The organism is Kribbella sp. NPDC051718 (assembly GCF_040681515.1).
GTDB lineage: Bacteria > Actinomycetota > Actinomycetes > Propionibacteriales > Kribbellaceae > Kribbella.
On record NZ_JBFAYZ010000020.1, the window covers coordinates 1 to 44,408 of the forward strand.

The window sequence follows — 44,408 nt, forward strand, 5'->3', positions numbered from 1 at the left end:
ATGGCGGCGGCTTCGACCGACAGGTGCATGGAGGCGGTGGCGGCTTCGCGGGCTCGCCAGGGGATGGCTTCGCGGGCCAGGACGCGGTCCCAGATGAGTGGCAACCGGTGGCGCAAGGCGAGGGCCTGGCCGATGTTCTTCGCGGCCGTCATGGTCGAGACGCCCATCACCGCACCGAACTCGGCGACGGCGAATTCGGCGACGCCTGGACAGCCGGGTCCGCCGGGGTGCAGGCCGCGTTCGCCGCCGGGGCAGGACTGGTCGGCCTGGATCATCGCCGGGTCCGGGTGCAGGTCTGCGAAATGTACAGCCAGCAGGAGGCGCTGGATGCCGGCTTCGTGTTCGTCGGCCTGAGCCCGTACGGAAGCGGCCAGCGTCTCCGCCGTGTCCCACGCGACCACATCACTCTCGAACATGTGTTCGACACTACGCTCTGTGATCAGGTGTTGCAAATCGAGGATGCTCAGCCGAGGGTGAGCGGGAACCTCGCGGCGAGTTCGCCCAGGTGCGCTTTCTCAGAGTCAGCCGGCTTACGGCGCCCGGTGCCGACCAGGAGCGCGTCGCTGTCAGAGAAGCTCGCAGGAAACGCCGCCCCCGCGATCTGCTCGAGCAGCTGCCGGCTCCGCGCAAGACCTTCGGCGGAAGGTCCCGGCACGTGCGGTAGGTGCGCGACCAGATCGAGGTGGTGCAGCGTCCACTCCAGCACGTACGCCGAGAGGTAGTCGCTCACCGTCAGCACCATCTCCTGCGTGCTGACCCGCATCCTCCGATCAGCCAACTCGGCCGCCCGCCCAGCCGCCGCACCCACATCATCGAGGTGAAACTTGAGCAACCCCGGATCCCCGTAGGCCGCCGCCAACCGAACAATCAACGCATCCAGCGGATCCTCGCCAGCCGGCGCCGTCTCAGCCACCGCCCAGTAACTCACCGAGTCATGCGTCGCCTCGGCCTCGCTGGGCGTCACCAACGTGATCAACACATCCTGCGCATCAATCACCAGATGACAAACCAAATCCCGCACCAACCACCCCGCACACCCCGACGCCTCGCCGAAGTCGGCATCACCTAGCCCAGCAACAGCCGCCCGCAACGCACCCCAAGACCGCAAGAAGAGCTCCACACCAAGCAAGCTAACGCGCCGCCGGGCCAAGACTTGTACAGCCAGCGCACTGCCCCGGGCTACCACTTACGCTCCAACGATTACGTGCGACCGATGTCAATCCTTCCAGGTCTCGGTCCAATCGTCGGAGTCGCAGGCCCGCAGTGGGACTGTGGCTTCCTCCCGAGACCTCAGTACTTCGGCATCGCGCAGTACTGAAAGGTCGTGGATCGGGACGACTCGCAGAGCGGTCTTCCGCCGATGGCAGGGCCGGCAGAGGAGTCGTAGGTTCGACAGCTCAGCTGATGACCCGTCCCGGTGGTCGATCTCGTCGGCCGGTTTCCCGCAATTCACACAGCGGCCGCCGTCTCGCTCCAAGATCGCCTCTCGCCGAGCCGGGGAGATGCGCCGCGCCGACTCGTCATAGCCGGCACCCAAGGCGTGGATCCGCTTGACCCACAGCGCGTGGCGGATATCGGGTGGCAGGTTGCCGCCGTACTCACGTCGCTTGGCACGGGCATAACGCACGTACTTCGCCTGGTCGTGGCATCGGACGCTGCAGTACGGCGATGTCCGGCAACGCGGCGGCCCGAATTGCGCCTCACAGTTGACGCAGGTCGCCTCGATGATCGGCGCGACGGATGGTCGAGCGGCTCGCGTCGGCAGCTGAGGCACGTCCTGCACCGTGATCGCGGACCAGTCGAAGCTCATGCGCTCAGTGTGGAACCTGGTGCCGACAGTTTCTGACTCGTCCTCCGCCGGGGTCAGGGGCGAGTACCCGACGAACGATCAGCCAACGCAAGGGTGGGCGGAGTCGTCGGGCGGAGAACGACGGAGAGGCGAGCGGAGCTCGACCGTGGGGGAGTATCTGTGAAGCTGGTCGACTAGAGTCGTGCTCGTCATCGACGGCTGTGCAGGAACCCGGTGGGAATCCGGGGCGGTCCCGCCACTGTGACCGGGGTGATCCCGGGAGTCAGGAACTGCTGCTGTCGTACCTGCCACCTGGGGCGTGGACACCCCGAGGAAGGACCGGCTGCGCGTGCCCGCGAACCTTTTGCTGCTCTCCACCGCCGATACCGACTTGCTGGCCGCTTCGCAGGCGCAAGCCGGCTGGAAGGTCGCCAACCCCGCGCGGGTCGAGCTCGATGACGTTCCCACCCTGCTTGACGGCGTCGAGGTCGTAGTGGTCCGCCTGCTGGGCGGTCGCCGCGCCTGGGAGGAGGGTCTCGACGCCGTCATCTCCTCGGGGATCCCCACCGTCGTGCTGAGCGGCGAGGCAGCCCCCGACGCCGAGCTGATGTCGATGTCGACCGTGCCCGCCGGCGCGGTCACCGAGGCGCTCGCGTACCTGCGTGAGGGCGGCTCCGAGAACCTCCAGAACCTGGCGGGATTCCTCCGCGACACCATCCTGCTCACCGGCGACGAATTCGACCCACCCGAAACCCTCCCGACGTACGGCATCCGCGCCGGCCGCACCTTCACCAAGGACGACCGCCCAGTGGTCGGCATCGTCTACTACCGCGCCCACGAAATCTCCGGCAACACGGCCTTCGTCGACGCTCTCGCGACAGCGATCGAGCAAGCAGGCGCCCAGCCCCTTCCCCTGTACTGCGGAACGCTGCGCGGCTTGGACCCAAGCCACGAAGACAACACCGACCTCTTCACGCTGCTCAAGCAGTGCGACGTCCTGGTCACCACCCTCCTGGCAGCAGGCGGCACGGTCGCCTCCAACGCAACAGCCGGTGGCGACGACTCCTGGGACGCCGGCGCCCTCGCGTCCCTCGACATCCCCCTCCTCCAAGGCCTCACCCTCACCTCGACCCGGGAGCAGTGGCTCGAGAGCGACGCCGCGATCAGCCCGCTCGACGCCGCCACCCAGGTCGCGATCCCCGAGTTCGACGGCCGCCTCATCACGATCCCGTTCTCCTTCAAGGCGTACGACGCCGAAGGCATCGCCAGCTACGCCCCCGACGAGGAGCGCTGCGCACGGCTCGCCGGCATCGCAGTAGCCCAGGCGAAGCTCCGCCACGTAGAGCCCAAGGACAAGAAGCTCGCCCTCGTCCTCTCCTCGTACCCGACCAAGCACGCCCGGATCGGCAACGCCGTCGGCCTCGACACCCCGGCCTCGGCCGTCGTCATCCTGGGCCGGCTCAAGGACGCCGGCTACGACCTCGGCCCCGACCTCAACCTCGACGAACTCCAGGGCGCGGACGGCGCCGACGGCCTGATCCACCGGCTGATCGCGGCCGGCGGTCACGACGTCGACTGGCTCACCGACGAGCAGTTGTCGAGCGCAGTCGCCAAGATCCCGCTCTCGACGTACCAGCACTGGTTCGGCAAAACCCCCGAAACGTTGCAACAAGCAATGATCGAGGCGTGGGGCGAGGCCCCCGGTTCCCTGTACGTCGACCAGTCCGGCCCCGAGCCCGCGATCGCCCTCGCCGCTCTCCAGTTCGGCAACGTCGTACTGATGATCCAGCCGCCCCGCGGCTTCGGCGAGAACCCGGTCGCGATCTACCACGACCCGGACATGGCCCCGTCGCACCACTACTTGGCGGCCTATCGCTGGCTCGAAGCGCCAACGGAAGAAGGCGGTTTCGGCGCCCACGCGGTCGTCCACCTCGGCAAGCACGGCACGCTGGAATGGCTGCCTGGCAAGGGCATCGGTATGGCCGCCGACTGCGCGCCCGACGCGGTACTGGGCAACCTCCCGCTCGTCTACCCGTTCATCGTCAACGACCCCGGCGAGGGCACGCAGGCCAAGCGCCGCGGGCACGCCGTGATCGTCGACCACCTGGTACCGCCGATGGCGCGCGCCGAGACGTACGGCGACATGGCCAAGCTGGAGTACCTGCTCGACGAGTACGCCACGGTCTCGGCGCTCGACCCCGACAAGGTCCCGACCCTGCGGGCGCAGATCTGGACGCTGATCCAGGCCGCCCAGCTGCACCACGATCTGCACACGTCCGAGAAACCGGAGGACGAGGAGTTCGACGAGTTCGTCCTGCACCTCGACGGCTACCTCTGCGAGATCAAGGACGTCCAGATCCGCGACGGGCTGCACATCCTCGGCGGCGGGCCGGACGGTGAAGCGCGGGTCAACCTCGTTCTCGCCGTACTGCGTGCGCAGCAGATGTGGGGCGGCGTCTCGGGCGCCGTACCCGGTCTGCGAGCCGCCCTCGGCCAGACCTTTGGCGTCGACGAAGCGGCGATGCTGGAGAACCCGGGCGTCGCCGTACCGGAGCTGGCGGACCTGGCGACGCTGGCTGATCTCCCTGCCGTGAGCGGGGCCGATGGCGTCGACCTGCTGGAGGCCGTCGCGCGCAAGCTGGTTGTCAGCATGGAGACGCTGGCGTGGGACGCGGCCAAGGTCCCGGTCGTCATCGAGGAGGTGCTCGGTCGCTCGAGTGCTCAGGTTGAGAAGTCGTTGCAGTTCGCCGCAGACGAGGTCGTACCGCGGCTGGCCCGCACCGGCGACGAGCTGACGAACGTACTGCGCGCGTTGGACGGCCGTTTCGTCGAAGCCGGGCCGTCGGGGTCGCCGACGCGCGGCCTGGTGAACGTCCTGCCGACCGGCCGGAACTTCTACGCCGTCGACCCCAAGGCGATCCCGAGCCGCAACGCCTGGGAGGTCGGTGTCGCGCTGGCCGACTCGCTGCTCGCCAGGCACAAGGCGGAGACGGGGGAGTGGCCGCGATCGGTCGGTCTGACCGTCTGGGGTACGTCCGCGATGCGCACCCAGGGCGACGACCTGGCCGAGGTGCTGTGGCTGCTCGGCTGCCGCCCGGTCTGGGATGAGGCGTCTCGCCGCGTCACCGGGTTCGAGGTCGTCTCGCTCGAGGAGCTGGGGCGTCCGCGCGTCGACGTGACGATCCGGATCTCGGGCTTCTTCCGGGACGCGTTCCCGCATGTCGTCTCGTTGCTCGACGAGGCCGTCCGCACTGTGGCCGCGCTCGATGAAGATGCCGAGAGCAACTATCTTCGGGCGCACGTCGACGCTGATGTTGCTGCAGGCAATGATCTGCGGTCGTCGACCGCGCGCGTCTTCGGGTCCAAGCCGGGCTCGTACGGCGCTGGATTGCTGCCGCTTGTCGATGCGCGCAACTGGCGTACCGATGCCGAGCTTGCCGAGGTCTATGCGGTCTGGGGCGGGTACGCGTACGGCAAGGATCTCGACGGTGCGGAGGCCCGGCCGTCGATGGAGCGGGCCTATGCGCGGATCCAGGTCGCGGCGAAGAACGCCGACACCCGCGAGCACGACATCATGGATTCGGACGACTACTTCCAGTACCACGGTGGCATGGTCGCGATGGTGCGCCACCTGACCGGTTCCAACCCGAAGGCGTACATCGGCGACTCCGCAGTACCGGCTCAGGTGAAGACCCGGACGCTGGAGGAGGAGACCAAGCGGGTCTTCCGGGCGCGGGTGGTGAACCCGCGCTGGATGGCGGCGATGCAGCGGCACGGGTACAAGGGCGCCTTCGAGATGGCGGCGACCGTGGACTACCTGTTCGGGTACGACGCCACGGCCGGCGTGGTGGACGACTGGATGTACGAGACGCTCACCACGGAGTACGTCGCGAACCCGGAGATCGCCGAGTTCTTCCGCAAGTCCAACCCCTGGGCGCGGCACGGGATCGCGGAGCGGCTGCTCGAGGCCGCCCAGCGCGGATTGTGGGCCGAGCCGAGCAAGGAAGCACTGGAAACCCTGCGCACTGCCGTTCTTGAGACCGAAGGTGACATCGAGGACCGTGCCTGATTGGGTGGTCGCATGGCGCCCGAACAGCTGAGAGTCCTGGTCACCAACGATGACGGCTATGAGTCCCTGGGCATCCAGGCGCTCGCTGCGGCCATGGAAGGCCTAGGCCATGCGGTCCAGGTGGTGGCGCCGTGGGACGACCAGAGCGGGGTCGGGAGTTCGCGAGCCGGGATGATCGGCAAGGCGATCTCGTCGAAGGTCGGTGAGAACGGCTTCATCGGGATCGACGGGACGCCGGCGCTGGCCGTGACGCTGGCCCGGCTCGGCGCGTTCGGGCCGTCGCCGGACGTGGTCGTGTCCGGGATCAACAACGGGCACAACATCGGCCCGATCCTGCACTCCGGTACGGTCGCCGCCGCGCTGACCGCGTCCAGCCAAGGGCTGTCCGGGCTCGCGATCAGCATCGACTCCGAGCAGCCGTCGTACGTCGAAACGGCAGCGGCCGTGGCTGCGGAAGCGCTCTCCTGGCTGCTCGAGCAGCCGCAGGGCACGGTCATCAACGTCAACGTCCCCGACGTACCGCTGGCCGAACTGAAAGGCGCCCGGTGGGCCCGCCTGGTCCCCTACGAGCGCTCTCGGCTGGTACTCGAGAAGGCTCCGACGGGTGAGCCGATCGTCGGTCTGGTGTTGCGCGAGCCCCCGACGGAGACCGACACCGACGAGGCGCTGCTGCTCGCCGGCTACATCACCGTCACGCCGATCACCGGCGTCGGCGAACTCCCCGGCGACTCCGCCGCTACTCACCTGACGGCGGCCTTCTCGCAGTAGCGTTCCGGCCGGTGTGGAATGATCGCCGGGACGGTTGTGGAGGAACACCGGTGACGGCCCCGCGGGGCTGAATTCCGGGGCGGTCCCGCCACTGTGACCGGGCTCATGCCCGGAAGCCAGAACATCTGCCACCGTCCGTCAGGGAGCGCTCTCCGCGCCCCTGGCGTGCCAAGTGCCGAGGCGGGCGTGGACACCCGCAGGACGAAGGGAAGCACCGCCGATGGGGTCAGCCCCGAACCACCAGCCGATTCCGACCGGTTTCCCGTTCACGGCGGTGGTCGGGATGGAAGACCTCCAGCTCGCGCTGATCCTGGCGGCAGTCTCGCCGGCGATCGGCGGCGTACTGATCCGCGGCGAAAAGGGCACGGCGAAATCCACCGCCGTCCGCGCCCTCACCGAGATCCTCCCCGCTGTAGACGTGATCGAGGGTTGCCGTTTCTCCTGCGACCCCACCAACCTCGACCCCACCTGCCCCGACGCCCCCCACACGACCGCCCCCGGCCCCGATACCTCCGCTGCGGGTGCTTTTCCCGCGGCGATCTCGCGCCCCGCGCGCCTCGTCGAGCTGCCCGTGGGTGCTACCGAGGATCGGGTGCTTGGGTCGTTGCATCTGGAGCGAGCGCTCTCTGAGGGTGTGACGGTCTACGAGCCCGGTCTGTTGGCGGCGGCTCATCGCGGGTTGTTGTACGTCGACGAGGTCAACCTGCTCCACGACCACCTGGTCGACGTCCTGCTCGACGCCGCCGCGATGGGACGGGCGACGGTCGAGCGGGACGGCGTCTCGATCACCCACCCGGCGCGGTTCGTGCTGGTCGGCACGATGAACCCCGAGGAGGGCGAGCTCCGCCCGCAACTCCTCGACCGCTTCGGCCTGACGGTCGACGTCGTCGCCAGCCGCGATCCCGCAGTACGGGTCGAGGTGATGCGGGCGCGACTCGCGTACGAGGCCGACCCGACCGTCTTCATCAGCCGGTACGCCGGCGCGCAAGCCGAACTCTCCGAGCGCATAGTCAAAGCCCAGTCCCGCCTGGCCGACGTCATCCTCACCGACGCCGCCCTGCGCCAGATCGCCGAGATCTGCGCCTCCTTCGACGTCGACGGCATGCGCGCCGACCTCGTCACCGCCCGCACCGCGGTAGCCCACGCCGCCTGGTCCGGCCGAACTGTCGTCGAGGTCGAAGACGTCCGAGCCGCCGCCAAGCTGGCCCTCCCACACCGCAAACGCCGCAACCCCTTCGACGCGCCCGGCCTCGACGACGACCAACTAGAACAAGCCATCCAAAACAGCACCCCCCCAAACCACACCCCCGACGACGACCCAGACGACACCCCCGACGGCGGTCCCGACGGAGGCCCGGGCAGCGGCGGCCCCGACGGCACCCCGCCAACCGAAACCGACCACGCGCCGAACACCGACGCCGAACTCGACCGCCCCGACGCGCCCCAGCCGCCGACCGACGCAGCTGACCCAGACAAGGCCGACAACCCAGGAAGCGCTCTCCTCGGCCCAGCGCCCACCGGCCAAGTCGCCGCCAGCGCCGAGCCATACAAGGCCCGCCTCCTGAGCGTCCAATCAGCAGGCGCAGGCGTAGCCGGCCGCCGCTCGAGAGCACTCACCGAGGTTGGCCGAGTAGTCGGCGCCCGCCCCCGAGTCGGCCGTGAATCCGGCCGCCCCCACCTCCTCGCCACCCTCCGCGCCGCCGCCCCACACCAACACGCCCGCGGCCGCACGACCCCCACCCGCCCCGCCCCCGGCAGCTCCGGGCTTGCCGTGTGGGCCTCGGATGTTCGGCTTGCCGTGCGGGAAGGGCGTGAAGGCAATCTTGTGTTGTTCTGTGTTGATGCGTCTGGGTCGATGGGGACGAAGAAGCGGATGACCGAGGTGAAGACCGCGATCGTTTCTCTGCTGCTCGACGCCTATCAGCGGCGCGACACCGTCGGTCTGGTCACCTTCGCCGGGGCGGAGGCGACCGTGGCCCTTCCGCCGACGGGCAGTGTCGAGACCGCGGTGCGGCGGCTCGAATCACTCCCCACCGGCGGCCGGACCCCGCTGGCCGAAGGACTGCTGAAGGCTTCGGACGTACTGCGGATCGCCGCGATCCGCGACCCCCGCAGGCGCCCCCTCCTGGTGCTCGTCACCGACGGCCGCGCGACCGCCGGCGACAAGGCGTTCGCCAAGGCCAAGCAGGCTGCGGGCTGGCTGGCGCAGCAAGGAATCGCCTCGGTTGTCGTCGACTGTGAGCCGCGTCGCGGAGTACGGCTGGGGCTGGCCGCCGAGCTGGCCGCCGATCTCGGCGCGGAGTACCTGGATCTGGGAGAAGTTGCCGCGGGCAATCTTGTTCGCGCGGTCACCGATCGGAGCGCCGCCTGATGCCGCAGGGACAGCCGAACGTCGTACCGCAGGACGGCCTGACCACCCGCCAGCGCCGGAACCGGCCGCTGCTGATGGTGCACACCGGTGAGATGAAGGGCAAGTCGACCGCCGCGTTCGGGATGGCTCTGCGCGGCTGGAACCAGGGCTGGAACATCGGCGTCTTCCAGTTCGTCAAGAGCGCGAAGTGGAAGGTCGGCGAAGAGAGCGCGTTCCGCGCCCTCGGAAAGTTGCATGAGGCAACGGGTGAGGGCGGCCCGGTCGAGTGGCACAAGATGGGCGAGGGCTGGAGCTGGTCCCGCAAAGCCGGTACCGAGGAAGACCACGCCGCCGACGCCCTGGATGGCTGGCGCGAGATCCAGCGCCGCCTCGCCGCTGAGACCCACGATCTCTACGTCCTCGACGAATTCACCTACCCGATGAAGTGGGGCTGGATCGACGTCGACGAGGTAGTGGAGACCCTGACCAACCGCCCCGGCCACCAGTACGTGGTGATCACCGGCCGCGACGCCCACCAGAACCTCCTCGACGCCGCCGACCTCGTCACCGAGATGACCAAGGTGAAGCACCCGATGGACGCCGGCCAGAAGGGCCAGAAAGGCATCGAGTGGTAATTCCGCGGGTGGTGATAGCGGCGCCGTCCTCGAGTGCTGGGAAGACGACGGTCGCTGTGGGGTTGATGGCTGCGTTGCGGCGGGCCGGGCATACCGTGGCCGGGTTCAAGGTCGGGCCGGATTACGTCGATCCGGGGTTTCATGCGGTCGCGACCGGGCGGCCGGGGCGGAATCTGGATCCGATGTTGTCGGGGGAGGAGCGGGTCGCGCCGCTCTTCAAGCACGGCGCCGACGGTGCGGACATCGCCGTGATCGAAGGTGTGATGGGCCTGTACGACGGTGCGCTCGGCACCGAGGGGTACTCGTCGACCGCGCATGTGTCGAAGCTGCTGCAGGCGCCTGTCGTGCTCGTGGTGGATGCATCGGCGGCAGGACGCAGCGTGGGGGCGGTCGTTCAAGGGTTCGTCGCCTACGACGCCGGCGTGCGCATCGTCGGGGTGATTCTCAACAAGGTCGGCTCTGACCGGCATGAGGCCGAAGTACGAGCAGGCGTCGCGCCAACCGGCGTACCGGTTCTCGGGGTACTGCGTCGCGATACGCGCCTGACCGTCCCCAGCCGGCATCTCGGGCTCATCCCCGCCGACGAGCAACGCGAGCAAGCCGCCGCAGCCGTTGACGCGGCCGCCGAATTGGTGAAGCACGGCGTCGATCTCGGAGCCTTTGTCGCGGCCGCCCGAGCAGCTGCTCCCCTCGAGGTGACCGCGTGGGATCCCGCAGCCGAGGTGACCCCGGCCGAAGAAGGCCGCCCGGTGATCGCGATGGCCGGCGGCCAGGTCTTCTCTTTCCGCTACACCGAGACCGCTGAACTCCTGACCGCGGCCGGCGCCGACGTCGTCACCTTCGACCCGCTCCACGAATCGTTGCCGGAAGCAACTTCAGCGCTCTACCTCGGCGGCGGCTTCCCCGAGCTGCACGCGGAAGCGCTCTCCGACAACCTCGTCCTCCGCGACCAGGTCGCCGCAGAGATTGCCGCCGGGCTGCCGGTGGTCGCCGAGTGCGCCGGTCTCCTGTACCTGTGCCGAGAACTCGACGGCCACCAACTCACGGGCGTCCTCCCCGCCAAAGGCCAGATGACGAGCCGCCTCACTCTCGGCTACCGCACGGCGATCGCTGCCTCGACGACAGCGATCTTCGACGAGGGCCGTCGTGTCCATGGACACGAGTTCCACCGCACTACCGTCGAGTTCGACGAGGACGTCCCGGCGGCCTGGTACCTCCCGGGCGGCCAGCAGGAAGGGTTCGCCCGAGCCCAGATCCACGCCTCCTACCTGCACCTGCACTGGACGGCGACCCCCGACGTCCCAGCCCGGTTCGTAGCGGCCGCCCGAGTCCACGCAGGGCTGGAGAAGTGACCCTCGTCCTGGGCATCGGCCTACGCTCCGGTACGTCGTACCGCGAGCTCCGAGACCTCGTCGACTCAGCACTGGCCGCCCTAGCTCCCGCAACCGTCAGCCAGGTAGTCACTGTCGACGGCAAGGAGACAGAGCCCGGCCTGCAGCGCCTGGTGGCATCGCTGGGAGCCACGCTGTTCACCGCAACCAAGCTGAAGCTCTCCCAACAACCAGTACCGACTCCAAGCGAGCAAGTAGCCCGCCTAGCTGGCACCGCGAGTGTCGCCGAGGCAGCTGTACTCATCAGCGGAGCCGAGCTCGTGCTAGCGAAGCACGCCTCGGCGCGAGCGACCGTGGCCATCGGCCGACTGCCAGAGGCGACGGGCGGCGCGCCCGGCGCAGCCGATGAGGTGGCGCCTGCAGCGGGGGCTGAGGTGCCGGTGTCGGGGGTACCGCCTGCGGCGGGGTATGCGGTGGGGGAGCGGGATGTGGTGCATCGGGTTTTGGCGGAGCGGCGGGATGTGCGGCGGGGGTTTCTTGACCGGCCTATTGCTGATGAAGTGTTGACCAGGGTGCTGGAGTCGGCGCATCGGGCGCCTAGTGTTGGCTTGAGTCAGCCCTGGGACTTCCTGCTGATCAGGGACATCGGTACCCGGCGGAAGATCCATGACCTTGCCTGCGCGCAGCGAGACGCGTTCGCGGCTTCGTTGCCTGCTGATCGACGCAGCTCCTTCGACGGGTTGAAGATCGAGGCGATCCTGGACACTCCGCTGAACATCGCGGTCACCTGCGATCCAGGGCGGGGCGGGCGGCACGTACTAGGTCGGCATGCGGATCCACGGACCACCTGGTTCTCCGCTGCCATCGCGATCCAGAACCTGTGGCTCGCTGCGCGCGCGGAGGGGCTCGGCGTCGGCTGGGTATCGTTCTTCGAGCCGGGTGAGGTGGCGGCGGTGCTCGACCTGCCTTCACACGTGGAGCTGGTTGGGTACCTCTGCGTCGGACATGTGGAGGAGTTCGCGGCAGCTCCGGAGTTGGTGCGTAGCGGCTGGGCTGCTCGGCGGCCGCTGTCATGGGCTGTGCACCAAGAGTCATGGGGACAGCGGGGCCTGCCGGGTGTGGAGCCCAGTGCGGTGATCGCTGGCGATGCAGCGGCGGCGACAGGCGTAGTACGGGCTGTCGGTGCGCAGGTGGTCCGCCTGATTGTGGCTGATGTCGCGGCTGCTGAGCATCTGGAGCAGGCGGACGCGCTCGTAGTACAGGTTGGTACTGCGAAGCCTGCGGCCGACTACGGAGTGCTGTGGCGTCCTGCGCGGACAGTGGACGAGGCTGTCGAGTTGGGCGTCGAGGTAGCGCGGGATCTCGTGCTGCAAGGGGTTGGGACGCTCCAGGTCGAGCAGCTGTCGGACTCAGCGGAGGCGGCCGGGCTGGTGCGCGGTGTGCGACTAGGGGCGCTGGCCTGTGGAGTGGTCATCGATGAGCCTGCCGAGGTGAAAGACTCCTCCGCATGACCGTCCCACCTCAAGGCCCTGCGCCTATGTACGTTCCCGCCTTCTCGATGAAGCAGCGGATCACCCTGATGGCGAACAGGTACGAACTGCTCACCACCAACCCCGACGGCACCGACGGGCCGCTGCTGGCGTTCGCGCAGCAGAAGCGGATGGCGTTCAAGGAGCAGGTGACCTTCTACGCCGACGACACGAAAGCTCAGGCGGTCTTCTCCTTCAAGGCCCGCAAGCGCATCGACCTCGGCTCCGGGTACGACGTGTTCGACGCGGCCGGCCAGCCGATCGGCTGGTTCAAGAAGGAGTTCGGCAAGAGCCTGCTGCGATCGAGCTGGCAGCTGACCTGCCCGGGGCTGGAGTCCGACGGCACCGAGCGCAACCCGACGATCGCGATCGTCCGGCGGATCTGGGAGTTCGTGCCGTTCGTCGGTGAGATCCCGCTGCCGTTCATCTTCCACTTCGACTTCAAGGACCGGGCCAGCGGCGAGCCGGTGCTGTCGGTCGAGCGCAAGATCTCGGTCCGCGATCGGTACCGGGTGACCGTGCAGGACTCCCGGCTCGACTTCCGGGTGGCCGCCGCGATGACGGTCGCGCTGGACGCGCTGCAGAGCCGCTGATCGGTACTACGCCTGCAGTACGTTCCGCGTCCGGAAGTAGTGCAGGCGTAGCCGGCCGCTCACTCTTTTGGGTGAACGGACCCTGAGCGGCTTGGTTCGGCGGGTGCGCGGTGCGAGTCTTGTAGACATGGGTGCAGCGAAGCGCAGTCGACGGTGGTTGGTGCCGGTCACGGCAGTCGCAGTGGTCGCAGGGGTGGGGGCGTTCGGGCCGATGGTCGCGGACGCGTCTCCAGACCTGCCGGGGATCACCGCGCAGGAGTTGCTCGCCCGGGTGCAAACGGCCAAGGTCGACGGTCTGTCGGGCACAGTGAAGTCGTCGACCGACCTCGGTCTGCCGACGCTGCCCGGGATGGACGGCCAAGCCACTCAGTTCCTCGACCTGCTGACCGGTGACCACACCGCGCGGGTCGCGTTCGCCGGGCCGGACAAGGCGCGGGTCTCGGTGCTCGACGACATGGCCGAGCGGGTGCTGACCACGGACGGCAAGACCGCCTGGGCCTACGACTCCGCGAAGCGCGAGGCGACCAAGATCGCAGTGCCCGCGCACCCCGCCAAGCCGGAGGTGGCGCCGGAGAAGCAGGCGTACGACCCGCAGGCCGTCGCGCAGAAGTTCCTGGCCGCGATCGACCCGACCACCAAGGTCGAGGTCAGCGGCACCGAGAAGGTGGCCGGCCGCGATGCGTACAAGCTGCGTCTGGTGCCGAAGACCGACCAGACGACGGTCGGCTCGGTGACGTTGGCAGTCGACTCGAAGACTTGGGTACCGCTGCAGGTGACCGTGATGCCGCGGACCGGCAAGGACCCGGCCGTGCAGCTCGGCTTCTCGGCCGTGTCGTTCGACGTGCCGGCGGCCAGCACGTTCGCGTTCACGCCGCCGAAGGGTGTGAAGGTGACGGAGCAGAAGGTCCCGTCGAAGGCACCGGGTAAGAAGACGCCGCCGATCCTGCCGAAGCCTGGCGCTCCGAAGCCCGCGCAGCCGTCGGTGCCGTCCGCGGACCGGCCGACCGTGATCGGCGAAGGCTGGAACGCCGTCGTCGAGCTCCGCGGCAAGGCCCAGACCGGCAACCCGGCGCTCGACCAACTGCTCGCCAAGGCACCGACCGTGCAGGGCACGTGGGGCAGCGGCAAGATCCTCTCAACCAAGATGGTCAACGCCCTGATCACCACCGACGGCCGCATCTTCACCGGCCTGGTAACGCCAGAAGCCCTGCAATCCGCCGCCGCCAAGGCACCCCGCTGACCAACCAGGCGACCCCGGTGCCAGACGTGACCCCAACCCGCGGCGAGCCGATTGTTACGCGGGGGCTTACCAAGCGGTTTCGGGGTGGGCAGGTTGCGGTGGATGCGATCGATCTGGTGGTGCCGGCGGGAAGTGTGTTCGGGTTTCTCGGGCCGAACGGGTCGGGCAAGACGACGACCATCCGGATGCTGCTCGGGTTGATCGCGCCGACTTCTGGGTCGGTGGAGTTGCTTGGTGAGCCGATGCCGAAGGCGCAGCTCTCCGTATTGCCGCGGGTAGGAGCGCTGGTTGAGGGGCCGGCCTTCTACCCGTTCTGGACCGGGCTGGCGAACCTTCTCCGGTTCGACGCCGCCGACCGCACCGCCGACCCACGGACGCGCAAGCTACGCGCGGGGCAGGCATTGGAGCGCGTCGGCTTGTCGAACGCAGCCGGTAAGAAGGTTCGCGCCTATTCACTCGGGATGCGCCAGCGTCTCGCGATCGCCGTCGCACTGATGCAGCGGCGCGACCTCCTCGTGCTGGACGAGCCGACCAACGGCCTCGATCCGCAGGGCACGCGCGAGGTCCGCACGCTGATCCGTGAGTTGGCCGATGACGGTACGACGATCTTCACCTCGACCCACCTGTTGGCCGAGGTCGAGCAGGTCTGCACGCATGCAGCGGTGATGAGCCGCGGCCGGATCGTTCGGCAGTCGACGATGGCGGAGCTTCGGTCGGAGTTGCGTCCGCGGCTGGTTGTCCGGACGCCAGACCTCGAACAAGCCATGAAGACCTTGGCCAGCCTCGGGGTCACCGACGTACGGCGTCTGGAAGAGACCATCGACGGCGATGCCGGTGAGCTTCCGATCGACAAGCTTGCCGCTGCGCTGGTCGCCGCGGATGTGCGGATTCACGGTTTCGGGCTCGAGCATCCCAGTCTCGAGGACGCCTTCGTCGCGTTGACCGGGGAGGGTTTCGATGTCGCTGAGTGAGACCGCGGATCGCCGCGACCTGGGCAAGGTGTCAGGTCAGGATGTGCGACGGCCTGGGGCTGGGCGGTACACGGTCGCTCTCTTCGCTTCGGAGCTGCACCTGGTCTTCGGGCGGGCCCGGACTTGGGTGACGCTCGCGGTGCTGGCCGGCGTACCGGTGCTGGTCGGGGTTGCGATCAAGTTGTCCGGAGCCGACGGCGGCGAAGGGTTCCTCGGTCAGGTCGCGGGTAACGGGTTCTTCCTGGTGGTCGCGAGTCTTGGGTTGTCACTGCCGTTCTTCCTGCCCACCGCGGTGACTGTGGTGGCGGGGGAGTCGCTGGCGGGTGAGGCGAGCCTCGGCACGCTGCGCAACATGTTGACGGCGCCGGCCGGGCGGTCGCGGTTGCTCGCGGCGAAGCTGGTCGCGCTGGTGGTGTTCTGCCTGGCCGCGACGATGACGATCTTCTTGTCCGGACTGATCGCGGGTGTGGTGCTGTTCCCGATCGGGGATGTCGTTCTGCTGTCGGGGACGACGGTGTCTCTTGCCGACGGACTGCTGCGGGCGTTCGGGATCGCGATCCTGGTCGCGCTGTCGCTGCTCGGACTGGCCGGCGTAGGGCTGTTCGTGTCGTCTCTGACCTCGACGCCACTGGCGGCGATGGCAGCGACGTTCGGCGCGTTCATCGTGTTCGGCATCCTTGGCGCGATCCCGCAGATCTCAGAAATCCACCCCTGGCTGCTGATGTACGGCTGGCCGTCGTTCGCCGACCTACTCCGAGATCCACCGTACTGGGACGCAATCCTCCGCAACCTTCTCCTGCAAGCCGCCTACCTGTTCGTCTTCTACACAGCAGCCTGGGCCCGCCTGACCACCCGCGACATCAACAGCTAGATAATCGCCCGTATGTCTGTCACCGGCCCGCCTGCTGGTCAGGTTGCCAAGCGAGTGGCCTGGGCTGCTCTCGCGACGTTCTTACTGGCCTTCCTCGTATTAGAGGTGATCAACCACGGCTTCCCGGCGCTGGCCGCCGCCGTTCTGTTCCTGATCGTCCCGGACCTCCCGGTGCTGATCGGCGCCAGTACAGCCGCTCACGGCAAACTCGCACCCAAGGCCGTGCCGTACTACAACCTCGCCCACCGCCCGTGGATCCCCCTAGCGGTCCTACTCACCTACAGCGTCGGCGTACTGGGCGACTGGGTACCACTGTTCACTGCAGCACTCGGCTGGCTAACCCACATCGCCCTGGACCGCACCTTCGCCTACGGACTACGCAGCCCCGATGGCAGCAGACGTCTGCAAGCGGGCTAACGGCTTGCGGGTGTGGGGTGCTGGCTGGTCAACCAGGTGGAGGCCTGGGCGGCGATGAGGTGCGCTAGGTCGGTGGGGGCGTCCTGAGCGATCAGGTGTCCGGCGGTGGGTACGCGGGTGACTTTGAGTGTGGGGATGACGGCGCGGAACTGGTTTACCTCGGCGTCGGTGAGCGGGGAGGTTGGTCCGCCTCGGATGAGGAGGACGGGGAGGGTGAGCTCTGCGGCTGTTGCCAGGAGTTCGGGGGTGTGGTTGAAGATGTCTTCGACCAGGGGGTCGTGGGTCCGGAGGTCGCGGTCGGCCAGCCAGGCGCGGACGCGGGCTGGGTCGGGGTTGGGGACTACGTCGACGAGGATCAGGCCGGCGACGGCTTGAGCCGTGGGCAGCGCGGCGAGGGATGCGATGGCAGCCAGTCCGCCGAGTGAGGCTCCGACGATGACGATCGGGGGCGGCTCGCTGTGGATCATCGCGGTCACGTCCGCCGCGATCGGCGCGAGTTTCGTCGCTTCTCCCGCGCTGTCGCCGTGACCTCGGAGGTCGTAGGCCACGGTTCGTAGCGCGCACTGCTTCAGGAGTGCGGCGATCGGCGTCCAGACAGTGCGGGTTTCGCCGCCGGCGTGGAGTAGAACGACGGTTGGGCCGGTGCCGGTTGCGGTGCCTCGTAGGTCGGCGTCGGGGCGGGTCAAGGTGAGTTCGGTCATCGGCAGTCTCCTTACCTTGGTGCATCAAGGTAAGACGATCGCCTTGAGAGGTCAAGGTAGTAGAGTGCGTGAGCATGACGACGCAGCGGATTCGACGGACGCCGGAGGAGGCTCGGCTGCTGATTCTCGAGGCGGCGGCGGGGTTGCTGGCCGAGGGCGGAGTCGGGGCGGTGCAGGTTCGGGCGGTGGCGGCGCGGGTGGGGATGACGGATGCGGGGGTGACGCATCACTTCCAGAGCCGGGAGAACTTGCTGCGGGAATTGCTCCGGCATGGTGGGCGGCAGTTGCGAGGGGCACTGGACGAGACGCTCGGGGCGTGGTTGGAGAAGGGTGCCGACCTGTTCGAGCTGGTTGAGTCGCTCGCGGGGCTGTACCGGAAGGGCTTTGGTGAGCTGGCGGTCGCGCTGCACGCCGCGGGGTGGCGGGATCGTGGCAGCGGGATGCTGGATCCGGTTGTGGAGGCACTTCAGCGGCTTCGGTCCGCTGGGGCGTCCATTGAGGAGACCCGGCTCGCGGTCGCGGCATTGCATCAGGCGATGGCTACCGAGCCGCTCTATGGGAGCGCCTTCCGACGGAGTGCGGGGCTCGTCGGTCAACAAGCGAGTGACTCGACCGAGCAGCTCCGGTGGTGGACGCGCCAACTCCAACTCGCCCTCGAGATCGCTTAGTCTCCGGGGTGTGCGTGCCGAGTTGGTGTCCGTGTTGCGATGTCCGGTCTGTGGTGACGGCCTGGCGCTGAGTGGGCGCACGGCGAGCTGTCCGCAAAGGCACGCCTTCGACCTGGCCAAGCAGGGCTATCTCAATTTGTTGCCCTCGGCGTCCAGCGGGATCGACGGCGATTCAGCCGAGATGGTCGAGGCTCGGGAGAGGTTTCTTGCCGATGGCTTCTATGCGCCGGTTCGCGATGCCTTGGTTGCCGCCGCGGGGGAGGGCGACGGGCTGATTGTCGAGGTCGGCGCCGGCACCGGCTATTACCTCGCGGGCGTGGTTGTGGCAGGGGCCCAGCGGTCGGGGATTGCGTTGGATGTCTCCCGGTACGCCGCCAGGCGCGCGGCGAAGGTGGATCCAGAGCGGATCGGATCCGTGGTTTGTGATGCGTGGCGCGAGTTGCCCGTGCGGGACGGCGCTGCGCAGGTTGTGGTGAACGTGTTCGCGCCTCGGAATGCCAACGAGATGGCGCGGGTGCTGGCGCCGGGTGGGGCGCTGCTGGTGGTTACGCCGAATCAAGAGCATCTCAAGGAGTTGATCGAGGTGCTGGGGATGGTTCGGGTCGACGCCGAGAAGGAGCGGCGGCTCAGTGAGTCGCTGGCAGGCGCGTTCAAGCGGACCAGCAGTGAGGTCGTGGAGGTCGCGATGCGGCTGGACCACAAGGCGGTCGGGCGGCTGGTGGCGATGACGCCGAGTGCGCGGCATACGGAGAAGGCCGAGTTGGCGGAGCGGATCGCAGTACTGGGTGATCCGGTCGAGGTGACGCTGTCGGTCACTCTGTCGACCTGGAGAACCGTCTGACCTAGTGCCGGCTCGAGCACGGCATTGGAGACAGACAGCTTGCGTACTAGGCGGCCGCGAGTTCCTTGGCGACAGCGGAGGCGTGCTCCTTGGCGGTGACGTGCGCCTCTTCCTCGGCGATCTTCGAGGCCGGGATCAGCTCGGCCATCGCCGGGGTGACCGACGCCAGGGTGAGCTCTGCGACGGCCTTGCGGATGTTCATCCCGAAGACGTCGCCGAAGATGCGCTCCAGGTACGGCGTCGCGTGGTCCCAGCCGTCGCGCGGGGTGCCGGGGCCGTAGCCGCCGCCACGGGCCAGGGTGAAGATGACCGGCTTGCCCCGGAGCGGGCCGTCGCTGGCCGCCAGTTCGTGCTCGGAGACCAGGACGTCGATCCAGGTCTTCACGTGCTGGGAGATTCCATAGTTGTAGAGCGGTACCGCGAGCAGTACCGCGTCGGCGTTCTTGATCTCGGCGAGCAGGTCATCGGCCAGCGCCAGTGCCTCGGTGGAGTCCGCGCGGTCGGCGTCCGGGGCCGCGTCGAAGCCCATCTTGGCGCTGATCACAGCCGGCCAGACGTTGGCGGGGATGGGGTGCTGACCGAGGTCTCGCCGGACCACGACGCCGTCCGGGTGCTCCGCGCGCCAGGCGGCCTCGGCGCTGTCGGCCAGCGCTCGGCTGACGGATCCGTCGACCCGGATGCTGGCGTCGACGCGAAGGAGGGTGGTCATGTCGTTCCTTTCGAAACCTGCTGGGGGCTGCTCAATGTGAGCTGCCTTCAAGATAGTCTGCTCTACAGAACATATTCAAGTCAGATCGTATTCCTGGTGGCATAGACCACGTAGGATGGGTGACATGAGCAGTTCGTCGCCCGAGGTGGATACCCGGGGAGTCCGCGGGACTCCGGTCGAGGAAGACCTCGGCTGGGCGCTGGGTGTCGTTTTCCGGCGGTACGCGAAGGCCGCCGCGGACGCGCTGACCGACATCCCGGGCGGTCCGCGCGGCTATCAGGTGCTCGCCACGACTATCAGGGAAGAGCCGAAGCGCCAGCTCGATCTGGCGGCCCACCTCGATGTCGACCGCACGGTGATGACTTACCTCCTGGACGACCTGGAGAAGGCCGGCCTGGTGCAGCGGCAGGCGGATCCGACCGATCGCCGGGCCCGGCTGATCGCGCCGACCGAGCGGGGCAAGGAAGTGCTCTGCGATCTCGAGCGCCGGCTCCAGGAGCGCGAGGACCTCGTCATGGGCAGCCTCGACGACGGCGAGCGGATGGTCTTCCGGATGCTGCTCCAGCGGATCGCGGTCCAGGCCAACGAGATCGACCCGCTGCACAACGCCTGCACGCTGGCCGCCGAGACCGTCGAACCCGCCGACACATAACTAGCGCAGCGGGACGAAGCCCGACTCGTACGCCTGGATGACGGCCTGCGTCCGGTCGCGGGCGCCCAGCTTGGACAGCAGGTTGGCGACGTGCGTCTTGATCGTCTGCACGCCGAGGATGAGCTCACCGGCGATCTCCGCGTTCGACAGCCCGCGCGCCATCAGGCGCAGTACCTCCTGCTCGCGCTCCGTCAGCTGGAACTCCTCCAGCCCGGTCGACTGCTGCTCGGTCACATGCGCGAGTGCCAGCGCCCGGATCGCCTCGGGGAACAGCAGCGACTCGCTGCCCGCGACCGTGCGGATCGCGGCGATGATGTCGTCCGGGGGAGTGCGCTTGAGCAGGAACCCGGACGCGCCGGCCCGCAGCGCGTCGTACACGTAGTCGTCGTTCTCGAAGGTCGTCACGACCAGCACCCGCGGCGCCGGATCGACGCCGTCCAGCAGCAGCCGGGTCGCCTGGATGCCGTCGACGGCGGGCATCCGGACGTCCATCAGGACGACGTCAGGCTGGGTACGCCGGACCACCGACAGCACCTCGGCGCCATCACCCGCCTCACCGACGACGCGCAGATCTGCCTCCGCGTCGATGATGGCGCGCAACCCGCTCCGGATCAGCGGCTCGTCGTCCACGACGACCACAGAGATCTCCACCAGTTACCCCTTCGTTGTGACGGCGACGGGCAGGGTCACCGCGAGCCGCCAGCGATCCGCGACCAGGCCGGCCTCCACGGTGCCGCGTAGTACGGCGACCCTTTCACGGATACCGGCCAGTCCCCGGCCACCGCCGGAGTTGTCAGCGGCACCAGCGGCCACCGGGTTGGTCAGCTCCAGCAGCAGCCCTGACTTGTCCAGATTGATCAGCAGATCGACGCTCACCTCGCCCGCCGGACGCCCGGCGTGCCGGATCGCGTTGGTGAGCCCTTCCTGCACGATCCGGTACGCCTCCCGCGACACGGCCGCGGGCAACTGCTCGAGATCCCCGGTACGCCGTACGCCGACCGTGATCCCGCCCGCCCGAGTCGCCTCGACCAGCCGGGTGAGGTTGCTGCCGAGCGTCGCCTGCGGAGCTGTCGCCGAACCTGGCCGGCGATCGTCGCGCAGCAGCCCGAGAACGTGATCGAGATCGGCGAGCGCCGCCCGGGCAGACGTCTCCATCGCGGCCAGCGCGGTCTCGGCGAAGGCTGGATCGGTCGCCAGCACCCGACGTGCCGCGGCCGCCTGGATGGTCACCAGGCTGAGTGCATGGCCGACGCTGTCGTGCAGCTCGCGGGCCAATCGGTTGCGCTCGGCAAGGGTCGCTGTCCGGCGCTCGAGCAACTCGATCCGCTCGGCAGGCGTCGGCCCGAGCAGCCGCGGTGCGGCGTACGCGAGCAGGGCGCCGATCCCGGCGGACAACAGGATCAGCCCGATCACCGCCGCGATCGTTGCCAACGGCATCCAGAGGTCGATCCATCCGCCGGTGGTCCGGTAGTCCACGCCGGGGATCAGCTGGCGCCGGCCGGGGGAGCGGAAGGGAGCCGCGATCAGGACGGCGCCGAGTCCGAAGACGACTGTGGAGAGCACGCCGACGAAACCGCCGGCGGCCAGGTGCAGACAGAACCAGGTCGTCGTCCGGCGGCGCTGCGGCCAGGTCCGGGACGGGCCGAGCGGCCGCTCCTCGAAGCGGACACCGAGCAGTGACTCGACCGCGATGCCCTCCACCTCGCGGACGGCGGGCAACGTGCCCAGCACCAGCGGCGGGGCGACCGCGATCAGGACGACGAGGATCGCCGACAACACCTTCGGCAGGTGCAGTTCGTCGAGCAGGGAGGCCAGGCCGCTGTCGACCAGGATGAAGGCGAGCACCAAGGCGGCACCGAGCAGCAGGTAGACCCATCGCAGATAGGTCGACCCCCGGACCAGCACGTTCGCCACCCCGCCATCCTCCCAGCCCGCCGGTCCGCCCACCTCCCTCCGCCGGGGGATACGTTCGCAGGCCCGGCTCGGTTCCCGGTGCCCGAGAGCGTTTGCATGATCGACGTCACAGTCCGGCCGGGTTTACACAAATTTGTCCTGGAGCGACCCGGTTGGGGCTCGATCGACGTCGCGATCTGCTGTCCGGACCGGTACGGTCTGTGGTCGGGGCGGGGTGTCGGTCCGGTGACGGAGCGGCATGGGGAATCGGCTCCTGGACGGGCGGCAGTCGGATTCTGAGGGGATCCGGACAGTGTCGGACAGCACACGTAAAGACACTGTGAAGTCCCCGAGGGCCGATTGACCACCCTTCCATATTTGATGTTTGATCAAATATCGGAGAGGAGAAGTCCAGCATGAGGTTCAGACGTTCGGCCGTCGCCCTGGTCGCAGTGCTTGCACTGGCCACCGGGATGAGCGCGTGCAACGACGACAGCAAGACCGGCACGAACGGGGAAGCGAAACTGGAGAAGGTCAGCTACCTGACCTCTTTCGGCACCTTTGGCCGCGAGGCCTATGCCTATGTCGCCCTGGAGAAGGGCTACTTCAAGGATGCCGGCTTCGACGTGACGATCACGCCGGGCAAGGGCACCGTCGACGTGATGAAGATCGTGGCCGGCGGTCAGGCCGACTACGGCATCGGCGACTTCACCGCGGTGATGATCACGCTGGCCAAGCAGAAGCTTCCGGTCACCACGGTCGGGATGATCCAGCAGCGCTCGATGGCGGCGATCGTCGGCCTCGAGGGCGGTCAGATCAAGGACCGCGACCCGAAGTCGCTGATGAAGGCCAACGGCGAGAAGACCCGGATCCTCGACCAGCCCGGTTCGACCAACCAGGTGACCTTCCCGCTGTACGCGCAGCAGGCCGGCGTGGACAAGGACAAGGTCGAGTTCGTACCGTCCCCGCCGCCGGCGCTGGCCGGTCTGCTCGCCGCCAACAAGGGCGACGGCATCGGCCAGTTCGTGGTCGGCGTCCCGCTGGTCGAGGCGGCCGACAAGGAGAAGCACCGCAAGGCCGTCGTACTGCCGTACGGCGACAAGGTGAAGGACCTGTACGGGAACGCGATCATCGCCCGTGACGACCTGGTCAAGGACCACCCGGCCCAGGTGCAGAAGTTCACCGCTGCGCTGCTCAAGGGCATGGACGACGCGCTGGCCGACCCGGCCGCGGCGGCGAAGGTCCTGAAGAAGTACGTTCCGGACACCAACGAAGAGGTTGCCACCCAGGAACTCAAGTTGATGAAGCCCTACGTGAAGCCGGACGGCTACACCGGGGTGGCCGGCGGGGTCGAGACCGACCGGGTCGAGCGCGTCATCGCCGACCTGGAGAAGTACGACGTCATCCCGAAGGGGTCCATCAAGCCGGCCGACGTGGTCGACACCGATCTGACTCCCAAGGGCTGACATGATCCGGCTGGACGGTGTGGGGCAGGTCTTCGACGGCCGCGGCGGAGAGGTCCGCGCGCTCGAGGAGATCGACCTGCACGTCCAGGAGAACGAGTTCGTCACGGTGATCGGCCGGTCCGGGTGTGGCAAGTCCACCCTGCTCCGGCTGATCGCCGGACTGCTGCCGCCGACGTCCGGCGGGGTCGAGGTGGCCGGCGAGGCCGTCACCGGACCGCGCCGGGACGTCTCCTTCATGTTCCAGCGACCGGCCCTGCTGCCGTGGCGGTCGGTCGTGTCGAACGTGATGCTGCCGGTGGAGATCTCCGGCGGCGACTCCGAGCGCAGCAAGGCGCAGTACCGGGATCGCGCACACGAGTTGCTCGAACTGGTCGGGCTGAACGGTTTCGAGAACCGGCTCCCGCACGAGCTGTCCGGCGGCATGCAGCAGCGGGTCTCGTTGTGCCGGTCGCTGATCCGCAGCCCCAAGGTGATGCTGATGGACGAGCCGTTCTCGGCGCTCGACGCGCTGACCCGGACCGAGCTGTCGGCGGAGCTGCAGCGGATCCAGATGGAGCTGGCCACCACCATCGTCTTCGTCACCCACTCGATCGAGGAAGCCGTCGTGCTGGCCGACCGGGTGGTCGTGCTGACGCCCCGGCCGGGCCGGTTGCGCGAGATCGTCGAGATCAAGATCCCGCGCCCCCGCACGCTGGGGCACAACGCGCACCTGACCGAGGTGGCCGAGATCAGCGCGCACCTGCACAGCCTGCTGTCCGAGCAGGAGCGCCCCGTCGACCTGCCCGAGGCACGGCGATGACGAACCGCTCCTGGCTCACCCACTCCCGTACCGCCGCAGTCCTGCTGCCCGTCGTCGGGCTGATCCTCGCGCTGGCCCTGTGGTGGGTCGCCACCATCGTCTTCTCGGTCGACTCGTACCTGCTGCCGAACCCGGGCGAGGTGGTGAGCGCCTTCCTGGACCAGCCTGGCTACCTGCTCGGTCACACCTGGACCTCGCTGGTGGAGACGGTCGAGGGCTTCGTGCTGTCGATCGTGGTCGGCGTACCGGTCGCGCTGCTGATCGTCCGGTCGGTAGTGGTCGAGCGGCTTCTTTACCCGCTGCTGCTGGCCGTCAACGCGATCCCGAAGATCGCCATCGCGCCGCTGCTGGTCGTCTGGTTCGGATTCGGGCAGTGGCCGAAGGTGCTGCTGGTACTGCTGGTCTGCTTCTTCCCGATCGTGATCTCGACCGCCACCGGGATGAAGTCCACGCCGGCCGACCTGGTGGAGCTGCTGAAGTCGCTGAACGCCAGCAAGTCGCAGGAGTTCTTCAAGCTGCGGCTGCGGTACGCGCTGCCGCAGATCTTCACCGGGCTGAAGGTCGCGATCTCGCTGGCCGTGATCGGGTCGGTGATCGCCGAGTTCGTCGGTGCGACCTCCGGTCTGGGCTACGTGATCACCAGCTCCGGTGCCAATGCCGACACCGCGCTGGCCTTTGCCGCGATGACGCTGCTCAGCATCCTGGCCATCATCTTGTTCTACGCACTGGTCCTGCTGGAACACCTGCTGCTCCCGTGGGCACGGGAGACCAGGTGACCACCCAGGCCTCAGACGCCGATCGCCGGGTACTCGTCCGGCCCGCGTGGCTGGAGGCGACCGTCTCTGCCGTCTTCACCGCCGTCGGCTTCGAGCCGACCGACGCGACCCGGATCGCCGTCGCGCTGGTCGAGGCGGACCTGCGCGGCGTCAGCTCGCACGGCGTGATGCTCGTCCCGATGTACGTCGAACGCCTGAACGCCGGGGGAGTCACCCGGGAACACGAGCTCGACATCCTGCACGACGCCGGCGCGGCCCTGGTCGCGGACGCGCGCGGCGGGATGGGGCAACTGTCCAGCCCGCAGGCGATGGGTCACGCGATCGAGCGGGCCGGCCGGTACGGGATCGGGCTGGTCTCGGTCCGCAACGCGCACCACTTCGGCGCGGCCAGCCGCTGGGCGATGCAGGCTGCGCAGGCGGGTTGCCTGGGCATCGCGATGTCCAACACGACGCCGCTGATGCCGGCGCCTGGTGGGGCCGAGCGGATCGTCGGGAACAATCCGCTGGCGATCGCTGTACCGACCGTGGCCGGCCCGGAGATCGTGCTGGACATGGCGTTGTCGGCCGTTGCTCTGGGCAAGATCCGGCTGGCTGCTTCGGCAGGGCGGCCGATTCCGGACAGTTGGGCCACGGACCAGTCCGGCGTACCGACGACGGACGCCGAGGAGGCAGTACTGGGGATGTTGCTGCCTGCTGCCGGGCACAAGGGGTTCGGGCTGGCGTTGATGATCGACGTGCTGACCGGAGTACTGAGCGGTGGCGGTTGGGGTGACCAGGTGCGGCCGCTGTATCGCGAGCCGGATCGGCCCAACGACTGCGCGCATCTGTTCCTCGCCATCGACCCGGAGTTGCTGGGTGGAATCGATGGCTTCCGGCAGCGGTCGTCGGCGCTGGCGGCGAAGGTGCGCGGTAGTGCGACGGCTCCCGGGGTGGACCGGCTTTTCCTGCCGGGGGAGATCGAGGCCGATCGCGCCGCGAAGCAGCGGCGCAACGGCGTACTGATCGAGAGGTCGGGACTGGACGGCTTGCTGCAGGCCGCGCGTGCGGTCGGCGCCGTCATCCCGACGGGAGGGGTGCTGAGCTGATGGCGAAGACACAACTGACCAGCGCGCAGCTGCGGAGCCCGAACGGGGTGTTCTCGCAGGCGACCACGATCGAGGCGACCGGCCGGCTGGTGTTCGTCTCCGGGATGACCGCGCGAACGCCGGACGGCACGATCGTCGGCGTCGGCGACGTCCGGGAACAGACCCGGCAGGTCTGCGAGAACGTGCGCGCCGCGGTCGTCGAGGCCGGCGGCACGCTGGACGACGTCTGCCGGGTGGACGTGTACGTCCGCAACATGGAGGACTTCGCGAGGATCCACGAGATCCGCGCGCAGTACTTCCAGGAGCCGCTGCCCGCCTCGACGATGGTCGAGGTCAGCAAGCTGGCCCACCCTGACTACCTGATCGAGATCTCCGCCATTGCGGTGATCCCATGAAAGGCACACGCAGCCGGGGAGGGGTGATTTCAGTGCGCGGCGTCGAGTGGACCTGAGATGCGGTTCGTGACGATCGAACACGCGGGGCGTGAGTGGCCCGCCGTGTTAGATGACAACAGTCTGGACGGCGAGGAGGACGTAGTCCTCCTGCAGGCTCCGGACCTGGTCTCGGTGATCGAGGCCGGTCCGGCCGGAGTGGTTGCCGCGCGCAACGAGCTGGCCACGGGCGAAAGGTTGCCCCTGGCATCTGTGTCGTTGCGCGCGCCGTTGCGGCGGTTCCGCCGTGACGTGCTGTGCACCGGCTGGAACTACTGGGACCACTTCGAGGAGAGCAAGGGCAAGCGCGACGGCCAGGACGTCGACCGGCCCGAGCACCCGACCTTCTTCACCAAGGGCCCGGACGTGGTGATCGGCCCGTACGACGAGATCGCGTACGACCCGGCGATCTCCGCCAAGTGGGACTACGAGGCCGAGCTGGCACTGGTGATCGGCAAGGCCGGACGGAGTATCCCGGTCGCCGACGCGCTCGACCATGTGTGGGGCTACATGCTGGCCAACGACGTGTCGCAGCGTGATCTGCAGCGTCAGCACGGCGGCCAGTGGCTCAAGGGCAAGAGCATCGACCAGACCATGCCGCTCGGGCCGTGGATCGTCACCGCCGACGAGTTCGGCGACCCGCAGGACGTACACCTGCAGTGCCTGCTGAACGGCGAGGTCATGCAGGACGCCTCGACCAAGCAGATGGCCTACGACGTGGCGACGCTGGTCAGCGAGCTGTCGTTCGGGATGACGTTGCGCCCCGGCGACCTGCTGCTGACGGGCACTCCCGCCGGTATCGGCAACGCCCGCGAGCCACAGGTGTTCCTGGCCGAGGGCGACGAGGTGGTGACCCGCGCGGACAAGATCGGCGAGCTGCGCAACACACTGGTCTACCGGGAGCTCGCATGAGCAGCCGGTTGGAGCTACTGCCCGGTGGCGGCCGTGGTGGTCGCCGTACGTTGGCAGAGACGGCCGCAGCCGAGCTACACCAGCTCATCCTGTCCGGCGAGCTCCCTAGCGGTACTCCGCTCCGCCTGGTCGAGCTGGCCACCCGGCTGGACATGAGCCAGATGCCTGTCCGGGAAGGCCTTCGCCGGCTGGAGGCGCTCGGCCTGGTCGACATCATCCCGCACAAGGGCGCCTGGGTCCGGGAGCTGTCGCTGGAGGACCTGCACGACACCCACGAGACCAGGCTCGCGCTGGAGAGTCTCGCAGTACGGGCTGCTGCTGAGCACTTCGGCGAGGAAGACGCCGAGAAGGCTCGGGTGGCTCTCGCTGAGCTACTGCTGCTCTCGCGGTCCGAAGACTCGATCGGCGCTCGGCAGGCCCATGCAGACTTCCACTTCGCTCTGTACCGGGCCGGTGGTTCGCAGTGGCTTGCACGGGCCATCGAGCCGGTGTGGCAGAACAGTGAGCGCTACCGGTTCGGGAGTCGGCAGACGGCGTTCCAGATCGAGCGGAACCGGCAGGAGCACCAGGCGATCCTGGATGCTTGTGTCGCCCGTGATGCCGACGCTGCCGAGCAGGCCCTACGCAACCACCTCGCTGGCGCGGTACAGCGGATCACCGAGACGATGACCTCCAAGCATTCACAGCGCGAGGGGACGTCATGAAGGTGAGCTTCGACGCGACCGGCGAGGTCGTGGTCATCACGGGTGGAGCACACGGCATCGGAGCCGCACTGGCTGCCGCAGTGGTTGGTTGCGGCGGTACTGCCGTTGTCTTCGACTTGGTTGCGGGTGCTGCGTCTGGTGTCGAGTACGTGCTCGTGGACGTGTCTGATCGGGCCGCTGTGCTCAAAGCTGTGGACGGAGTGATCGAGCGGCACGGGCGGATCGACGGGCTGGTCGCCGGGGCCGCTGTGCAGCCGCGTGCTGCTGTGGTGGACACCGCGGCGGAGGAGTGGACGCGGACGTTGCAGGTGAACCTGGACGGGGTCGTCTGGGTCTGCCAGGCGGTCGTACCGCACATGGTCTCGGCGCGCAGCGGCTCTGTGGTCGTCTTCACGTCGGGGATGGCGGCGACCGGGTTCCCGGGCGCAGCGGCGTACGCGTCGAGCAAGGCGGCTCTGGGCGCCTTCGCCCGGACCCTGGCGGCCGAGGTGGCCGAGCACCGGGTCCGGGTGAACGTGATCGCGCCGGGGGTGATCGACACCGAGCAGTTCCGCTCTGCCAACATCGGTGCCGACTTGGAGCACTGGCGTGACACGACTGGGATCGGCGATCCGGAGGATGTGGTCGGCCCGTTGCTGTTCCTGTTGTCCGACGCGGCCGCGATGACCGGCTCGCAGCTGACCCGTGAGCGGGTCTTCGCCCGGCTAGAGACCTTCAAGGAGAGCTGAGAGTGTCCGCTGACCAGCAGCTGCCTATCGCCGTCGTCGGCGCCGGGCCGATCGGCCTGACGACGGCCCTCGGCCTGGCTCACTACGGCGTGCCGTTCGTGCTGCTCGAGGAGGACGCGGTGCTCTCCTCGGACACCAAGGCCGGTACGACGCTGACCCGGACGCTGGAGATCTGGGACCGGTACGGCGCTGTCGAGGGCATCCTCGCCGCCGCGCTGCGGATCGACGAGATCGGCGACATCGACCGGGCGACCAACACGCCGCGGGCCTCGGTGCAGCTGGCCGAGTTGGTCAACGACACCCAGTTCCCGTTCGTGATCAACCTGCCGCAGCAGACGATGGAGCCGATCCTGGAGGCCGCTCTGACCGGCGGCACGGTCCTGAAGCAGCATCGGCTCGACTCCTTCGAGGTGCTCGACGACCGGGTGGTGCTGACGGTCGATACCCCTGACGGAGTGCGGCAGATCGAGGCGTCGCATCTGCTCGCGTGTGACGGCGGCCGGAGCAAGGTGCGTGACGCGCTGGGCGCGACGGTGACGGGGGAAACCCTGCCCGAGCGGTACATGCTGATCGACGTCGTGGTCGACCTGGACGTCTCCAACGCCCGCGACTACCCCTACCTCGCCTACTTCTCGGACCGGTCCGAGTGGATGGTGCTGATCCGGCAGCCCAACTGCTGGCGCTTCCTCTTCCCGCTCGCTTCCGGCGCCGAGAAGCCTGGTGAAGAGGACATGCTGGTCAAGGTCAAGCAGTTCATTGGTGAGGTGGACCGGATCGAGCTGCTCGGCTCGGTCGTCTACAACGTGCACCACCGGGTGGCCGACCACTGGTCCGCGGAGCGCAAGGTGTTCCTGATGGGCGACGCGGCCCATCTGATCACGCCGATGTGGGCACTGGGGCTCAACACCGGAGCACTGGACGCGTCCAATCTGCCCTGGCGGCTTGCCTGGGTACTACGGGGCTGGGCTTCGCCGGAGTTGCTGGACGGCTATGAGCAGGAGCAGCGGCCGGTTGCCATCAATGGGTCGGGCGAGATGGCCGAGGCGGCTCGCAAGTACATGTCCCACCAGCGGGGTGCGGTGACCGCGGCCGGGAGTGACTGGGCGACGGCCTACACCCGCACGCTGCTCGGCGTACGGCTGGATGTGGCTGGGGAAGGTGATTGGTCGATGGTGATGACCAGTGCTGAGCCGCCTGCGGTCCGCGCCGGCGACAGAGCGCCTGACCTGGCGCTGCAGGGTCCTGCTGGGCGTCAGACGATCCACGGGTTGTGTCGCGAGTCTTTCGTCGCGCTGTACTTCACCGACGTACGGCGTCGACCTGCTGTGCCTTTGAACGACTCCCCGGCGTTGAAGCACTATGCGGTGTCGCGGTGGGATGCGCCGCTGGACTCCGGGCTCCGGGACCGCTCGCTGTTCGACCCGGGCAGCATCGCCACCAGCCGGTACGGCGTACCGGCTGAGACGGTCGTGCTGGTGCGGCCGGACGGGCATATCGCTGCAGTGGCTCCGATGGGCGACGGTGTGGCCGAGGAGCTCTACACCGGGATCACTGGTCGGCCTGTGCCGCGGGAGGGTCTCTGATGAGTTCCTTCGACGAGCAGTTGAGCGAAGTGCTGCTGCAGACGGACGACCTGGAGTGGGTCGAGAAGTCGCTGGCCGGGTTGTCGCACAAGATGCTCTGGCGGGATCCGGTTTCGGAGGCCTCGATCGCGCTGGTGCGTTTCGAGCAGGGGTCCGGGATTCCGGAGGCGCATCAGCACGCTTCGAACCAGTTCATGTTCTGCCTGTCCGGCCGGTACGTGTACCTGCCGACGGGGACGACTCTGACCAAGGGCAGCTTCTACTGGAACCCGAAGGGCGTAGTACACGGGCCGACGATGGCCGAGGAGACCTCTGTCCTGCTCGAGGTGTACGACGGGCCGCACTACCCGGTGCGGCCGGCCTTCTACGACAACGACGAGGACGCGCGCTGACATGACCGGCTGGGACGTCCACACCCACCTGATACCGCCGACTGTGCTGTCGGCGGCTGGTCAGCGTGCCTTTGGGCTGGGGATCGAGGACGGCTTCCTGTTGGTCGACGGCGAGCGGCTGCCGTTGAAGCGACTGGCTGATCCCGCAGCACTGCTGCATTGGATCGACGAGCAGGACCTGGACGGTGCTGTCGTCTCCGTACCGCCTGCGCTCTTCCGCTACGACCAGGGCGTCGAGTGGGCGGCACTGGTCAACCAGGGGCTGCGCGAGCTGGCCACGCCGCGGTTGCGCGTCCTTGGGCAGCTGCCCCTGTCGGATGCTGGTGCTGGAGCGGTGGCGGCCGAGTTGGCGAGTGAAGGCGTCTTCAGCGGCTTCGCCATCGGTACTCCGGGCTACGCCGGGCTGGACCCGGTCTGGGAGGTGCTCCACTCGCTGGAGGCCTTCACCTTGATTCACCCGAGCCACAGCCACGACGAGCGGCTCGGCAGGTACTACCTGTCGAACCTGCTGGGGAACCCTTATGAAACAGGGCTTGCCGCGGCTGAACTGGTGTTCGGGGATGTCGTCGGTCGTTACCCCGGCATCAGGTTCTGCCTGTGCCACGGGGGCGGTGTCACGGCGGCTCTGGCCGGCCGGTGGCAGCGCGGGATCGACACGGAACGACCAGGGATCGAACCACTCTCGCTGCCGGTGGCCGAGGCGCTGCAGCGGTTCTATGTGGACGACCTGGTGCACGACGACGCAGTACGGGCGTTGCTGGGGGCGACCTTCGGGGCCGAGCGGGTGCTGGCCGGTAGTGACTGGCCGTTCCCGATGGGCGATCAGGTGGACAGAGGCCGGGCGGCAGCTCGATCAACGGTGTGCGAGCAGCTCACCCGGCCGTTGAAGAAGGGGGCCGTTTCAGCGTGAGAAGGCCTTTTCGGCAGGACCGAGATGTGATCAGATATCAAATCCAGGTGGCGATTATGCGGACGAGTGGGGTGGCGGCATGAATGCACGGAAGGCTTACGTGCTGCGCTGCTACGGCCCCGGCCAGCAGCTGAAGGTAGAAGAGGTGGAGCTGATCGCCGGGGAGGGCGAGACGCTGGTGGAGATGCAGTACGCGTCTGTCACCCAGCTCGACCGGACAGTGCTCGCGGGCAAGCTGGCCCAGCAACAGGAGCCGCCATTCGTACCGGGGTCCGAGGGTGCCGGGGTGGTAGTCAGCTCTGCCGTCTATGCGGCCGGTACTCCGGTAGTGATCCGTGGTGGGGGAGTTGGCGTCGCCCGGCCGGGCACGTGGGGGCAGCTGGCCGTAGTACCGGATGCATCGGTGCATCTGTTGCCGAGTGGGTTGGACCCGGCTGCAGCTGTGTCGATGCTGGGTGCTGCGTTGACCGCGCACACGGCAGTACGGCGGGTTGCTCAGATCGTGGAGAACGAGACTGTCGTCGTCACCGGGATCACTGGGCTGGTCGGCCGGCTGTGTGCCGCCGTGGCCCGGGCGGCCGGGGCGATGAAGGTGATCGGCCTGGCGCGCAGCGACGAATCGGTGGAGCACCTCAACGGGCTGGTCGACCAGATCGTGCGAGTCGACGAGCTGGGCCAGGTCGGCCGTGAACTGCCCTGGTGCAACGCCGCGATCGACACTGTCGGCGGCCCGGTCACCAGTGGGGTGATGAGCCACATCACCCCGGGCGGACGGCTCGTGGCACTCGGGTACACGGCAGGGGAGTTCGCCACTCTCGACCTGCATCAGTTGATCGGCCGGGACCTGCGGGTGCTGCCGGTGAACATGCAGCGGACGACGATCGAGCCCGGCACCGTCACCCAGGTGCTGACCGACATCGCGCCCTCGCAGGTGCGGCCGCAACTCGAGATCGTGGCCGGGCCACTGGCGGAGGATGCCCTGGATCTCCTGGCCAGCGGGCCGGCGGACAGGCGCGTACTGCTCGATCTTGGGCGCTTCTGATGAACAGTTCAGCTACGGTTACCTCCCAGATGCGCGTGCAGTGATGGAGAGAGGCAGCCCACACCAGATGACCCGACGACTCGAGCTCACGCCCGGGGGACCGAGCGGCCGGCGCACACTCGCTGAGGAAGCAGCCGCGGAGCTGCACGAGCTGATCCTGTCCGGTGAGCTCCCGAGCGGTACCGCGCTGCGGCTGGAGGAGCTGGCCAAGCGACTCGACATGAGCCAGATGCCGATCCGCGAGGGGTTGCGCCGGATGCAGGCGCTCGGGCTGGTCGAGATCGTTCCGCACAAGGGCGCCTGGGTCCGGGAGCTGTCGATGGAGGACCTGCGCGACACCCACGAGACCCGGATCTCGCTGGAGACGCTCGCTGTCCGGGCCGCGGCGACGCGCTTCAGCGAAGCGGATGCGGCGATCGCCCGGGCAGCACTGGCCGAGCACGTGCGGCTGTCCAAGGTGGGCGACATCATCGCTTCGCGGCAGGCGCATACGGAGTTCCACTTCGCGATCTACCGGGCCGGTGGGTCGCGCTGGTTGCCCCGGGCGATCGAGCCCGTGTGGCAGAACAGCGAGCGGTACCGGTTCGGCTCGCGGCAGACGAAGGCACGGATCGAGCAGACCCGGCGGGAGCACCAGGCGATCCTGGACGCCTGCCTGGCGCACGACGAGCCCGGTGCCGAGGCGGCACTGCGGGAACACCTCGAAGGCGCCATGCAGCGCATCACCGAGACGATGGCTCGGCGCTACAACAAAGACTGAGACGCTTTAGGCCAGGTGGGCGGGGAAGCCTCCGGTGGCTACCGGGCCCCAGCGCTCGGGGGTGACGCGGATGAGGCACTTGCCCTGCTTGCGCATCGCCTCGCGGTACTCCTCCCAGTCGGGGTGCTCGCCGGAGATGGAGCGGTAGTAGTCGACCAGGGGCTCCACTGCGTCCGGTAGGTCGATCACCTCGCCAGTGCCGTCGATCTGCACCCAGGGGCCGTCCCAGTCGTCGGACAGCACCAGCACGCTTGTCTGCGCGTCCCGCTTCACGTTGTTGCTCTTGGCCCGCCCCGGGTACGACGAGATGACGATCCGCCCCTCCGCGTCCACCCCACCCGACACCGGCGAGGCCTGCGGCGTACCGTCCGCGCGGCGGGTGATCAGCAGCATGTGATGACGCGGCCGGACGAACTCCAGCAGCGCGTCGGTGTCCACCTGAGTATTGGTAGCAATCGATCTCGGCATACCCCTACCCTCTCACTTCCTGCAATTGACAGGAGTCGAACAGGTGTTCGAACATGGGGGTGTGACGGGGACTTCTGCTACTGAGCTGCCTGCGCGGGTGACCGCGCTGGATCAGGCACGCACGCTGCTGGCCCGGGCGAAGGAGCAGAAGGCTGCCCGGCTCCTTCAGGTGTCGGAGGAGGCGGTGGCGCCGGCTCCGACCGTGCTGGCGCCGCGGACGACCGAGACTCGGGTCCAGCAGGCGCTGGACACGGCCACCGTCGACCGGGCGCTGCCTACTCTGCCAGCCGTCGCCGACCTTTTGCCCGGCGCGGTGCTACGAGGTGGCTCGGTGTACTCGGTGCGCGGGTCGACGGCGCTCGTGATGGCCATGATGGCCGGGCCGTCCGCCGAGGGCGCCTGGTGTGGAGTGGTCGGGATGCCGTCGTTCGGCGCGGAGGCGGCCCGTGGGCTCGGGGTCGACCTCGAGCGGCTGGTACTGGTCCCCGACCCGGAGCGCGACTGGCTGAGCGTGGTGGCGGCGCTGGTCGACGCCCTGACCGTGGTCGTGGTCCGTCCGCCGGGAGAGGTGACCCCGGGGGAGGCCTCCCGGCTGTCGGCCCGGCTGCGCACCCGCGGGGCGATGCTCATCGCGGTCGGCTCCTGGCCGGGCAGCGAAGCCCGCTTGGAGGTCCAGGGCAATACGTGGACCGGTCTCGGCGAAGGCGAGGGCTACCTGACCGGCCGTCAGGCGACCGTCGCGGTCACTGGCCGGGGTGCCGCTGTCCGCCCTCAGCAACACCAGCTCTGGCTCCCTGCCCCCGACGGCAGCATTCGCCGGATCGAGTCGGCGCGCCCGCTCGAAGACCCGGCTCGTTGGGAGGCGGTGGGCTGATGACCCGGACGATGGTGGTGTGGGTGCCGGACTGGCCGGTGACGGCGGCTGCTTCGGCTGCTGGGTGTTCGCCGGAGACGGCGGTCGCGGTGCTCGCGAAGGGGCGGGTGCTCGCTAGTTCTGCAGCGGCTCGGGCCGAGGGGGTGCGACGCGGGTTGCGAGCCCGGGATGCGCAGTCGCGCTGCCCGGAGCTGGTGGTGCTGAAGTACGACCCGGTGATCGACGCCCGTGCCTTCGATCCGGTGATCGGCTGCCTGGAGGCGCTCACCCCGGGCATCCAGGTGATCCGGCCGGGGATGTGCGCGTTGAAGGCGCGTGGGCCGAGCCGGTTCTACGGGAGTGAGCCGGCGGCCGCGGAGAAGCTGCTCGACCGGCTCGAGACGTTCGACGTACCGGGTGGGCGGGTCGGGATCGCTGATGGGGCATTCGCTGCCGAGCAGGCAGCGCGGGGGAGTTCGGCGCAGACGCGGGTGCTGGTGATTCCGGAGGGCGGGTCGGCGGAGTTCCTCGCCCCGCTCACGGTCGACACCCTCGAGCGGCCGGCGCTCACCGACCTGCTGCGGCGGCTCGGGCTCCGGTCGCTCGGCGCCTTCGCGCGGCTGCCCGCCACCGAGGTGCTGACCAGGTTCGGGCCGGACGGCGCGTTCGCGCACCGGCTGGCCCGCGGCGACGACGACCGTCCGGTGGTCGCCCGGCAGGTGCCGCTCGAGCTGACCCGCAAACTCGACTTCGAACCGCCGGTGGATCGGGTGGACCAGGTGGCGTTCGCGGTGCGCGCGGTCGCCGACGAGCTGATCGAGAGGCTGACCAAGCTCGGCCTGGTCTGCACCACCTTGCGGGTCGAGGTCGGGACCGAGTCGGGCCGGGTGCACGAGCGGGAGTGGCTGCATCCCCGCTGGTTCAGCCCCGCCGACCTGGTCGACCGGGTCCGCTGGCAACTGCAGGGCAGCGGGACGGCGACCAGTGAGCTGACTTCGGCGGTGGTGCGGATCCGGTTGATCCCGGAGCAGGTCGACCCGGTCGGCGCTCACGTCGACGGCCTCTGGGGAGGTGGTCCCGACGAGCGGATCCACCGGGCGCTGTCCCGGGTGCAGAGCATGCTCGGCCACGGCGGAGTCGTCTCGGTGGTGGTCGGTGGTGGCCGGGGGTTCCTGGAGCGGCAGACCTTGATTCCTTGGGGTGATCGACCGGTGCCCGCCAATCCACCGGAGCACCCCTGGCCGGGCGCGATCACCGGCACGGGGAGCCGCTGGCCGACGCCGGCGCCCAGCTCGATCTACCCGAAACCGAAGCCGGCCCTCGTGTTCTCGGCGGATGGGCGACAGGTCTCGGTGAGCGCCCGCGGCGTCCTGTCCGGCGCCCCGGCCGCCTTCCGCTTCGAGCCCGCCCCACAGGTTGCTGATAGCAACAAACTCCATCCGGTCACCGCGTGGGCCGGGCCCTGGCCGGTGGATGAGCGCTGGTGGGACTCCGACGGCGAGAACCGGCTGGCCCGCTTCCAGTTGGTGGGCGCTGACGGGCGCGCCTGGCTCTTCGCAGTACGGAACAACCAATGGTGGACAGAAGCCAGCTATGACTGACCAGTGCTGCCGATGCTCCGGCAAACGGGAATCGTTCTGCGGCCGGCGCAGAGTGCACGGCAATCGGCAGCGGGTGCCGTTCCAGCGTCACCTGTGGTGCGCGCGGAGACATCTGCTCGCCGCCGATCGTCAGCGACAACACCTGGCTGCCCAGCATCATCTGCTGTGCGCCAGACGCCACCTGCTGGCGGCTGCCTCGCAGGCGGACTAGCTGTGGACTAGTCGGCGCGGAGGCCGGCGACGAGGAGGCCGACCATTCGGCGGGCGTCGTAGCGCGCGTCCCCGTAGTCGGCTCCACTGCAGAGGTTGCCAACGGCAAACATCAGCTCGAAGCCGCCGATGCCCGGGCGGATCTCGCCGGCTGCCCCGGCCGCCTCCAGCAGCTGTCCGCACACGGGGACGAGCCGATCGATGAAGCTGCCGTGCAGTGACTGGTAGGCGGAGTCGCCGGACTGCATCGCCTTCGCGAGTCCGTGCTTGGTGACCAGGAAGTCGACGAAGAGGTCGATCCAGGCGGCCAGCGAAGCGTACGGCGTACTGGAACTTGCCAGGAGTGCAGGGCCGGCCTGGACGCACGCCTCGACCTGGTGCTGGTAGACGGCGACGATCAGGTCGGCCCGGGTCGGGAAGTGCCGGTAGATCGTCCCGACGCCAACGCCGGCCTTGGCTGCGATGTCGCGCACGGGCACGTCGACGCCGGACGTGACGAAGGCCGCCGCGGCCGCGTCCAGCAACGTCTTCTCGTTGCGCCGGGCGTCGGCCCGCTTCCGCGGCGCGGGCGACTTCGAACCGTCCCCGAGGTCAGCCACTGAGCCACTCCCACTTGATAAGCGGAACAACGTTCCGTATGTTGGTTATCGGAACCTCGTTCCGCTTCCTCTTTGAATGATGCCAGAAGGGACTGCCATGCACTACCGCACCTTGGGCCGTACCGGAGTACAGGTCAGCACGCTCGCGCTCGGCGCGATGAACTTCGGCCAGATCGGCCGCACCACCTCCGACGAGGCGACCGCCATCGTCGACGCGGCTCTGGAGGCCGGGATCAACCTGATCGACACGGCCGACATGTACGGCCAGGGCGAGTCGGAGGAGATGGTCGGCAAGGCGATCGCCGGCCGGCGCGACGACCTGGTCCTGGCCACCAAGGCGACCATGCCGATGGGGGACGAACGCAATCATCGCGGCAGCTCACGCCGCTGGCTGGTCACCGAGCTAGACAACAGCCTTCGCCGTCTCGGGGTCGACCACGTCGATCTCTACCAGATCCACCGCTGGGATCCGACGACCAGCGATGAGGAGACCCTGTCGGCGCTGACCGACCTGCAACGCGCCGGGAAGATCCGGTACTTCGGCAGTTCCACCTTCCCGGCGTACCGGATCGTGCAGGCGGAGTGGGCCGCTCGGGCGAACCACCTGAGCCGCTATGTCACCGAGCAGCCGAGCTACTCGATCCTGCAGCGGGGGATCGAGACGCACGTGCTGCCGGTGACCGAGCAGTACGGACTCGGCGTACTGGCGTGGAGCCCGCTGGCGTCGGGGTGGCTGTCGGGTGCGGTCCGTGCCGGCCAGGAGATCACTACGAGTCGGGCGACCGTCGTACCGGCTCGGTTCGATTTGAGCATTCCGTCCAACCAGGCCCGGCTCGATGCGGTAGAGCGGTTGGCGAAGGTTGCCGATGCGGCCGGACTGACGATGATCCAGCTTGCGCTCGGGTTCGTGACCGCCCATCCGGCTGTCACCAGCGCGCTGATCGGTCCTCGAACGGTGGAGCACCTGCAGTCACAGATCGCGGCCGCCGACACCGTACTGTCCGCGGACGTGCTCGACGCCATCGACGAGATCGTTGCCCCTGGCACCGACCTTGCCCCGGACGAGAAGTTCGACGCCCCACCCTCGCTGCTCGACCCGTCGCTGCGGCGTCGATTCGCATGACCACCAGTTTTGGGATCATGACCGCCCCGCAGCAGGTCTCGTACGACGACCTGCTGCGGGTCTGGCGGGAGGCCGACGCGATTCCGGCGATCGAGCACGCGTGGCTGTTCGATCACCTGATGCCGATCGGCGGCGATCCGGGTGGACCGATCTTCGAGGGCTGGACGCTGCTGTCGGCGCTCGCGGCTCAGACTCGACGACTGCGGCTTGGGTTGCTGGTGACGAGCAATCGGTTCCGGCCGCCCGCGATGCTGGCGAAGATCGCCACGACGGTGGACATCGTGTCAGGCGGACGGCTCGACTTCGGGATCGGTGCTGGGTCGCGGCCCAGTCTTCCGGTGGCTCGGCGTGAGTATGACGCGCATGGGTTGCCTTACCTCGATGCTGCTGAGGCGGTGGAGAGTCTGGGGGAAGCGTGCACGATCATCCGGCGGCTGTGGACCTCGGTCGAGCCGTTCGATTTCGAGGGTGGCCGGCATCGCCTGGTCGGCGCCTTCAGCAATCCGAAGCCGGTCCAGCGGCCACACCCGCCGATCCTGATCGGGGGACGCTCGCTGGCGACGTTGCGGGTGGTCGCGGAGCACGCGGACATCTGGAATCACACCGGCGAGGATCTGGATGACGCGGTCAGTCGCAGCGCGCTACTGGACAAGTACTGCGCCGAGATCGGCCGCGATCCGTCGGCGATCAGGCGGTCGATCCATGTGCCGGTCTCCTATGCCGATCCCGCCGGCACCCGCGGGGTGATCGCCAAGGCCATCGCCATCGGCTTCCAGCACGTCGTTCTCAGCCTTCCGGCCCCCTATCCCGTCGGTGTCGCCAAGTGGGTCGCCGAGGAACTCATGTCGATCTGAGCGTCCGCCACTCGTGTAGAGGAAAGCCGAGTGGACGAGGTGGCGTGATGTCTGGACCGAAGGTCTTGCTGAGTGGGTTGGGGATTCCCGAGTCGCCGCGGTGGCATGACGATCGGTTGTGGTTCTGCAACTTGATCGACCAGCAGGTGGTGGCCGTCGATTCGGACGGCAAGGCGGAGTACTTCGCCGTACCGGTCGAGCAGTTGATGGGATGGTCGATCGGCTGGCTGCCCGACGGGAGGTTGCTGACGACGGGCGACAAGCTCCGGCGACATGAGCTGGACGGGTCGGTGGTCGTGCTGGCCGATCAGAAGGCTAACGAGATCGTGGTGGACGGGCGGGGCAACGTCTATCTCAACGGTGCGGACTTCGACTTCGCCGGTGGGGAGGCGTTCAAGCCCGGCTTCATCAAGCTCGTCACTCCGGACGGCCGACTGCGTGAGGTCGCGGGTGACATCCAGTTCCCGAACGGCATGGTCATCAGTCCGGACGGTCGGACGCTCGTCATCTCGGAGTCGTTCGCGGGGCGGCTCACCGCGTTCGACATCGAGCCGGACGGGGGACTGTCGAACCGGCGGGTCTTCGCCGAAGGGCTCGGGCCGGACGGCATCTGCCTCGACGCGGAGGGGGCGATCTGGGTCTCGACCGGTGGGTCGTCGGTCGTACGGGTCGCCGAGGGTGGTGAGGTGCTGGAGCGGATCGAACTGTCTTCGGAGCGGGCTCCATTTGCGCTGGCGCTTGGAGGTCCGGACGGGCGGACGCTGTTCGTCATGACGGCCGAGTGGCGCCCGGATGACAGCATCGGGGACAACCTCGGGCGGCTGACCGGCGGGCCTCGTACGGGTGAGGTTCTCGCGTTCGAGGTCTCGGTGCCCGGGGTGATTTGACTCTTTCGAACAAGTGTTCGAACATCGGAGTATGACGTCAGGTAGCGGAGTTCTCTGATGGGGTGGGACAACCCGCCGATTCCGTGGTCGGAGTTGGAGCGGAAGTTGTCAGGCCGGTCGCGGCCGCCCGCACCCGCGGACGAGCTGCTGGACGCCGACGGGGGAGACGGGCCGGCCTGGTCGCGGCACCGGCCGCCGTACGATCCGGATCCGGCGGACAAACCACGCCGCCCGGAGGGGCCGGTGGTGCCGTATGCCGAGCTGCACTGCCACTCGTACTACAGCTTTCTCGACGGCGCCTCGTCGCCGGAGCAACTGGTCGAGGAGTCGGTCCGGCTCGGGCTGAACGCGCTCGCCCTGACCGACCACGACGGGTTTTACGGCGTGGTCCGGATGGCCGAGGCGGCGGAGGAGTATGACGACCTCCAGACCGTGTTCGGCGCCGAGCTGTCCCTCGAATTGACCAAACCGCAGAACGGGATGGCCGATCCGGAGGGCAGTCACCTGCTGGTGCTGGCCGAGCGCCAGGAGGGGTACCACCGGCTGGCCGGCGCGATCACCGAGGCGCAGTTGCGCGGCCAGGAGAAGGGTCGTCCCGTCTACGACCTGGAGGAGCTTGCGGCGATCGGTGAGGACCACTGGCTGATCCCTACCGGTTGCCGCAAGGGCCTGGTCCGCCGGGCGCTCGAGCTGGGTGGCCAGGCCGACGGACCCGCTGCGGCGGCCCGCGAGCTCGATCGGTTGACCGCGTTGTTCGGCAAGGATCGGGTGGTGGTCGAGCTGATCGACCATCAGCTGCCGACGGACAGCACGCGTAACGCAGTACTGGCCCGGCTTGCGGCCGAAGCGGGGCTGCCGGTGATCGCCACCAACAACGTGCACTACGCTCAGCCGCGACGGCACAAGCTCGCCGCCGCGGTCGCCGCCGTCCGGGCCCGGCGCAGCCTCGACGCGATGGACGGCTGGCTGCCACCCGCCGGCACGGCCCACCTGCGCTCGGGGGAGGAGATGCTCGCCCGCTTCCATCGGTACGACGGGGCCGTCGCTCGTACTGTCGAGCTGGCCAGCCAGCTGGAGTTCAGCCTGCGGGCGGCCAAGCCGAGCCTGCCCCGTCAGGAGGTGCCTCAGGGGTACGACGAGATGGAGTGGCTGAAGAAGCTCTGCCGGGACGGGGTGAAGAAGCGCTACGCGGACAAACCCTGGTTGCGGGACGAGGCGACCGCCCGGGTCGAGCGCGAACTGACGGTGATCGAGTCGCTCAAGTTCCCGGGGTACTTCCTGATCGTGCGCGACATCGTGATGTTCGCCAAGCGGAAGGGGATCCTCTGCCAGGGCCGGGGATCGGCGGCGAACTCGGTGGTCTGCTACGCGCTCGAGATCACCGCGGTCGACCCGGTGCAGTACGACCTGCCCTTCGAGCGGTTCCTGTCCGCCGCCCGGGACGAGGAGCCCGACATCGATGTGGACTTCGACTCCGACCGGCGCGAGGAAGTGATCCAGTACGTCTACCGCAAGTACGGCCGGCGCAACGCGGCCCAGGTGGCGAACGTGATCACCTACCGGCCGAAGCTCGCGGTCCGGGACATGGCCAAGGCGCTCGGGTTCAGCACCGGGCAGCAGGATGCGTGGTCCAAGCAGGTGGACGCCTGGGGTGCGGTGCGGAGCAGCGTCGATCACGACATCCCGCCGCCGGTGGTGGCGCTGGCCGAGGACCTGCTGAAGTTCCCGCGGCACCTCGGCATCCACTCCGGTGGCATGGTGCTGACCGACATCCCGGTCGGGCACGTGGTGCCGGTCGAGCACGCCCGGATGGAGAACCGGACCGTGCTGCAGTGGGACAAGGACGACTGCGCCTGGATGGGGCTGGTGAAGTTCGACCTGCTCGGGCTCGGCATGCTGGCGGCACTGCAGTACGCGATGGACCTGGTCCGCCGGCACCTCGGCGAGGACTGGAATCTGGACACGATCCCGAAGGAGGAGCGGGGCGTCTACGACCAGCTCTGCAAGGCGGACTCGGTCGGGGTGTTCCAGGTGGAGAGCCGCGCGCAGATGAGCACGCTGCCCCGGTTGCGGCCGCGCAGCTTCTACGACCTGGCGATCGAGGTGGCGCTGATCCGGCCCGGCCCGATCCAGGGTGGCGCGGTGCATCCGTTCATCCGGCGCAAGATGCAGGAGGAGCCGGTCACCTACCTTCATCCCGCGCTGGAGCCGGTGCTGAAACGCACCTTGGGCGTGCCGCTGTTCCAGGAGCAGTTGATGCAGATCGCGATGACGGTCGGCGGCTGCAGCGGTGAGGACGCCGACCTGCTCCGCCGCGCGATGGGCTCCAAACGCGGCGTGGAGAAGATCTCGTCACTGAAGACCAAGCTGTACGACGGGATGGCGGCGAACGGCATCACCGGCGACACCGCGGACGAGATCTACGAGAAGATCGAGGCCTTCGCGAACTTCGGGTTCGCCGAGTCCCACTCGATCAGCTTCGCGCTGCTCGTCTACGCCAGCACGTGGTTGCGGTTGCACTACCCGGCCGCCTTCCTCGCCGCGCTGCTCCGGGCCCAGCCGATGGGGTTCTACTCGCCGCAGTCGCTGGTCGCCGACGCGCGTCGCCACGGCGTCGAGGTGCTCCGCCCCGACCTGTTCACCTCCGGCGTCCACGCCACCCTCGAGTCCTCCGCCGCTGACGAGGTTGTTGCTGCCGGCAATGATTCGTGTCTGTTGAAGGAGCAGCCGCCGATCGGGGAGTTCGATCCGAAGGTGCCGTTCGACTCGGACCTGCACCGGCGCGACGGCCGGCTCGTGGTGCGGCTCGGGCTGGCCGGGGTGAAGTCGGTCGGGGAGCCGTCGGCGACCGTGATCGTGGAGGAACGCGAGAAGAACGGGCCGTACGCCGACATGGCGGACCTTGTTCGGCGGACCGGGCTCACCGCAGTACAGCTGGAGGCGCTGGCGACGGCGGGGGCGTTCGACTCGTTCGGGCTGTCGCGGCGGCAGGCATTGTGGAATGCGGGACGTGCCGCCGAGGAGCGGCCCGGGCATCTGTCCGGCGTGAGCAGCTCCGGTCCACCGCCGATGCTGCCCGGGATGACCGGGGTCGAGACGACGATGGCCGACCTGTGGGCCACCGGCATCTCACCCGACGACCACCCGATCCGGCACGTCCGCGCCGCTCTCGACGAGCGCGGCATCCTCCGCGCGAACCAGCTCTCCACCGCCGAGGACGGCAGCCGCGTCTACGTCGGCGGCGTGGTCACCCACCGTCAACGCCCAGCCACCGCCGCCGGCGTCACCTTCCTCAACCTGGAAGACGAGACCGGCATGATCAACATCGTCTGCTCGAACGGCGTCTGGAACCGCTACCGCCGGATCGCCCGCGAATCCAGCGCCATGATCATCCGCGGCCGCCTCGAACGCTCCCAAGGCGTCACCAACCTGGTAGCCGACAAACTGGAACGCCTCCCCCTAGCCGCCAAAACCACCTCCCGAGACTTCCGCTGACCACCCACTAACCTGAGGTTGTGGACGACCTTGCCGCGCAGGCGAAGCTCTGGGGGCAGAAGTGGTGGTGGTACCAGCGGAATTCGTTGCCGTGGAATCGGGCGCGGATTCACTGGGAGCTGATGCGTCGTGGGGCGTTCGCGCGGTGGCCGTTGCACGGGGAGGTGCTGGAGGCGTTCAGGGATGGGCGGCTCGAGGTGGGGGCGCACACGATGTTCGAGCCCAATGTGTGGATCACGATGGGCGAGCAGGGACGGGTGCGGATCGGGGAGGGGACGTTTCTCAACATCGCGGTGATGGTGGCCGCGCATGAGTTGGTCGAGATCGGGTCGCATTGCATGCTGGCCAACGGGTGTTTCGTGACGGACGCCAATCATCGGTTCGATGATCCCGACCGGCCGGTGCCTTGGCAGGGGTTCGATTCCAAGGGGCCGACTCGAATCGGCGACAACGTCTGGCTCGGCGCGAACGTGGTCGTCACCAGTGGGGTGACGATCGGCGACCGCTGCGTCATCGGCGCCAACAGCGTCGTCACGGAGGACATCCCGGCCTACTCGATCGCAGCGGGGGTTCCGGCCAAGGTGCTGCGCACGATCAAGTACGGCTCCGACTGAGTTCCTAAGGGATGTCAAGCTGCCGGAGGGTTCGTAGACTTGGTGTTGGCGGGTCGGGATGCTGGAGCGCTTTGCGACTCCTTCTGCTC

General features: G+C 68.4%; 42 protein-coding genes, 1 pseudogene and 2 riboswitches. Of the genes and pseudogenes, 34 read left to right on the plus strand and 9 right to left on the minus strand.

Annotation, left to right across the window (positions count from 1 at the left end):
• From AB0M15_RS40700 to AB0M15_RS40710, 3 genes and pseudogenes are all read right to left on the minus strand, one after another.
• Positions 1–416: pseudogene (locus tag AB0M15_RS40700) on the minus strand (hypothetical protein); the annotation flags it as partial.
• 47 nt (positions 417–463) lie between these two features.
• Positions 464–1,120 carry a maleylpyruvate isomerase N-terminal domain-containing protein gene (locus tag AB0M15_RS40705; protein WP_363832347.1) on the minus strand — a complete coding sequence of 219 codons (657 nt, stop codon included), beginning with the start codon at positions 1,118–1,120 and terminating at the stop codon, positions 464–466.
• Positions 1,121–1,216: 96 nt separating this feature from the next.
• A complete protein-coding gene (locus AB0M15_RS40710) occupies positions 1,217–1,810 on the minus strand; it encodes an HNH endonuclease (protein ID WP_363832350.1) in 594 nt (197 codons plus the stop codon).
• Between the two features lie 162 nt (positions 1,811–1,972).
• A riboswitch (cobalamin riboswitch) is annotated at positions 1,973–2,102 on the plus strand.
• A 36-nt stretch (positions 2,103–2,138) separates the two neighbouring features.
• Between AB0M15_RS40710 and cobN the strand changes: the two genes are divergently transcribed.
• From cobN to AB0M15_RS40765, 11 genes are all read left to right on the plus strand, one after another.
• Positions 2,139–5,858, plus strand: a complete 3,720-nt coding sequence (gene cobN, locus AB0M15_RS40715) for a cobaltochelatase subunit CobN (RefSeq protein WP_363832354.1) — start codon at positions 2,139–2,141, stop codon at positions 5,856–5,858.
• 12 nt (positions 5,859–5,870) lie between these two features.
• Positions 5,871–6,626 carry a 5'/3'-nucleotidase SurE gene (locus AB0M15_RS40720; protein WP_363832357.1) on the plus strand — a complete coding sequence of 252 codons (756 nt, stop codon included), beginning with the start codon at positions 5,871–5,873 and terminating at the stop codon, positions 6,624–6,626.
• Positions 6,627–6,640: 14 nt separating this feature from the next.
• A riboswitch (cobalamin riboswitch) is annotated at positions 6,641–6,774 on the plus strand.
• Between the two features lie 72 nt (positions 6,775–6,846).
• Complete coding sequence (locus AB0M15_RS40725) at positions 6,847–8,997, plus strand: magnesium chelatase subunit D family protein (RefSeq protein ID WP_363832360.1); 2,151 nt, start codon at positions 6,847–6,849, stop codon at positions 8,995–8,997.
• Complete coding sequence (gene cobO / locus AB0M15_RS40730) at positions 8,997–9,611, plus strand: cob(I)yrinic acid a,c-diamide adenosyltransferase (RefSeq protein WP_363832363.1); 615 nt, start codon at positions 8,997–8,999, stop codon at positions 9,609–9,611. The genes AB0M15_RS40725 and cobO overlap by 1 nt, the downstream gene beginning before the upstream one ends.
• An 8-nt stretch (positions 9,612–9,619) precedes the next feature.
• Complete coding sequence (locus AB0M15_RS40735) at positions 9,620–10,963, plus strand: cobyrinate a,c-diamide synthase (RefSeq protein WP_363832367.1); 1,344 nt, start codon at positions 9,620–9,622, stop codon at positions 10,961–10,963.
• Positions 10,960–12,453 (plus strand): 5,6-dimethylbenzimidazole synthase, encoded by a 1,494-nt coding sequence (gene bluB / locus AB0M15_RS40740; RefSeq protein ID WP_363832370.1) that lies wholly within the window; start codon positions 10,960–10,962, stop codon positions 12,451–12,453. Before AB0M15_RS40735 ends, bluB begins: the two co-directional genes overlap by 4 nt.
• Positions 12,450–13,064, plus strand: coding sequence for a hypothetical protein (locus tag AB0M15_RS40745; RefSeq protein WP_363832374.1), 615 nt, complete (start codon positions 12,450–12,452; stop codon positions 13,062–13,064). Before bluB ends, AB0M15_RS40745 begins: the two co-directional genes overlap by 4 nt.
• 127 nt (positions 13,065–13,191) lie before the next feature.
• Positions 13,192–14,304: a hypothetical protein gene (locus tag AB0M15_RS40750; RefSeq protein WP_363832376.1), complete on the plus strand. Its 1,113-nt coding sequence runs from the start codon at positions 13,192–13,194 to the stop codon at positions 14,302–14,304.
• Positions 14,305–14,402: 98 nt separating this feature from the next.
• A complete protein-coding gene (locus AB0M15_RS40755; protein WP_363832379.1) occupies positions 14,403–15,275 on the plus strand; it encodes an ABC transporter ATP-binding protein in 873 nt (290 codons plus the stop codon).
• A complete protein-coding gene (locus tag AB0M15_RS40760; protein ID WP_363832383.1) occupies positions 15,262–16,146 on the plus strand; it encodes an ABC transporter permease in 885 nt (294 codons plus the stop codon). The genes AB0M15_RS40755 and AB0M15_RS40760 overlap by 14 nt, the downstream gene beginning before the upstream one ends.
• 12 nt (positions 16,147–16,158) lie before the next feature.
• Positions 16,159–16,563 carry a DUF4260 family protein gene (locus AB0M15_RS40765; protein ID WP_363832386.1) on the plus strand — a complete coding sequence of 135 codons (405 nt, stop codon included), beginning with the start codon at positions 16,159–16,161 and terminating at the stop codon, positions 16,561–16,563.
• Here AB0M15_RS40765 and AB0M15_RS40770 read toward each other — a convergent pair.
• On the minus strand, positions 16,560–17,264 hold the full coding sequence (locus tag AB0M15_RS40770) for an alpha/beta hydrolase (protein WP_363832391.1): 705 nt from the start codon (positions 17,262–17,264) through the stop codon (positions 16,560–16,562). The genes AB0M15_RS40765 and AB0M15_RS40770 overlap by 4 nt on opposite strands.
• A 74-nt stretch (positions 17,265–17,338) precedes the next feature.
• Here AB0M15_RS40770 and AB0M15_RS40775 point away from each other — a divergent pair, with 74 nt between their 5' ends.
• Positions 17,339–17,932, plus strand: a complete 594-nt coding sequence (locus AB0M15_RS40775) for a helix-turn-helix domain-containing protein (RefSeq protein WP_363832396.1) — start codon at positions 17,339–17,341, stop codon at positions 17,930–17,932.
• Between the two features lie 10 nt (positions 17,933–17,942).
• On the plus strand, positions 17,943–18,773 hold the full coding sequence (locus AB0M15_RS40780) for a putative RNA methyltransferase (RefSeq protein ID WP_363832399.1): 831 nt from the start codon (positions 17,943–17,945) through the stop codon (positions 18,771–18,773).
• 46 nt (positions 18,774–18,819) lie between these two features.
• On the opposite strand, the gene AB0M15_RS40785 is transcribed toward AB0M15_RS40780, so the two are convergent.
• Complete coding sequence (locus AB0M15_RS40785; protein ID WP_363832402.1) at positions 18,820–19,482, minus strand: NAD(P)H-dependent oxidoreductase; 663 nt, start codon at positions 19,480–19,482, stop codon at positions 18,820–18,822.
• A 124-nt stretch (positions 19,483–19,606) separates the two neighbouring features.
• Here AB0M15_RS40785 and AB0M15_RS40790 point away from each other — a divergent pair, with 124 nt between their 5' ends.
• On the plus strand, positions 19,607–20,134 hold the full coding sequence (locus AB0M15_RS40790; protein ID WP_363832405.1) for a MarR family transcriptional regulator: 528 nt from the start codon (positions 19,607–19,609) through the stop codon (positions 20,132–20,134).
• Here AB0M15_RS40790 and AB0M15_RS40795 read toward each other — a convergent pair whose 3' ends face one another.
• Positions 20,135–20,785, minus strand: a complete 651-nt coding sequence (locus tag AB0M15_RS40795; protein ID WP_363832409.1) for a response regulator transcription factor — start codon at positions 20,783–20,785, stop codon at positions 20,135–20,137.
• Positions 20,786–20,788: 3 nt separating this feature from the next.
• Complete coding sequence (locus tag AB0M15_RS40800) at positions 20,789–22,048, minus strand: histidine kinase (protein WP_363832412.1); 1,260 nt, start codon at positions 22,046–22,048, stop codon at positions 20,789–20,791.
• Between the two features lie 395 nt (positions 22,049–22,443).
• Between AB0M15_RS40800 and AB0M15_RS40805 the strand changes: the two genes are divergently transcribed.
• From AB0M15_RS40805 to AB0M15_RS40865, 13 genes are all read left to right on the plus strand, one after another.
• Complete coding sequence (locus tag AB0M15_RS40805) at positions 22,444–23,493, plus strand: ABC transporter substrate-binding protein (RefSeq protein ID WP_363832415.1); 1,050 nt, start codon at positions 22,444–22,446, stop codon at positions 23,491–23,493.
• Position 23,494: 1 nt separating this feature from the next.
• Complete coding sequence (locus tag AB0M15_RS40810; protein WP_363832418.1) at positions 23,495–24,292, plus strand: ABC transporter ATP-binding protein; 798 nt, start codon at positions 23,495–23,497, stop codon at positions 24,290–24,292.
• Positions 24,289–25,068 (plus strand): ABC transporter permease, encoded by a 780-nt coding sequence (locus tag AB0M15_RS40815; protein ID WP_363832421.1) that lies wholly within the window; start codon positions 24,289–24,291, stop codon positions 25,066–25,068. The genes AB0M15_RS40810 and AB0M15_RS40815 overlap by 4 nt, the downstream gene beginning before the upstream one ends.
• Entirely contained in the window at positions 25,065–26,153 is a 1,089-nt protein-coding gene (locus AB0M15_RS40820) for an Ldh family oxidoreductase (RefSeq protein ID WP_363832425.1), read from the plus strand. The genes AB0M15_RS40815 and AB0M15_RS40820 overlap by 4 nt, the downstream gene beginning before the upstream one ends.
• The gene (locus AB0M15_RS40825) at positions 26,153–26,548 is read left to right on the plus strand and encodes a RidA family protein (RefSeq protein ID WP_363832428.1); all 396 of its coding nucleotides are present in this window, start codon (positions 26,153–26,155) and stop codon (positions 26,546–26,548) included. Before AB0M15_RS40820 ends, AB0M15_RS40825 begins: the two co-directional genes overlap by 1 nt.
• 57 nt (positions 26,549–26,605) lie before the next feature.
• Positions 26,606–27,496, plus strand: coding sequence for a fumarylacetoacetate hydrolase family protein (locus tag AB0M15_RS40830; protein WP_363832430.1), 891 nt, complete (start codon positions 26,606–26,608; stop codon positions 27,494–27,496).
• On the plus strand, positions 27,493–28,200 hold the full coding sequence (locus tag AB0M15_RS40835) for a GntR family transcriptional regulator (RefSeq protein ID WP_363832433.1): 708 nt from the start codon (positions 27,493–27,495) through the stop codon (positions 28,198–28,200). Before AB0M15_RS40830 ends, AB0M15_RS40835 begins: the two co-directional genes overlap by 4 nt.
• The gene (locus tag AB0M15_RS40840) at positions 28,197–28,928 is read left to right on the plus strand and encodes an SDR family NAD(P)-dependent oxidoreductase (protein ID WP_363832436.1); all 732 of its coding nucleotides are present in this window, start codon (positions 28,197–28,199) and stop codon (positions 28,926–28,928) included. The genes AB0M15_RS40835 and AB0M15_RS40840 overlap by 4 nt, the downstream gene beginning before the upstream one ends.
• A gap of 2 nt (positions 28,929–28,930) precedes the next feature.
• A complete protein-coding gene (locus AB0M15_RS40845; RefSeq protein ID WP_363832438.1) occupies positions 28,931–30,511 on the plus strand; it encodes an FAD-dependent monooxygenase in 1,581 nt (526 codons plus the stop codon).
• Positions 30,511–30,903: a cupin domain-containing protein gene (locus AB0M15_RS40850; RefSeq protein WP_363832440.1), complete on the plus strand. Its 393-nt coding sequence runs from the start codon at positions 30,511–30,513 to the stop codon at positions 30,901–30,903. The genes AB0M15_RS40845 and AB0M15_RS40850 overlap by 1 nt, the downstream gene beginning before the upstream one ends.
• A 1-nt stretch (position 30,904) precedes the next feature.
• Positions 30,905–31,813, plus strand: coding sequence for an amidohydrolase family protein (locus AB0M15_RS40855; RefSeq protein ID WP_363832443.1), 909 nt, complete (start codon positions 30,905–30,907; stop codon positions 31,811–31,813).
• Positions 31,814–31,892: 79 nt separating this feature from the next.
• Positions 31,893–32,855, plus strand: coding sequence for a zinc-binding alcohol dehydrogenase family protein (locus AB0M15_RS40860; RefSeq protein ID WP_363832446.1), 963 nt, complete (start codon positions 31,893–31,895; stop codon positions 32,853–32,855).
• Between the two features lie 67 nt (positions 32,856–32,922).
• On the plus strand, positions 32,923–33,615 hold the full coding sequence (locus AB0M15_RS40865) for a GntR family transcriptional regulator (protein ID WP_363832450.1): 693 nt from the start codon (positions 32,923–32,925) through the stop codon (positions 33,613–33,615).
• Between the two features lie 6 nt (positions 33,616–33,621).
• On the opposite strand, the gene AB0M15_RS40870 is transcribed toward AB0M15_RS40865, so the two are convergent.
• Complete coding sequence (locus AB0M15_RS40870) at positions 33,622–34,083, minus strand: PPOX class F420-dependent oxidoreductase (RefSeq protein WP_363832453.1); 462 nt, start codon at positions 34,081–34,083, stop codon at positions 33,622–33,624.
• Positions 34,084–34,144: 61 nt separating this feature from the next.
• Here AB0M15_RS40870 and AB0M15_RS40875 point away from each other — a divergent pair, with 61 nt between their 5' ends.
• Positions 34,145–34,957 (plus strand): hypothetical protein, encoded by an 813-nt coding sequence (locus AB0M15_RS40875; RefSeq protein ID WP_363832455.1) that lies wholly within the window; start codon positions 34,145–34,147, stop codon positions 34,955–34,957.
• On the plus strand, positions 34,957–36,537 hold the full coding sequence (locus tag AB0M15_RS40880; RefSeq protein WP_363832458.1) for a DNA polymerase Y family protein: 1,581 nt from the start codon (positions 34,957–34,959) through the stop codon (positions 36,535–36,537). Before AB0M15_RS40875 ends, AB0M15_RS40880 begins: the two co-directional genes overlap by 1 nt.
• 218 nt (positions 36,538–36,755) lie before the next feature.
• Here AB0M15_RS40880 and AB0M15_RS40885 read toward each other — a convergent pair whose 3' ends face one another.
• Entirely contained in the window at positions 36,756–37,346 is a 591-nt protein-coding gene (locus AB0M15_RS40885) for a TetR/AcrR family transcriptional regulator (protein ID WP_363832460.1), read from the minus strand.
• A gap of 97 nt (positions 37,347–37,443) precedes the next feature.
• Between AB0M15_RS40885 and AB0M15_RS40890 the strand changes: the two genes are divergently transcribed.
• The 5 genes from AB0M15_RS40890 to AB0M15_RS40910 are packed head-to-tail and all read left to right on the plus strand — an operon-like array spanning position 37,444 to position 44,319.
• On the plus strand, positions 37,444–38,469 hold the full coding sequence (locus AB0M15_RS40890) for an aldo/keto reductase (RefSeq protein WP_363832463.1): 1,026 nt from the start codon (positions 37,444–37,446) through the stop codon (positions 38,467–38,469).
• Between the two features lie 17 nt (positions 38,470–38,486).
• On the plus strand, positions 38,487–39,323 hold the full coding sequence (locus AB0M15_RS40895) for an LLM class flavin-dependent oxidoreductase (RefSeq protein ID WP_363832466.1): 837 nt from the start codon (positions 38,487–38,489) through the stop codon (positions 39,321–39,323).
• A gap of 47 nt (positions 39,324–39,370) precedes the next feature.
• Positions 39,371–40,210 carry an SMP-30/gluconolactonase/LRE family protein gene (locus AB0M15_RS40900; RefSeq protein ID WP_363832472.1) on the plus strand — a complete coding sequence of 280 codons (840 nt, stop codon included), beginning with the start codon at positions 39,371–39,373 and terminating at the stop codon, positions 40,208–40,210.
• A gap of 57 nt (positions 40,211–40,267) precedes the next feature.
• Entirely contained in the window at positions 40,268–43,705 is a 3,438-nt protein-coding gene (locus AB0M15_RS40905; RefSeq protein WP_363832476.1) for an error-prone DNA polymerase, read from the plus strand.
• Positions 43,706–43,725: 20 nt separating this feature from the next.
• Positions 43,726–44,319: an acyltransferase gene (locus tag AB0M15_RS40910; RefSeq protein WP_363832479.1), complete on the plus strand. Its 594-nt coding sequence runs from the start codon at positions 43,726–43,728 to the stop codon at positions 44,317–44,319.
• Positions 44,320–44,408 lie beyond the last annotated feature (89 nt).

Bases quoted from the DNA above. Each gene is read 5' to 3' on its own strand.
- AB0M15_RS40710 (WP_363832350.1), bottom strand. From the start codon at position 1,810: ATGAGCTTCGACTGGTCCGCGATCACGGTGCAGGACGTGCCTCAGCTG.
- AB0M15_RS40720 (WP_363832357.1), top strand. From the start codon at position 5,871: ATGGCGCCCGAACAGCTGAGAGTCCTGGTCACCAACGATGACGGCTAT.
- AB0M15_RS40725 (WP_363832360.1), top strand. From the start codon at position 6,847: ATGGGGTCAGCCCCGAACCACCAGCCGATTCCGACCGGTTTCCCGTTC.
- cobO (WP_363832363.1), top strand. From the start codon at position 8,997: ATGCCGCAGGGACAGCCGAACGTCGTACCGCAGGACGGCCTGACCACC.
- AB0M15_RS40745 (WP_363832374.1), top strand. From the start codon at position 12,450: ATGACCGTCCCACCTCAAGGCCCTGCGCCTATGTACGTTCCCGCCTTC.
- AB0M15_RS40750 (WP_363832376.1), top strand. From the start codon at position 13,192: ATGGGTGCAGCGAAGCGCAGTCGACGGTGGTTGGTGCCGGTCACGGCA.
- AB0M15_RS40760 (WP_363832383.1), top strand. From the start codon at position 15,262: ATGTCGCTGAGTGAGACCGCGGATCGCCGCGACCTGGGCAAGGTGTCA.
- AB0M15_RS40765 (WP_363832386.1), top strand. From the start codon at position 16,159: ATGTCTGTCACCGGCCCGCCTGCTGGTCAGGTTGCCAAGCGAGTGGCC.
- AB0M15_RS40770 (WP_363832391.1), bottom strand. From the start codon at position 17,264: ATGACCGAACTCACCTTGACCCGCCCCGACGCCGACCTACGAGGCACC.
- AB0M15_RS40775 (WP_363832396.1), top strand. From the start codon at position 17,339: ATGACGACGCAGCGGATTCGACGGACGCCGGAGGAGGCTCGGCTGCTG.
- AB0M15_RS40785 (WP_363832402.1), bottom strand. From the start codon at position 19,482: ATGACCACCCTCCTTCGCGTCGACGCCAGCATCCGGGTCGACGGATCC.
- AB0M15_RS40790 (WP_363832405.1), top strand. From the start codon at position 19,607: ATGAGCAGTTCGTCGCCCGAGGTGGATACCCGGGGAGTCCGCGGGACT.
- AB0M15_RS40805 (WP_363832415.1), top strand. From the start codon at position 22,444: ATGAGGTTCAGACGTTCGGCCGTCGCCCTGGTCGCAGTGCTTGCACTG.
- AB0M15_RS40810 (WP_363832418.1), top strand. From the start codon at position 23,495: ATGATCCGGCTGGACGGTGTGGGGCAGGTCTTCGACGGCCGCGGCGGA.
- AB0M15_RS40815 (WP_363832421.1), top strand. From the start codon at position 24,289: ATGACGAACCGCTCCTGGCTCACCCACTCCCGTACCGCCGCAGTCCTG.
- AB0M15_RS40825 (WP_363832428.1), top strand. From the start codon at position 26,153: ATGGCGAAGACACAACTGACCAGCGCGCAGCTGCGGAGCCCGAACGGG.
- AB0M15_RS40830 (WP_363832430.1), top strand. From the start codon at position 26,606: ATGCGGTTCGTGACGATCGAACACGCGGGGCGTGAGTGGCCCGCCGTG.
- AB0M15_RS40835 (WP_363832433.1), top strand. From the start codon at position 27,493: ATGAGCAGCCGGTTGGAGCTACTGCCCGGTGGCGGCCGTGGTGGTCGC.
- AB0M15_RS40840 (WP_363832436.1), top strand. From the start codon at position 28,197: ATGAAGGTGAGCTTCGACGCGACCGGCGAGGTCGTGGTCATCACGGGT.
- AB0M15_RS40850 (WP_363832440.1), top strand. From the start codon at position 30,511: ATGAGTTCCTTCGACGAGCAGTTGAGCGAAGTGCTGCTGCAGACGGAC.
- AB0M15_RS40855 (WP_363832443.1), top strand. From the start codon at position 30,905: ATGACCGGCTGGGACGTCCACACCCACCTGATACCGCCGACTGTGCTG.
- AB0M15_RS40860 (WP_363832446.1), top strand. From the start codon at position 31,893: ATGAATGCACGGAAGGCTTACGTGCTGCGCTGCTACGGCCCCGGCCAG.
- AB0M15_RS40865 (WP_363832450.1), top strand. From the start codon at position 32,923: ATGACCCGACGACTCGAGCTCACGCCCGGGGGACCGAGCGGCCGGCGC.
- AB0M15_RS40870 (WP_363832453.1), bottom strand. From the start codon at position 34,083: ATGCCGAGATCGATTGCTACCAATACTCAGGTGGACACCGACGCGCTG.
- AB0M15_RS40880 (WP_363832458.1), top strand. From the start codon at position 34,957: ATGACCCGGACGATGGTGGTGTGGGTGCCGGACTGGCCGGTGACGGCG.
- AB0M15_RS40890 (WP_363832463.1), top strand. From the start codon at position 37,444: ATGCACTACCGCACCTTGGGCCGTACCGGAGTACAGGTCAGCACGCTC.
- AB0M15_RS40895 (WP_363832466.1), top strand. From the start codon at position 38,487: ATGACCGCCCCGCAGCAGGTCTCGTACGACGACCTGCTGCGGGTCTGG.
- AB0M15_RS40900 (WP_363832472.1), top strand. From the start codon at position 39,371: ATGTCTGGACCGAAGGTCTTGCTGAGTGGGTTGGGGATTCCCGAGTCG.
- AB0M15_RS40905 (WP_363832476.1), top strand. From the start codon at position 40,268: ATGGGGTGGGACAACCCGCCGATTCCGTGGTCGGAGTTGGAGCGGAAG.